This window comes from Streptomyces sp. NPDC048506 (genome assembly GCF_040651315.1).
GTDB lineage: Bacteria > Actinomycetota > Actinomycetes > Streptomycetales > Streptomycetaceae > Streptomyces.
In genome coordinates this window covers 1-47,089 of the sequence record NZ_JBEZIX010000044.1, presented here as the reverse complement: position 1 = coordinate 47,089, position 47,089 = coordinate 1, and the positions used below count along the sequence as shown (strand labels likewise).

40 protein-coding genes, 3 tRNA genes and 1 pseudogene are annotated in these 47,089 nt (G+C 71.8%); 22 read left to right on the top strand and 22 right to left on the bottom strand.

The features are described from left to right. The 5 genes from AB0C96_RS30590 to AB0C96_RS30570 all read right to left on the bottom strand — a co-directional run. On the bottom strand, positions 1-5,798 hold a 5,798-nt coding region (locus tag AB0C96_RS30590), incomplete at its 3' end, for a toxin glutamine deamidase domain-containing protein (protein WP_362921891.1). Positions 5,799-5,923: 125 nt separating this feature from the next. After that, on the bottom strand, positions 5,924-6,421 hold the full coding sequence (locus AB0C96_RS30585) for a hypothetical protein (protein ID WP_362921820.1): 498 nt from the start codon (positions 6,419-6,421) through the stop codon (positions 5,924-5,926). A 218-nt stretch (positions 6,422-6,639) separates the two neighbouring features. Beyond that, the gene (locus tag AB0C96_RS30580) at positions 6,640-7,110 is read right to left on the bottom strand and encodes a hypothetical protein (protein WP_362921818.1); all 471 of its coding nucleotides are present in this window, start codon (positions 7,108-7,110) and stop codon (positions 6,640-6,642) included. A gap of 157 nt (positions 7,111-7,267) precedes the next feature. Continuing rightward, positions 7,268-8,071 carry a maleylpyruvate isomerase family mycothiol-dependent enzyme gene (locus AB0C96_RS30575; RefSeq protein WP_362921817.1) on the bottom strand — a complete coding sequence of 268 codons (804 nt, stop codon included), beginning with the start codon at positions 8,069-8,071 and terminating at the stop codon, positions 7,268-7,270. A 236-nt stretch (positions 8,072-8,307) separates the two neighbouring features. Next, positions 8,308-10,272: an APC family permease gene (locus AB0C96_RS30570; protein ID WP_362921816.1), complete on the bottom strand. Its 1,965-nt coding sequence runs from the start codon at positions 10,270-10,272 to the stop codon at positions 8,308-8,310. A 365-nt stretch (positions 10,273-10,637) separates the two neighbouring features. Here AB0C96_RS30570 and AB0C96_RS30565 point away from each other — a divergent pair, with 365 nt between their 5' ends. Next, positions 10,638-11,132 carry a hypothetical protein gene (locus AB0C96_RS30565; RefSeq protein ID WP_362921815.1) on the top strand — a complete coding sequence of 165 codons (495 nt, stop codon included), beginning with the start codon at positions 10,638-10,640 and terminating at the stop codon, positions 11,130-11,132. Between the two features lie 160 nt (positions 11,133-11,292). Here the strand turns inward: AB0C96_RS30565 and AB0C96_RS30560 are convergent, their stop codons facing one another. The 6 genes from AB0C96_RS30560 to AB0C96_RS30535 form a co-directional block, all read right to left on the bottom strand. After that, positions 11,293-11,598, bottom strand: coding sequence for a metalloregulator ArsR/SmtB family transcription factor (locus tag AB0C96_RS30560; protein WP_033268640.1), 306 nt, complete (start codon positions 11,596-11,598; stop codon positions 11,293-11,295). A 101-nt stretch (positions 11,599-11,699) separates the two neighbouring features. Then, complete coding sequence (locus AB0C96_RS30555) at positions 11,700-12,239, bottom strand: SRPBCC family protein (protein ID WP_362921814.1); 540 nt, start codon at positions 12,237-12,239, stop codon at positions 11,700-11,702. 127 nt (positions 12,240-12,366) lie between these two features. Beyond that, entirely contained in the window at positions 12,367-12,816 is a 450-nt protein-coding gene (gene nirD, locus AB0C96_RS30550; protein WP_362921813.1) for a nitrite reductase small subunit NirD, read from the bottom strand. Continuing rightward, on the bottom strand, positions 12,816-15,428 hold the full coding sequence (gene nirB, locus AB0C96_RS30545) for a nitrite reductase large subunit NirB (protein WP_362921812.1): 2,613 nt from the start codon (positions 15,426-15,428) through the stop codon (positions 12,816-12,818). The genes nirD and nirB overlap by 1 nt, the downstream gene beginning before the upstream one ends. 148 nt (positions 15,429-15,576) lie before the next feature. Then, positions 15,577-17,601, bottom strand: a complete 2,025-nt coding sequence (locus AB0C96_RS30540; protein ID WP_362921811.1) for a glycoside hydrolase — start codon at positions 17,599-17,601, stop codon at positions 15,577-15,579. A 108-nt stretch (positions 17,602-17,709) separates the two neighbouring features. After that, positions 17,710-18,225, bottom strand: a complete 516-nt coding sequence (locus AB0C96_RS30535) for a PadR family transcriptional regulator (protein ID WP_362921809.1) — start codon at positions 18,223-18,225, stop codon at positions 17,710-17,712. A gap of 103 nt (positions 18,226-18,328) precedes the next feature. Here AB0C96_RS30535 and AB0C96_RS30530 point away from each other — a divergent pair, with 103 nt between their 5' ends. Next, the gene (locus AB0C96_RS30530; RefSeq protein ID WP_362921807.1) at positions 18,329-19,054 is read left to right on the top strand and encodes an antibiotic biosynthesis monooxygenase; all 726 of its coding nucleotides are present in this window, start codon (positions 18,329-18,331) and stop codon (positions 19,052-19,054) included. Between the two features lie 106 nt (positions 19,055-19,160). On the opposite strand, the gene AB0C96_RS30525 is transcribed toward AB0C96_RS30530, so the two are convergent. The 3 genes from AB0C96_RS30525 to AB0C96_RS30515 are packed head-to-tail and all read right to left on the bottom strand — an operon-like array spanning position 19,161 to position 21,479. Further along, a complete protein-coding gene (locus AB0C96_RS30525) occupies positions 19,161-20,351 on the bottom strand; it encodes a M20 family metallopeptidase (protein WP_362921805.1) in 1,191 nt (396 codons plus the stop codon). A 10-nt stretch (positions 20,352-20,361) separates the two neighbouring features. Continuing rightward, positions 20,362-20,652, bottom strand: a complete 291-nt coding sequence (locus tag AB0C96_RS30520) for a DUF397 domain-containing protein (protein ID WP_362921804.1) — start codon at positions 20,650-20,652, stop codon at positions 20,362-20,364. Beyond that, on the bottom strand, positions 20,649-21,479 hold the full coding sequence (locus AB0C96_RS30515; protein WP_362921802.1) for a helix-turn-helix transcriptional regulator: 831 nt from the start codon (positions 21,477-21,479) through the stop codon (positions 20,649-20,651). The genes AB0C96_RS30520 and AB0C96_RS30515 overlap by 4 nt, the downstream gene beginning before the upstream one ends. Before the next feature lie 174 nt (positions 21,480-21,653). Here AB0C96_RS30515 and AB0C96_RS30510 point away from each other — a divergent pair, with 174 nt between their 5' ends. The 3 genes from AB0C96_RS30510 to AB0C96_RS30500 all read left to right on the top strand — a co-directional run bounded on the left by AB0C96_RS30510 (position 21,654) and on the right by AB0C96_RS30500 (position 23,658). Continuing rightward, positions 21,654-21,953 carry a hypothetical protein gene (locus AB0C96_RS30510; protein ID WP_362921800.1) on the top strand — a complete coding sequence of 100 codons (300 nt, stop codon included), beginning with the start codon at positions 21,654-21,656 and terminating at the stop codon, positions 21,951-21,953. Positions 21,954-22,047: 94 nt separating this feature from the next. Continuing rightward, a complete protein-coding gene (locus AB0C96_RS30505; RefSeq protein ID WP_362921799.1) occupies positions 22,048-23,394 on the top strand; it encodes a ferric reductase-like transmembrane domain-containing protein in 1,347 nt (448 codons plus the stop codon). A gap of 63 nt (positions 23,395-23,457) precedes the next feature. Beyond that, complete coding sequence (locus AB0C96_RS30500; RefSeq protein ID WP_362921797.1) at positions 23,458-23,658, top strand: hypothetical protein; 201 nt, start codon at positions 23,458-23,460, stop codon at positions 23,656-23,658. A 158-nt stretch (positions 23,659-23,816) separates the two neighbouring features. On the opposite strand, the gene AB0C96_RS30495 is transcribed toward AB0C96_RS30500, so the two are convergent. Further along, on the bottom strand, positions 23,817-24,716 hold the full coding sequence (locus tag AB0C96_RS30495; protein WP_362921795.1) for an aldo/keto reductase: 900 nt from the start codon (positions 24,714-24,716) through the stop codon (positions 23,817-23,819). A 59-nt stretch (positions 24,717-24,775) separates the two neighbouring features. Next, a complete protein-coding gene (locus AB0C96_RS30490) occupies positions 24,776-26,005 on the bottom strand; it encodes a glycosyltransferase (protein ID WP_362921889.1) in 1,230 nt (409 codons plus the stop codon). Positions 26,006-26,315: 310 nt separating this feature from the next. Here AB0C96_RS30490 and AB0C96_RS30485 point away from each other — a divergent pair, with 310 nt between their 5' ends. Together AB0C96_RS30485 and AB0C96_RS30480 are read left to right on the top strand one after the other, a co-directional pair. Then, positions 26,316-26,927: a hypothetical protein gene (locus AB0C96_RS30485; protein WP_362921794.1), complete on the top strand. Its 612-nt coding sequence runs from the start codon at positions 26,316-26,318 to the stop codon at positions 26,925-26,927. A gap of 9 nt (positions 26,928-26,936) precedes the next feature. Continuing rightward, positions 26,937-27,725 (top strand): TSUP family transporter, encoded by a 789-nt coding sequence (locus tag AB0C96_RS30480; protein ID WP_362921792.1) that lies wholly within the window; start codon positions 26,937-26,939, stop codon positions 27,723-27,725. A 157-nt stretch (positions 27,726-27,882) separates the two neighbouring features. Here AB0C96_RS30480 and AB0C96_RS30475 read toward each other — a convergent pair whose 3' ends face one another. Both AB0C96_RS30475 and AB0C96_RS30470 read right to left on the bottom strand, forming a co-directional pair. After that, complete coding sequence (locus AB0C96_RS30475; protein ID WP_362921791.1) at positions 27,883-28,731, bottom strand: class I SAM-dependent methyltransferase; 849 nt, start codon at positions 28,729-28,731, stop codon at positions 27,883-27,885. Between the two features lie 80 nt (positions 28,732-28,811). Further along, positions 28,812-29,177 (bottom strand): cupin, encoded by a 366-nt coding sequence (locus AB0C96_RS30470; protein ID WP_362921887.1) that lies wholly within the window; start codon positions 29,175-29,177, stop codon positions 28,812-28,814. 234 nt (positions 29,178-29,411) lie between these two features. On the opposite strand from AB0C96_RS30470, the gene cutA reads away from it, so the two are divergent. Both cutA and AB0C96_RS30460 read left to right on the top strand, forming a co-directional pair. After that, positions 29,412-29,777 carry a divalent-cation tolerance protein CutA gene (cutA, locus tag AB0C96_RS30465; RefSeq protein WP_362921789.1) on the top strand — a complete coding sequence of 122 codons (366 nt, stop codon included), beginning with the start codon at positions 29,412-29,414 and terminating at the stop codon, positions 29,775-29,777. A 1-nt stretch (position 29,778) separates the two neighbouring features. After that, positions 29,779-31,017, top strand: a complete 1,239-nt coding sequence (locus tag AB0C96_RS30460; protein ID WP_362921787.1) for a hypothetical protein — start codon at positions 29,779-29,781, stop codon at positions 31,015-31,017. A 32-nt stretch (positions 31,018-31,049) separates the two neighbouring features. Here AB0C96_RS30460 and AB0C96_RS30455 read toward each other — a convergent pair whose 3' ends face one another. Beyond that, entirely contained in the window at positions 31,050-31,745 is a 696-nt protein-coding gene (locus AB0C96_RS30455; RefSeq protein ID WP_362921785.1) for an ElyC/SanA/YdcF family protein, read from the bottom strand. A 155-nt stretch (positions 31,746-31,900) separates the two neighbouring features. Here AB0C96_RS30455 and AB0C96_RS30450 point away from each other — a divergent pair, with 155 nt between their 5' ends. The 8 genes from AB0C96_RS30450 (at position 31,901) to AB0C96_RS30415 (ending at position 41,812) form a co-directional block, all read left to right on the top strand. Then, the gene (locus tag AB0C96_RS30450) at positions 31,901-32,416 is read left to right on the top strand and encodes a gamma-glutamylcyclotransferase family protein (protein WP_362921784.1); all 516 of its coding nucleotides are present in this window, start codon (positions 31,901-31,903) and stop codon (positions 32,414-32,416) included. After that, the gene (locus tag AB0C96_RS30445; RefSeq protein WP_362921782.1) at positions 32,413-33,459 is read left to right on the top strand and encodes an adenosine deaminase; all 1,047 of its coding nucleotides are present in this window, start codon (positions 32,413-32,415) and stop codon (positions 33,457-33,459) included. Before AB0C96_RS30450 ends, AB0C96_RS30445 begins: the two co-directional genes overlap by 4 nt. Before the next feature lie 78 nt (positions 33,460-33,537). Then, positions 33,538-34,416, top strand: coding sequence for a CbiX/SirB N-terminal domain-containing protein (locus tag AB0C96_RS30440; protein WP_362921781.1), 879 nt, complete (start codon positions 33,538-33,540; stop codon positions 34,414-34,416). Beyond that, positions 34,413-35,744 (top strand): deoxyguanosinetriphosphate triphosphohydrolase, encoded by a 1,332-nt coding sequence (locus tag AB0C96_RS30435; protein ID WP_362921779.1) that lies wholly within the window; start codon positions 34,413-34,415, stop codon positions 35,742-35,744. The genes AB0C96_RS30440 and AB0C96_RS30435 overlap by 4 nt, the downstream gene beginning before the upstream one ends. A 233-nt stretch (positions 35,745-35,977) precedes the next feature. Then, the gene (locus tag AB0C96_RS30430) at positions 35,978-37,291 is read left to right on the top strand and encodes an FAD-dependent oxidoreductase (protein WP_362921777.1); all 1,314 of its coding nucleotides are present in this window, start codon (positions 35,978-35,980) and stop codon (positions 37,289-37,291) included. Between the two features lie 9 nt (positions 37,292-37,300). Beyond that, entirely contained in the window at positions 37,301-38,302 is a 1,002-nt protein-coding gene (locus AB0C96_RS30425) for a pyridoxal-phosphate dependent enzyme (protein ID WP_362921775.1), read from the top strand. Positions 38,303-38,372: 70 nt separating this feature from the next. Next, positions 38,373-40,295, top strand: a complete 1,923-nt coding sequence (gene dnaG, locus AB0C96_RS30420; RefSeq protein WP_362921773.1) for a DNA primase — start codon at positions 38,373-38,375, stop codon at positions 40,293-40,295. A 161-nt stretch (positions 40,296-40,456) separates the two neighbouring features. After that, positions 40,457-41,812 carry an RNA polymerase sigma factor gene (locus AB0C96_RS30415; protein ID WP_362921772.1) on the top strand — a complete coding sequence of 452 codons (1,356 nt, stop codon included), beginning with the start codon at positions 40,457-40,459 and terminating at the stop codon, positions 41,810-41,812. A gap of 97 nt (positions 41,813-41,909) precedes the next feature. Here AB0C96_RS30415 and AB0C96_RS30410 read toward each other — a convergent pair whose 3' ends face one another. Together AB0C96_RS30410 and AB0C96_RS30405 are read right to left on the bottom strand one after the other, a co-directional pair. After that, entirely contained in the window at positions 41,910-43,391 is a 1,482-nt protein-coding gene (locus AB0C96_RS30410) for an FGGY family carbohydrate kinase (RefSeq protein WP_362921771.1), read from the bottom strand. A 138-nt stretch (positions 43,392-43,529) separates the two neighbouring features. Then, a complete protein-coding gene (locus AB0C96_RS30405; RefSeq protein ID WP_362921769.1) occupies positions 43,530-43,829 on the bottom strand; it encodes a YtxH domain-containing protein in 300 nt (99 codons plus the stop codon). A 235-nt stretch (positions 43,830-44,064) separates the two neighbouring features. Here AB0C96_RS30405 and AB0C96_RS30400 point away from each other — a divergent pair. The 5 genes from AB0C96_RS30400 (at position 44,065) to AB0C96_RS30380 (ending at position 46,416) form a co-directional block, all read left to right on the top strand. Beyond that, positions 44,065-44,137, top strand: a tRNA-Asn gene (locus tag AB0C96_RS30400). Positions 44,138-44,142: 5 nt separating this feature from the next. Continuing rightward, positions 44,143-44,215, top strand: a tRNA-Asn gene (locus AB0C96_RS30395). A 181-nt stretch (positions 44,216-44,396) separates the two neighbouring features. Further along, a tRNA-Ile gene (locus AB0C96_RS30390) sits at positions 44,397-44,473 on the top strand. A gap of 327 nt (positions 44,474-44,800) precedes the next feature. Then, positions 44,801-45,688, top strand: coding sequence for an alpha/beta hydrolase (locus AB0C96_RS30385; RefSeq protein WP_362921767.1), 888 nt, complete (start codon positions 44,801-44,803; stop codon positions 45,686-45,688). Between the two features lie 11 nt (positions 45,689-45,699). Continuing rightward, positions 45,700-46,416: a MerR family transcriptional regulator gene (locus AB0C96_RS30380; RefSeq protein WP_362921765.1), complete on the top strand. Its 717-nt coding sequence runs from the start codon at positions 45,700-45,702 to the stop codon at positions 46,414-46,416. Positions 46,417-46,635: 219 nt separating this feature from the next. Here AB0C96_RS30380 and AB0C96_RS30375 read toward each other — a convergent pair. Then, a pseudogene (locus AB0C96_RS30375) lies at positions 46,636-46,716 on the bottom strand (IS5/IS1182 family transposase); the annotation flags it as partial. Positions 46,717-47,089: the final 373 nt, after the last annotated feature.

The following is a 47,089-nucleotide window of genomic DNA, read 5'->3' as shown; positions in this document are numbered from 1 at the left end:
GGGTCCGAATGCCCCTTTGGCTGGTCCTCCGCACCGTCTTCCGGGGCCGTCGGCTGCGACTCCTGGGAGGAGTCTTGCGGCTGCTGCTCCTGTTGCTGCTGCTCCTGTTGCGGCTGCTCCTGTGGCTGCTGCTCCTGTTGCGGCTGCTGCTCGTGCTGCTGCTGTTCGTGCTGTTCGTGCTGTTCGTGCTGTTGCTGGGGGGTGGGCTGGGTCTCGTTGGGGTTTTGGTCGTGGGGGTTCTGCTGCTGGGTGTGGGGTGCCGACTGCTGTTGCTGGGGTTGCTGAGTAGGCCCGTTCTGCTGCTGCTGCTGAGCCTGTGCGTTCTGCTGCTGGTGTGGAGCGGTCTGCTCTTGCTTCGGTGCAGGCTGCTGCTGCTGTTGCTGCGGGGTCGGCTGCTGCTGAGGAGTCGACTGCTGTTGCTGGGGTGCAGGCTGCTGCTGCGGAGTCGACTGTTGCTGCTGAGGAGCCGGCTGCTGCTGGTGAGGGGTGGGCTGGGCCTGGTTGGGGTTTTGGTCGTGGGGGGCCTGTTGCTGGGTGTGGGGTGCCGACTGCTGTTGCTGGGGTTGCTGAGTGGGCGCGTTCTGCTGCTGCTGGTGCTGCTGCTGGGCCTGCGCGTTCTGCTGCTGGTGCGGTGCGGTCTGCTGTTGCTTCGGGGCAGGCTGCTGTTGCTGCTGGGGGGCAGGCTGCTGCTGAGGAGTCGGCTGCTGCTTCGGAGCAGGCTGTTGCTGCTGCGGGGTCGGCTGCTGCGGGGGAGCCGGCTGTTGCTGTTGCTGGGCGTACGGTCCCGGCTGTTGCTGCGGGGTCGGCTGTTGCGGGTGAGGTTGCTGGTAGGGCCCGGGCTGCTGGGGCTGCTGCTGCGCATACGGGTTCTGCTGCTGGGGCTGCGCCTGCTGCTGGTGCGGCTGGGCGTATGGCCCCGGCTGCTGCTGGGCGTACGGGTTGTGCTGTTGGGGCTGCGCCTGCTGCTGGGCGTAGGGGTTCTGGTGCTGGGCCTGCTGCTGGTGCGGCTGCGCGTACGGGTTGGCCTGCTGCGGCATCGGCTGCTGCTGCTGGGGCTGCTGATACGGGCCGGGCTGTTGTTGCGGGCTCGGCTGCTGGTGGGGCTGCTGGGCGTACGGCTGCTGCTGGTGCGGTTGCTGGGCGTAGGGGCCCGGCTGCTGCTGTTGGGCGTAGGGGTTCTGCTGCTGAGGTGACTGCTGCGCGTACGGGTTGGCCTGCTGCGGCGCCGGCTGCTGCTGGTGCGGCTGCGCGTACGGGCCCGGCTGCTGCTGGTTCTGCGGCTGCTGGGCGTACGGGGTCGGTTGCTGCTGGTGGGGTTGCTGGTACGGGCCGGGCTGCTGCTGCGGCTGTTGGGTGTACGGGCTTTGCTGCGGCTGCGGCTGCGCGTAGGGGTTCGGCTGGGCCTGCTGTTGGTGCGGCTGCGGCTGCGGGTGTGCCTGGGCTTGCTGCTGTGCCTGGGCCTGAGCCTGCTGCTGTGCCTGGGCCTGGGCCTGGGCCTGAGCTTGTGCCTGGGCTTGCTGCTGCGCCTGGGCCTGCTGTTGGGCCTGTGCCTGCGCCTGTGCCTGTGCCTGGGCTTGTTGCTGGGCGTGGGCCTGCGCTTGTGCCTGTTGCTGCGCCTGGGCCTGCTGTTGGGCGTGCGCCTGCGCCTGGGCCTGCTGCTGAGCCTGTGCCTGCGCTTGTTGCTGGGCCTGCGCCTGCGCCTGTGCCTGTTGCTGTGCCTGAGCGTGAGCCTGGGCCTGCTGCTGTGCCTGCGCCTGTGCCTGCTGCTGTGCCTGTGCCTGCTGCTGTGCCTGGGCTTGCTGTTGGGCGTGGGCCTGTTGCTGGGCCTGGTTTTGTTGGGGCTGGTTCTGCTGGGGGGTTTGGTTCTGGGCGGTGGCGGGATCGAAGGGCTGGCGGTTGGCGTCGGTGATGAGGTGCCAGACGTTCTCGGCACTGGTGTTGATGGGCTGCTGGCTGACCTTGCCGGTCTGGCTGTCTACCCATACGACCCGGCCGTTGTGGTTGACGGCGTTGAAGACATGGGCGCCGCCGCCGGAGCCGTCCGGGTTCTTCGGCCAGGTGACGAGGACGGCAGCCGCGGCGCCGGGGCCGGCCTGGCGGAGCTCGTTGGCTATGCGATCGTAGCCGTCCTTGGAGTTCGGGCCGGAGTTGCGGAACTTGGCGCCGGTGTACTGCTCGATGTTGGCGGTGCCGTTGTGTTCGCCGGATGCGCGGTCGATGCCGCCCTTGCCGTCCGGGTCGTAGGTGCGGACCCCGGACACCTGCGGGTTGCCGTACCAGGACTCCATGAAGGAGCGGGTGCAGTCGGCGCAGTTGTTGGAGCGGCCGAGGACGTTGGGGCCGCCGTCGTTCTGGAGCTGGGCCCAGGGCTGGAAGGGGTCGTTGAACGCGCGCGGGGTGCCGTCCGGGTTCCGCGGGAAGTTCGCTTCCAACGCCTGCTGGTCGTGCGGGAACGGTGAGTACAGGCCGTGGGGCTGGAAGTTGAGGCCGGCCCGGACGTTCAGGTGGCTGCGCAGGTTCGGCGGCTGGGGGACCGGCGCCTGGTGCTGCTGTTGCTGCTGCTGGTGGGGGAGGGGCTGGGGCTGGTTGGGGTTCTGGTGGTGGGGGGCCTGCTGCTGGGCGTACGGTGCGGGCTGTTGCTGGGCGTACGGGTTTGGCTGCTGGGCGTGCGGGGCCGGCTGTTGCTGGGCGTACGGGTTTGGCTGCTGGGTGTGCGGCGCGGGCTGTTGCTGGGCGTACGGGTTCGGCTGCTGGGCCTGCGGCGCCGGCTGCTGCTGGTGTGGCTGCTGGGCGTACGGGTTCTGCTGTTGAGGCTGCGCCTGCTGCTGGTGCGGCTGGGGCTGTGCCTGCTGCTGGGGCTGCTGCTGGTAGGGCTGGTTCTGCTGCTGAGGCTGTTGGTACTGAGGCTGCTGGTTCTGCGGCTGCTGGTAGGGGAAGTTCGGGGTGGGGGCGGCGGGAGCCTGGGCGCCAGGGGTCGTGGGGGCCTGCTCCGGGGTGTCGGTCCGGGGGCGGTCCGAGCCGGAGGGCGAAGGCTGCTGTGCCCCGTCCGGGCGCGACGGGCTGGACGGCGGTGCGCTGTCGGGATGGGTGGCGTCGGGACGCGTGCTGTCCGGGCGAGAGCCGTCGGGGCGAGGGGCGTTGTCGGGGCTGCCGGGGGTTTCCGGGCGGGAGTCGTCGTTGCGTGCCGGGCCGTCGAGGCGCGGGTTGTGCGGGGGACGCTCCGGGCTCGGCTGCTGGGTGTGGTCCTGGATCACCTGCGAGCCGTCGGGACGGCGGTTGTCGCCGGGCGGTGTGGTGGGCGCGTCCCGGCGCGGGCCGTCGAGGCGGGGGTTGTGCGGGGGCGCGGTCTGGTCCTGACGCGGGCCGTCCAGACGGGGGTTGTAGGCCGGGCGCTCCGGGGCGGGCCGCTGGGTGTGGTCCTGGACCGCCTGCGAGCCGTCGGGACGCCGGTTGGTGGGGCGGGCAGAAGCGTTTCCGCCGGTGGCGGAGGCGTTTCCGTTGCCGTTGGGCCGGCTGCCACCGGTGTTGGACGGGTTGCCGCCGGTGTTGGAGGGGGTGCCCCCGGTGTTGGAGGGCGTGCCGCCGCGGGGCGGGGCGGCGGCGGTGGGGCCGGCCTGGTGCGGCACGGCACCCATCATCATCGGGCCGTTGGCCTGGGGGCTGTTGGACTGCGCCTGCTGGGGGGTGGGGCCGGCGGTGGGCGCACTGGTGCCGGGGTCGGCGGTGTGCTGGGTGGGCGGGGGGAGGGTGGCGGTGCCGGCGGACTGCGTGGTGACGGTGGTGTCGTTGGGGTCGGCGGTGGGCATGGGGTCGCCCGGTGCCGGGTCACGCTGCTGGATCGGCTGGCTGGAGGGGGCGTGCTGGACGGGGGCGCCCTGCGCCGGTGCACCGACGTGCGGCATCGAAACGCGGCTGCCGCCGCTGCCGGTGGTGCTGTCCCCGTTGGCGGACCCGTTGCCGTTGCCGTTGCTGTCGTGGGAGCCGGCGGAACCGTCGCCGTAGGAGGGCGCGTTGCCTGCCACGGCGTCGGGCGACTGCGAGGGCGACGGCGACTGCTGCGGTGCGTCCGGCTGGGGGGTGTGGTCCGGTGCCGGCTGGGTGCTGATGGGCTCCGGGGCCGGGGCGGGGCGGGCCGCGTCCGGGGTGTTGTCGTGGGTGGGCTGGGTGCCGACCGAGTCGCTGTCCGCGTCGGGGCGGGCGAAGCCGGGGGTGGTGTCCCGGGTCGGCTGGGTGCTGACCGAGTCCGCGTCCGCGTCGGGGCGGGCTGCCTCCGGGGTGTGGTCCGGAGTGGGCTGGGTGCTGACGGAGTCCGCGTCCGTGTTGGGACGCGCGGAGTCCGGGCTGTGGTCGGGCGTCGGCTGGGTGCTCGGGGTGTCTGAGTCCGGGCGGGAGGAGTCGTGTGCCACGCCGGAGTCCGGGGTGGGGCCGGAATCCGGGGAGTGCGCGTTGCCGGAGGGGCCGTCGTTGCTGCCCTGGAAGCCTTCGTCGAACGGGGAGCGCTGGTCCGGCGGGGGGAGCGGCTGCGCGTCCGGGACGGTGTGCGGGGTGTCCGAGCCGTTGGTGGGGCCGTCGGAGGCGGACGACGGGCGCGAGCCGCTGCCACCGTCCGCACCGTCGGAGGCGCCGCCACGGTCGGAGGCACCGCCACCGTCGGAAGCACCGCCACGGTCGGAAGCGCCCCCGGCGTCGGATGCGCCCGCGTTGTCCGAAGCGCGCGGGGTGTGGCTGGTGGAGCCGCCGCCGTCCGAGCCGCCTCGGCCGCTCCCGCCCGCGCCGGAGTCACTGGAGCCAGAACCAGAGCCGGAGTTGGAGCCGGACGAGGTGCTGCCGGAGCCGCCACCGTCCGAACCGCTGCCGGAACTGCCGTTGCCGGAGCTGTTACCGGACCCGCTGCCACTCGAACCGCTGTTGCCGGAGCCCGCTCCGTCGCCCGAACCCGACTCGCCGGAACGGCCGTTGGAGCTGTTGCCTGAGCTGCTGTCCGAGCCGCTGTCCGAGCTGCTGGAGTCGCCGGAGTGGCCTCCGTCCCCGCCGTCTCCGCTGCCGTGCTCGCCGCCGCGGCCGGCGGCGTGGTCCAGTCCGCCGCGGGCGCGGTGGCCGGCGCGGTGACCGGCGCCGTCCCGCAGGCTCTCGCCGAGCGTCTCGCCGGTGTTCTCCACGGCGTCCTTGGCCGCGGAGTAGCCCTGCTTGAGGGTGCGGCCGACGTGGTAACCGTTCTGGGCGCCGAAGTTCTGGTTGACGGTCTGCGCGATGATGTCGGAGACCATGGCCTCCAGCGCGGAGATCACCGGCTCCTTGGCGGCCTCAAGGATCGCGTCCAGCAGCTGCTTGGCGACCTCCTTGAGGATCTTGCGGACCATCTCGCGGGTGAACAGCGTCGCCGCCGCACCACCGATTTCGGACAGGCCCAGCGTGAAGGGTGCCGCGGCTTGCGCGGCGATGATTTCGGCCGCCAATATCGCCAATTGGACAATGACGGCGATCTTCATCCCGATGACGAGGGCCGCGGCGGCCTCGAAGGTGAAGGCGATGACCTCGGCCGCTTCGCGGGCGTCGTTGAAGTAGCCCGAGCCGCCGCCGAACTTCTCCCAGGTCTTGTTGAAGCCCTCGATCGAGTCGCCGGCGTTCTGGCTGAGCACATTGGACGCCGCCGTCGCACCACGCGCCTGGTGCCCCTCGACCTCCGCCGCGAACGTGCGCCAGACGTTGGCGCACTCGATCAGCTTGTCCTCGTCGGCAGTCGGCCAGTTGAAGCCGAGCATCTCAAGGACCCACTCAAGAGAGTACGGCAGCATCATGGACAAGGTGGAGCTCCCCCGTGGAATGTGTTACGGCATGGTGCGAGACCGGCGGCGGCCCGGCAGGAGGCGCCTAGGTCACAGGTGTGGACCGATGGGTCACGGATGTGGACCGGCAGATGACGTCAGTGCTGGGCGCGCGTGAAGGTGACCTGGGTTTTGGGGTTCTTCGTGGGGTCCGACCACGCCTCGTCGTTCTTGACGTGCTGGTTCATCAGCGCCTCGTTGAAGTCCTCGTTCTCCGCATGGTTCTTGGACATCTCGGTCAGCGCCTTGCCGATCTCCTGGAGCTTTGCGGAGAGGTGCCCCATGGACTCGTTCATGCCGTCACGGACGCCCTCGTAGACGACGCCGAACTTCTCGCCGATGTCGTCGTCGCCCCACGGCGGACGCCCGTCCTTGCTGGCGAACGAGGTGAGCCCGCTCACGAACTGCTGGCCGAACGACTTCTTCTCCGGCTCCGGCTCCTTGACGTCGCTGGCCGGCGGGCCCGCGTCCAGCGCGTGAAGGCCGTTCATCAGCCGCTTCAGCGAATTGTGGAAGTCCTCACCGAGCTTGGTGAAGTTCGTGCCCTCGGACTTGAGGGACTCCACATCTGTCTGGAAACCGTCTGCACCGGCCACAACGCCCCCCGCGTTCGTAATGGTTACCCAATGACATATTCAAGCCAAAGCTTAACGGGAGCCAAGGACAGCCCACCAGTTGCTATCGCATGTGTGGATGGGTGGACGGGCAGACGGGTGGAGGGGTGGACGCCCCGTGTCCCGTCCGGTGAGCGATCCCCGCCCGGTAATGACCCCGCCTGGTAGTGACCCCGGTCCGGCAGTGACCCCCGCCCGGTTCAGGAACTGCCCGGTTCAGGTCCGGTCTGCTCAGGACCCGTCTGCTCAGGTCCTGTCTGCTGAGGTTCCGTCTGCTCGGGGCTGCTCGGCCGGTAGAAGCGGTGGTACAGCTCTACCGCCTCCGCCGGCGGGAAGTTGGGCAGGAACGTCACATCGCCGTTGACCTTCGAGATGGCGACATTGCTTCCGCCGGGTGAGGACGGCGGGGCGGTGGGGTCCTCGGGTGCCGGCCAGCCCGCGTACACCAGGTAGCCGGCGTCGAATTCGTGGACGAACAGGGCACTCGGGCCGCCGGGCGAACCGACCTCGGGGAAGTGCTGCCGACCGATCTCCAGCGCCTCTCCCTCGGTCGTCGGCACGGGGCGCGGTGCGCTGTCGTCCGTCGCCTCGATCTGGGGAGGGGTCGGAGGCAGTGGGGGAGGGGTCGGGGGGAGGGCGGGATTGTTCCCCGTCTGGTCGGAATCGGCCATGACGCGGTCTCCTTCGGCGTGATCTTGTCGGTGATGCTCAACCTAACTCACGCCGGGAGGGCCGGATCGGTTCACCTCCGATGGAGGACATCGTGCAATGCCGGCCGTCCTGCGCCCGGGAGCTCCTCACACGGTCCAACGGCAGCCCGTAGGCCGTTCATCCGAACTGGACCTGTGCCAGCCAGTACTCCAGAAGCTCCGTGCTGCCGCTGACCTCGACGGTCTCCTTGTCGGTGGTCTGCCGGCCGTAGATCAGGAGCAGCAGGTCGGTCAGTGGGGCGCGGACGGACACCGCGGCCGGTTCGTGGGCGCGGCGCCAGGCCAGGGCGTCGCCGGTGAGGTCGACGAGCCAGTCGGCGGCGGCCTCGGGCGGGGTGTCCGTGGCATGGAAATGCAGGGTGCGGCCGGGGCCGAGGAGTTCGCGCCGGTCCGGGTGGAAGTCGAACATCTCGGGGAGCGAGCCCAGCTCCATCCACTCGTCGAGGGCGTCGACGGCGACCCGCTGCTCGACGGTGAAGTCCGCACCGAGGGTCAGGACCATGTCGGCCCGGTGGACGACCGTTTCGTGGGCCATACGGCGGGCGAAGAAGCGGGCGGTGCCATAGCCCTGGAGCGGGGTCCAGATCTTGGCGTCGGGGCCGGCGGCGCGCAGGGTGCCGGCGAGGCGTTCGGCGCCTTCGGCGAGCCAGGCGGCGAGTCGGGCCGGCGGCTCGGTGGTGTCACGGGGCAGGACGCGGAGCGCGGTCTCCGGAGGGGGCTCGGTCGCCCGGGTCCGGACGATCTCCTCGACCCAGTGGTAGACCTCGCCCAGATGCCGTAGCAGCTGGGCGAGGTTCCAGTCCGGGCAGGACGGCACGGATGCGGTCAGGTCGACGTCGCCCTCCCGTAGGGCGGTCGCGAGCAGGCCGGCCTGTGTGACGATCGCGGCGCAGTGACTGTCGAAATCCATGGTGGAGTCCATGACGTCACGGTAGAGCGCACCACTGGCAACGGGCGGTTACCACATGCGGGACGGGGCGACGGCCTGGGGCGACCACCTGGGGTGACCGGCGCCGGCCGCCCAGCCGGCGCCGCACCCGTCCCATCCGCATCCCCGTCCCCATCCGTATCCCCGTCCCCATCCGTATCCCCGTTCCCGTCCCCGCACCCGTTCCTGTCCCCACCCCCGTCCCCATCCGCGTCCCCCTCCGCGTCCTGTTACGACGCGCGGTTCCCCGCCTCCAGCCGGAACCGCAGTCGGCAGATGACCGCGTCCGTGTCCCGCCGGACCGCGTGCGCGACGACCGCGCCGCGCTGGTTCTGGAGCAGCCGCTGCCACAGGTGGGCGGGTTCGGCCTCCGGTATCAGGACGGTGACGCGGGTGCCGGGGCGGCGGGCGGTCAGATCGGTGACGTAGTCGGCGATGGGACGGCCGATCGAACGGGTCGCGGAGGGGAGTTCGAGCAGCTCCACGCCCGGGTTCCAGAGCTCCCAGTCGCGGCGCAGCGCTTCGGTGGCCGGGCGGTCGTCGGGGTCCGCGTAGGTGACGGTGACCGCCACCACCTCGTCGCCCAGCGACACCGCCGCGTTCAGCGCTTCGCAGGTCAGCCGGGACAGATGGGAGACGGGGACGACGACCAGGGAGGTGGCGCGGCGCGGCGGTTCGGGCACCCGGCCCAGGCCGAGCCGCTCACCGATCCGCCCGTAGGCGCGGTGGACCGCCTCGAAGGCCAGCACCAGCACGGGCAGCGCCACGACGATCAGCCAGGCGCCCTCGGTGAACTTGGTGGCGGTCACCACGACCGCCGAGACGCCGGTGAGCAGCGCACCGAAGCCGTTCAGCGCGGCCTTGCCGCGCCAGCCGGGGGAGCGCTCCAGGCGCCAGTGCCGGACCATGCCGACCTGGCAGATGGTGAAGCCGACGAAGACGCCGATGGCGAAGAGCGGGACGAGGGTGTTCACGTCGCCGCCGGAGAAGACGAGGAGGGCCGCGGCGACCGCGGCGAGGGCCAGGACACCGTGGCGGTGGACCTGGCGGTCCGCCTTCAGGCCGAAGACGTGCGGCAGGTAGTTGTCCCGGGCGAGCAGCCCCATCAGCACGGGCAGGCCGCCGAAGGAGGTGTTCGCGGCCAGCGCGAGCAGGATCATGGTGGCGAACTGGACGACGTAGAAAGCCCAGTTGTGGCCGAGGGAGGCGTCCGCCAGCTGTGCGAGGACGGTGACGCCCTCGACCGGCTGGAGGTGGAAGCGGCCGATCAGGACGGACAGGCCGATCAGCATCACGCCGAGCAGGGCGCCGAGCGCGACCTCGGTGCGCTGGGCCCGCTTGGCGGCCGGGGCGCGGAAGGCCGGCACCGCGTTGGCGACCGCCTCCACACCGGTCAGCGCCGAGCAGCCGGCGGCGAACGCCTTGAGCAGCAGCAGCGCGCCGACGGTGGTGGCGTTCTGGGCGAGTACGGAGGCGTGCCCGTCGGCGGTGACGGTGGAGGCGGGGGCGTCGCGGAACAGACCGACGACGACCATCGCCAGGATGGCGCCGATGAAGACCGCGGTGGGGACGAGGAACGCCTTCGCCGAGTCGACGATGCCGCGCAGGTTGATGGCGGTGATCAGGACGAGAACGGCCAGGCAGATCCACACGCGGTCCTGATAGAGCGCGGGGAAGGCGGAGGTGAGCGCCGCCACGCCGGCCGTCACCGACACCGCGACGTTCAGGACGTAGTCGAGGATCAGCGACGCCGCGGCGACCAGGGCGGTGCGGCGCCCGAGGTGGGTCCTGGCGACCGCGTACGAACCGCCGCCGTTGGGGAACGCGGCGATCACCTGGCGGTACGAGGCGACCAGCACGGCGAGCAGGGCGGCGATGGCCAGCGTGACGGGGAGCGTGAAGCCGAGCCCGTAGCCGCCCGCCGCGGCCAGGACCAGCACGATCGACTCCGGTCCGTACGCGACGGAGGCCATGGCGTCGAGCGAGAGGGCGGCCAGGCCCTGGAGCGCGGTGAGTCGGTGGCGGGCGTCGGGCTCGGGGGCCTGGAGGCCCTCCGCGCCCGCTCCCGTGGTGCCGGTGCCGGTGCCGGTGCCGGTGCCGTTGCCGGCGCCACCGGACCGGGCGGTGGTGACCGCGCCGATGTCGGTATCCGGCGGTTCCTCGGGCCGGCCATCGGGCTGGGACACCATCGACATCGTTCGTCGTACCTCTCCGTACGGAGCTGGGGCGCTGGGGCGCTGCTGCGCTGAGGCGCTGCTGCACTGAGGCGCTGGGGCGCTGAGCTGGGACCAGCCCAGCGTGCGGGGCGGTACGGCGGACGTCGCCGGGCCTTGGCGGCCCCTTGGCGGCCGATGGGGTGTTCTTCACGGAATCTTGACGCGGCGCACGGGGGCGCGATGGCTCGACGCCGCGGCGGCCGGCCGGTTTTCACGCCTGCCGTGGCCACTTTCCGGCGTCGGTGTCAACGATGCGTCATCGGTGCGTCAAGGCTGCTGGGAACCGCGTCAGTGACGCGCAAACGTCCCCGGCGGTCTTCGGGCGCGGTCCTAGCTTCATGGCCATGGACCACGACCGGACCTGGCTGCCCGAGATGCGGGCCGCGCTCTGGTGCACGGCCGGGCTGTTCACCGTGATGCTGCTGGTCGACCTCGCCAACGGCACGCTCACCCCGTGGCGCACGCTGTGCTGGGTGACGGTCGCGCTGCTGCTGTTCTCGGTCCTCGCTCCGCCACGGGTCAGCGCCGGCGAGGGCTGGCTGGCGTCCCGGGGGCTGGTGCGCACGCACCGGGTCCATACGGACCTGTTGGTCGTCGTCCGCCGTGAGGACGGGACGGCCTCCCGGCTGGTGCTGCGGGACGCCCTGGGCGGCCGGGTGGTGCTGGACCCCAAGGTGCTCACCGCGAATCCGATGCTGTGGCACCGCCTGGACCGGGGCGTACGCCGCTCCCGTGAACGCGGGCTGCTCCGCTGCGGCGCGGCCCCGCTCCAGGCGTTGGCGGACCGGATAGACGGCGACGGTGCACTGGCGGTGTTCGAGGCGTCCGGACTGGAGTGAGCGTGGGCGTCGGGGGACCGGGTACCGGGCGGTCCGCGCGCTCCGGACCCCGCGCTGCGGACCCCGGCTGCGTGCCCCTCCCCGCGGCCTCGCACAGCCGCCGGCCCCCGGACCCCGCGCCGCGCGCCCCTCCCCTCGGCCTCGCGCGGCCGCCCGCCCCTCACTCGCCTTCGGCGAGGCGCTTGATGGCCGACAGCCGGCTGTCCCAGGCCGCGGCCACCCGGTCCATCCACCGGGCGGTGACCCCGAGCCGCTCGGGTATGACCCGGTAGCGCGCCTCCCGGCCCTCCCGGTGGCCGGCGACCAGGCCGGCCCGGTCCAGGACCCCCAGGTGTTTGACGATGGCCTGGCGGCTGACCGGGAGCTCGGCCGCCAGCACCGTGGCGGTCGCCTCGCCGTGTGCGGCGAGGGCGTCGAGTATCCGGCGGCGGGTGGGGTCCGCGAGCGCGGCGAACACCTCCGCCACGGCGTCCCCGCCCGCACCCGACCCCGGGCCCGACCCCGCACCCGACCCCGGGCCCCGGTCCGCGCCCCGGTCCGGGCCCGCGTCCGCTGCTTCGCCGGTCGTCATGCCGCGAGCCGCTCCGTGTACTGCTTGACGTTCTCCATCTGGCCGGACCAGCCGTCGGAGTGGCTCTCGTACCCGGCGGTGCGCCGACGCTCCTCGGGGATGACGATCTCCGCGAACCCGGTCTCCACGACGCGCAGGCGGGTGCCGTCGCCCTCCGGTGTGAGGGTGAACTCGACGAGCGTGGAGTTGCCCTCGATCGCCACCTCGCCCGGGTAGGCGCTGGCCCAGCGGTACGAGAAGTGGTGCGGCGGATCCACCTTCACGATCGTGGTCGGGAACTGGCCGTACTCGCCGTGGTCGAGGTGCATGATGCCGCCCGGCCGCAGGTCGACCGGCGTGGGCTGGCCCTGGCCGAACCACGAGCCGACGTGCTCGGGCTCGGTCAGTACCGCCCAGACCCGTTCCACGGGCGCGGCGATGCTGATCTCCCGTTCGATGCGGTTGCGGTCCTCGCCGGTGGTGCGGGTGTCGCCGGCGTCGTTGCCGGTGGTGTGCGTGGCGTGGCTGCCGGCGCCATGGGGGCTGTCGGTGCTCATGGGGTGCTCCTCCTGTCGAACCCTTCCCTTACGTGCTACCCAATGGTTGCACGTGGGTGCGGGAGGTGCAACCCATGGGTTGCGCGTTCCTGTGTTCTCCTCGTGGTGGCCGGCCCGTCGCGGGGGCTCAGTCCTCGTCGCCCTCCGCCCCGCCCCGGACCCGTACGCGATACGTCGGGACGGACACCTCCGGATCGTCCAGGCAGGTCCCCGTCGCCAGGTCGAAACGCTGCTTGAGCAGCGGTGACGCCACGAACGGACGGCCCGCGGTCGAACCGGTCAGGCCGCGGGAGAGGACCTGCGCGCCGGTGAACGGATCGCGGTTGCCGATCGCGTGGATCCGGCCGGTCCGGTCCAGGAACAGCGCGGCCTGGGTGCCGCACGGGAGGAGGGCGGCGACCCCGCGCCCGGGGATCAGGTCGTCCGGCCCGCAGACCGCGAGCCAGTCGCCCTCCGGGTGTCGGATCTCCACGGCCGTCCCCGCCGTCGGGCCGGCCGGCGCGGTAACAGGGGTGGAAACAGGGGTGGAAACAGAGATGGTGTCAGCGGTAGTTGCAGGAGCGGTCGCGGTCGTCATCAGGCGGAGGTCCCTTCCAGGGTGCGAACGGGCAGGGTCGGCCCGGCCAGCAGCGTCAGGTCCGGCTTGACCTGGTCGCGCTCCGGGATGAAGCGGACGGACGGGTCCGGGGCGTCGGGTGCGTTGACGAACGAGACGAAGCGGGCCAGCCGCTCGGGGTCGGCCAGCGTCTCGGCCCATTCGTCGCGGTAGTGGGTGACGTGGGCGGCCATCAGGGCCTCCAACTCGTCGCAGAGCCCGAGCGCATCGTGCACGACGACATCGCGCACGTGGTCCAGGCCGCCCTCGATCCGCTCCAGCCAGGTGGAGGTGCGCTCCAGGCGGTCGGCGGTGCGGATGTAGAACATCAGGAAGCGGTCGATCAGCCGGATCAGCTCGGCGTCGCCGAGGTCCTGGGCGAGCAGGTCCGCATGGCGTGGGGTGGCGCCGCCGTTTCCGCCGACGTAGAGGTTCCAGCCGTTCGCCGTGGCGATCACACCGAAGTCCTTGGACTGGGCCTCCGCGCACTCGCGGGCGCAGCCGGAGACCGCGGACTTCAGCTTGTGCGGCGCGCGCAGCCCCCGGTAGCGCAGCTCCAGTTCGATCGCCATACGGACCGAGTCCTGCACGCCGTAGCGGCACCAGGTCTGCCCGACACAGGACTTCACGGTGCGCAGCGCCTTGCCGTAGGCATGGCCCGACTCGAAGCCGGCGTCCACCAACCGCGCCCAGATGACCGGCAGTTGATCGACCCGTGCGCCGAAGAGGTCGATCCGCTGACCGCCGGTGATCTTGGTGTAGAGGCCGAAGTCCCGCGCCACCTCACCGATGACGATGAGCTTCTCCGGGGTGATCTCGCCGCCCGGGATGCGGGGCACGATCGAGTAGGACCCGTTCTTCTGGAGGTTGGCGAGGAAGTGGTCGTTGGTGTCCTGGAGCGCCGCCTGCTCGCCGTGGAGGACGTAGCCGTCGGCACCGACCGAGGGCGCGAGGGAGGCGATCACCGAGCCGACGGCCGGCTTGCAGATCTCGCAGCCCTCCCCGCCCCGCGCCTCCTGACGGCCGTGCGCGTCGAGCAGCTCGGCGTAGGAGGTGATCCGGCGGACGCGGACGATCTCGTAGAGCTCGGCGCGGGTGTGCGGGAAGCAGCCGCACAGGCTCTGGTCACCGCTGTCCGGCAGCAGTTTGCCGATCAGCTTGACGCAACTGCCGCACCCGGTACCCGCCTTGGTGCACTGCTTCACCTCCGGGAGCGTCTCGCAGGCCTGGATGGCGTCCTTGGTGACATTGTGACAGCTACAGATCACCGCGTCGCCGGGCAGCGCGTCCGGACCGAGCGCCGCCCGGCCGACGTCCGCCGCGACCCCGGCCGGCAGCACCAGCTGCTCGGGCGCCAGCGGGGGAACGGTGCCGGTGAGCGGGCGCAGCATGCCGTACGCCTCGGCATCGCCGACCAGCACCCCGCCCAGCAGCTCGCCGGCCGCGCCGATCACCAGCTTCTTGTAGACACCGCTGCGGGCGTCGGAGTAGACCACGTCCAGACAGCCGTCGGTGGCGCCGTGCGCATCGCCGAAGGAGGCCACGTCCACACCGAGCAGCTTGAGCTTGGTGGACAGGTCGGCGCCGGTGAACCCGTCCGACGGCGCAGCGGCGTCGGCGTCGAGCTGCCCGGCGACGGCGCCGGCCACCACGCGCGCCATGTCGTACCCCGGCGCGACCAGGCCGTAGACCCGCCCGTCGGCGGCCAGCGCGCACTCGCCGATCGCGTACACCGCGGGATCGTCGGTCCGGCACTGCTCGTCGACGATGATGCCGCCGCGCCGGCCGACCGGCAGGCCGCAGTCCCGGGCGAGCTGGTCGCGGGGGCGGACCCCGGCGGAGAAGACCACCAGATCGGTCTCGATCCGGGAGTCGTCGGACAGCCCCATGGCGGTCACCGCGCCCGCCCCGTCCGCGACGATCTCCTTGCCGCCGACGCCGGTGTGCACCTCCAGGCCCATCCCCTCGACCGTACGGCGCAGCGCCCGACCGCCGCCCTCGTCGACCTGGAGCGCCATCAGCCGCGGCGCGAACTCCACGATGTGGGTGCGCAGCCCGAGCCCCTTGAGCGCACCGGCCGCCTCCAGGCCGAGCAGCCCGCCGCCGACCACCACACCCGTGCGGGCGTTCTCGGCGTACTCCTCGATGGCCAGCAGATCCTCGATCGTGCGGTAGACGAAGCAGCCCGTGCTGTCCTTGCCGGGCACCGGCGGCACGAACGGGTACGAGCCGGTGGCCAGCACCAGGGTGTCGTAGCGGACGGTCAGGCCGGAGCGGGCGGTGACCGTGCGGGCGGCGCGGTCGATGGCCGTCGCCGGGTCGCCCAGGTGCAGTTCGATGCCGTGCCGGGCCATGAAGTCGGGATCGACCAGGCTCAGCTGGTCCGGCGTCCGCCCGGAGAAGTACGAGGTCAGCTGGACCCGGTCATAGGCCGGGCGGGGCTCCTCACACAGGACGACCACCCGTGCGCGCCCGGTGACCCCACGGTCGGCCAGCTCCTCCAGGAAGCGCTGGCCGACCATGCCGTGGCCTACGAGGACGAGGGTGGGGGTGGTGCCTGCTGTGGCGTCGGGGTGCGGGTGTGTGGTGGTCATGCTCGTCAGCCTGCGGTCCGGCTGTTACCCGCCCGCATCTGCACTGTTTCCCGGGCGGAACGCTGCCCTCAGTGCGGCGCCGGCGATCGTGTGAGGCGCGGTCGCCGGCCCCGGCCTCACACCATCGCCGACCCCGGGCCGGGCGGGCTCAGGAGCCCAGGTCGGCCGGGCACAGGCGGCGTGGGGACCGGTCCGTGCCCAGCTTGGCGTCCACGCAGCCGCCCGGCAGCCCCTGGTGGGCCCGGGTGCCGAAGTTGGCGGTGACGGTCAGGGCGCCGTCGCCGAAGACCGTCCGCTGGACGGTGCGGTCGTCCGTCAGCCACCGGAAGGACGTCATCCGCTCGGTGCCGGCGGCGCGGTGCAGCGGCGAGAAGTACTTCTGGAGCGCGGCGAGCTCCGGCCCGTGCTGTCGGAGCGAGGGGCCGTCGAGGACGTAGTTGAGCGGCGTGTTGTAGAGCATGGCGAGCAGCGCGCGGGTGGTCTTCTGCTGCGGCAGCTTGTCGTACGCCAGCTCCCACCGCTCGACGTTGACCAGCGAGCCGTGCAGGGCGGTTTCGTAGAGCGGGACGCGGTACGTCGGGTCGTACATCGCCTTGGCCAGGTCGGCCGGCAGCTGCACCGGCTTGAAGAAGGCCTTCGGGGCGTTCTGCGGGTAGTAGCCGCCCCAGTTCTGCTTGTCGCGCTCCAGCGGCCAGAGGCCGTCGGCGACCGGGGTGCCCGAGCCGTGGTCGAAGGCCAGCACCTGGTTCGCCCAGGGCTGGGCGGACTCGGAGCCGAGGACGAGGTGCTGGGACAGCCGGCGCATCCGGGCGAGCCGGTTCGCGCGGTCGCCGGCCTTGGTCATCTCATGGCCCTTGGTGTGGTCGCGGAACACCTCACCCGTCGCGTCGACGTCGAGGAAGTAGCTGTCCGCACCGTTGGCGGTCATGGTGCGGGTACGGTCGGCGAGGTAGTGCCGGCTCGGTTCGGCCTGCTCGAAGGCGCGCGAGCTGAGGTAGCAGCCGCGGCCCCCGAAACCGGACTCCGGCGTGCCGTCCGCCTTTCGTATACAGAAGTCGGGGTAGACCCGGCCGGGCCAGGCCGAGGTGGGGCTGTCGGCGGTCTTGGGGTCCTGTCCGTTGGCGAAGGTGTCGTACGGGCCGACGAGGTAGCCGGCCTGTTTGGCGGCCCGTACGGCCGCGGCGTTCATCGGGTCGGGCCCGGCGTCGTAACCGAGCCACATCCGGTCCACGCCGAGCCGCTTGAGCGCGCCGACGCCCTCGGCGGTCCGGGCCCCGCCCCACACATAGGCGTGGAAGGCGCCGAGCAGCCTGGCGTTGGCCGGGTTCTTCCGGATCTTCGTGCGCAGGCTGCCGAGTTGGCCGCGCTGGGCCAGGTACGAGCGGTAGTCGGCGGCCGGGGCGACCGGATTGCCGTCGGTGAGGGCGAAGGTGACCTCGTAGCTGCGGGTGTCCTCACCGGCGTCGAAGGCGTGGGCGGCGGTGGCGCGCAGTCGACCCCCGGTGGAGGCGAAGCTCAGCGAGGTGCCGATGTCGGTGGGGGTGAGGTAGCTGACGCCACTCCCGCCGCCGGAGCCGCCGTCCCCCTTCATCGTGTAGCCCCACAGCGGGAGGGCCAGGTCGCCGCCCACGTCGACCTTGCTGCCCGCCAGCCCGCCCTTCGCGGAGTTCCAGAACGCGTCCCGCACGGGGATGTCCAGGCCCTCGCCGCGCGGCAGTTGGACCGCGGACGCGGCGCGGTCGGTACCGGTCACCGGCCAGCTCACCGACCCGTCGCGGTCCGCCCGCAGCCTGATCCGCAGCCGCCCGTGCTCCGCAGCGGCCGTCACGCTCAGCCCCTTGGCGGGGTAGCTCCAGCGCGCCCCGTCAGCCGTGCGGGTCACCGGCCCCGGTCCGCCGAGCCCGCCGGCGGCCGCTTCGGACAGCACCAGCTCCCGCCCGTCGCCGGTGCGTGCGGTCACCGCGAGGGTGCTGGTGTCGACGACGGCGGTACCGCCGGCGACCGGCAGTTCGAGGCGGCTGCCCTTGAGGGTGCCGGCGGCGGCGCTGTCGCACCCGGTGACGCCGAGGGCGGTCGCCGCCAGCGCGAGGGAGGCCGCGAGGACCCGGCCGGCGGTGCCGCTACGGCCGTGTCCGGCACGGGAGTTGGGTGCCGTGGGGGTGGTGGATGTCATGGGAACTGGATAGTCCCGGGGCTTAAGAAGCTTCTAAGAACCCGGGGCCTGAGAAGCTTCCGAGAACCCGGGGCTTGAGAAGCTTCCGAGAGCCCGTCGCGGCCGGTCTCACGAGCCGCGCTGCTCCACCCACCGCCAGAAGTCCAGCATCATCTGCTCATAACGGATGCCGAACTCCAGCGCCTCACGCTGCCCCCGCGTCAACAACTCGCCCACGCTCTCGGCGATTTCCTCGTACTCCATGAGCGTGCGGTGGTGCTCGTCGAGCTGGACCGGGGCGTGCACCTCCGGCCGTGCCCCGAACCACAGCTTGAGGATGCCGCGCTCACGCGCCTCCACGGGCACGAACGTGGGGTCGGCGAGCCACTCCTCCAGCGCCTCCTTGCCGGCCACCGTCAGCGTCATCACCCTGCGGTTGCGCCCGCCCGACTGCCGGACCTCCGACAACAGGCCCGCCTCCACGAGCCGGTCGCACTGTGCGTACACCTGCGCATGCGGCATCGACCAGAACGGCGCCACCGTACGGGCGGCCTCGACCTTCACGTCATACGGACTGGCCTCACCGAGCGTGTCGACGATGCCGAGTACGAGGAACGAGGGCGTGGTCAACCGGGCTTGAGGCATGCCGCGACCGTATCGCGCTCACCGGAGGACGCGGGAAGTTGACCTCAACCGCGGTTGACGTTGAAGGGTGAGGCGCACCGATCCGACCGGAGGTGCGCGACACATGGCACGACGACGAACCCTGCCCGACCTCACCCGGCCCGATGCCGGCACGACGCTCGTCAGCGAGTGGCATGTGGGGACGGCAGCGCGGCAACGCGCCGCGGCAGAGGTGCTGCTCGGCGAGTGGGACGAGCTGTCCGCCCGGCTGCGCCCCACGGCGTTCGTGCAGCTCAGCTGCTTCGCGAGCGAGGACGGGCGGGTGCTGCTCAGCCTCGCGCAGTGGACCGGCGACGAGGCCCACCTCGCCTTCGTGCGTGAGCACCGAGCGGCACTGGTGAGCCGTGTCGACCAACAGGTTCCGGGGATCGAGCGACCCGGACTGGTGCGCTACCGGGTGCTGCACAACATCGTCCCGGAAACCGCGGCGCAGACCGCCGATCACATCGCCCTGCTGCGCGCCGAGACCCGGTCACCGGACCGGGCCCGACACTGGGCCGACGACACGGCCGCCCGACTGCACGACACGGCCGCCCGGGTGCACGGCAATACAGCCCGACTGCACGACACGGCCGGCGCCGGCTCGGGGGCCGTCCACGTCCTGCTGAGCACGGACGGCACGAACGTGCTTCTGTACGCACCGCTCGCCCCTGTCACCCACCCCAGCAGCGGGAACCCGATCTTCCCGACGGTCAACGGGTCCTTCCCGGCGCCCGACGGAGCGGAGGTCCACATCCACCCTCCGCAGCGGTACCACCTGCTGGGCAGTGTCCAGGGAGTGCGCTCGTAGCGCTCGTAGCGCACGTAGCGCACGTAGGCCCGTTTGCCGTGGCGCCCCGACCGGTGATCTGCGTGACCGGTGGTCTGCGCGCCCGGCGGACTACGCACCCGGCGGACTACGCCGCGTCGAGCCGCCGCGCCGCCAGCTCCGCGTACAGCGCCGCCCCGTCCGCCAGCACCGCATCGTCGAACTCGGCGAGCGGGGAATGGTTGTTGGGAGTGCGCTCATGGTCGGCGCCGGCCGGCGGGGCGCCGAGGAAGAGCATCGCACCGGGCACCTCGGCCAGCACGCGGGAGAAGTCCTCCGAACCCTGTAGCGGATTCGGCATCGGCGCCCAGCGCTCCTCGCCCAGCGCCGCACGCACCGTGTCCGCCACGAAGTCCGCCTCCGCGACGTCGTTGACGGTGATCGGGTACACCTCGACGAAGTCCGCATCCACCGCCACGCCGTACGCCGCCGCGATGCCCCGGCACACCTCCACCGTGCCGTCCTTGACCCGCGCCTGGGCCGCGTCCGAGAAACTGCGCACGGTCGCCTCGAAGACCGCGGTCTCCGGGATGACGTTCTGCTTCGTACCGGCGTGGAAGGTGCCCACCGAGAGGATCACCGGGTCGAAGACGTCGAAGGTACGGGTGATCCACGCCTGGAGGGCGGTCACCATCGCACACGCCGCCTGCACCGGGTCCTTGGCGCGGTACGGCATCGAACCGTGCCCGCCCTCGCCGCGCACCGTCACCCGCAGCGTGTTGGACGCGGCCATCGCCGGGCCACCACGGGTACGGAAGACCCCGCTCGGCAGACCGGCCGACAGCACATGGATCGCATACGCCGCCGTCGGCCGCTGCCCGGCCGCGTCCAGCAGTCCTTCTGCGAGCATGTGCCGCGCCCCGTCGTAGCCCTCCTCGCCCGGCTGGAACATGAACACCACGTCACCGGCGAGCCGCTCGCGATGCGCGCAGAGCAGCTTGGCGGCGCCGGTGAGCATGGTGGTGTGCAGGTCGTGACCGCAGGCGTGCATCCGCCCGTTGTCGGCGGCGAAGTCCAGCCCGGTGCGCTCGTCGACCGGCAGCGCGTCCATGTCCCCGCGCAGCAGCACCGCCGGGCCGGGCCGCCCGCCCCGCAGCACCGCGGTGACGGAACTCAGCCCCTCGCCGGTCGTGACGTCCAGCGGAAGCCCGTCCAACTCGGTCAGCACCGCCTCCTGCGTACGGGGCAGTTCCAGCCCGGTCTCCGGGATGCGGTGCAGGGAACGGCGCAGCCGCACGAGGTCGTCGGCCAGGGCGCGGGCGTCGTCACGGAGGTTCATCGGAGGCTCCTTATGTGGGGAGCTCTCCATTCTTGACCGCGGTGACGAACGAGGACCAGCCCGCCGCGGAGAAGATCAGCGCCGGCCCGTCCTTGTCCTTGCTGTCCCGGACGGGGACGAGGCCGTGGGGCCGGGCGGCGAGGGAGCGGGAGAATTCGAGGCAGGCCCCGCCGTTGCCCTCGCTGTAGGAGGACTTGACCCAGGCGAAGTCGCGGGTGAACTCGACGCAGTCGCCGCCGTTGGCGTCGCTGTAGGACGACTTGACCCACGTGGCCGCGCTGAGATCCAAGTTGGTGCTCATTCGCGGTACTCCTTGAACAGAGTCTTGATCAGGGCCGCCGATTGCTCAGGGCACAACGCGTGTGCCCTGAGCAGATCATAGTCATCCAGGGCCGCGTCGACCGTTTGTGCGGAGTCGTACATCCTGCCTCCTACCCGCGTCTCCGTGTACAGCACCGCCCGAGAGTCCGTGAAGCGCAGCACAGTGAAGGGCCTTGTGGACGCGGCTGGAGCACCTGCGGAGAAGGGCATGACCTGAAGCTTGACGTGCGGCGACGCAGTCACCGCCAGCAGATACTCAAGCTGCTCGGCCATGACCCGGGTACCCCCTACGACTGTTCGCAGACATGCCTCGTGCACGATGGTCCACAGGAATGGCGGGGGGTCCAGCTCGAACACTTCGCGCCGTCGCAGACGCGCGGCGACCTTGCCTTCGATTACTTCCGATTCTTCCCGGGAGAAGTACGCCTGGAAGATGGCTCGTGCGTAACCCTCTGTCTGGAGGAGCCCCTTCACGACGTTGGTCGAGTAGTCCAGTATCCGTGACGCCTTGCGCTCCAAGTTGGCATACGGAACGAACCAGCTCGGATGGTCCCCCTCCTCGATCCTCTTCAGCAGCCCCGCGAATAACTCGCCCGTTCCGAACGCGGTGTCGCATCCCTTGGCGAACTTCTCACTAGGGCGGGGCAACAGCGTCCCGGACTCGACCTTGCTGACGTAGCCGTCGGAGTAGCCGGTGGCCTTGGCCAGGTGCTTCTGTGTGAGGTTGCGGGCCAGACGTACCTGTCTGACGTCGCGGCCGAAGCGCTGGAGCGGATTCAAGTGCTCGGGTGGGGTGGTCTCGTCCAACGCTATGACCTCTCGTCATGTGGGCGTACGTCGGCATCACGGCACGTCGCGGCTTTGAATGCTGCCGGTTCAACCACCCCCATTCTATTGCTCGTTGCGTTGTCTCCGTGACCGAATGACTACAACCGGTATCCAGCGATCCATCGCGGAGCGACGGAGAGACGGAGTGACGGAATGAGCGACACCAGCGCGAGGCTGCTGCCGTGGTCGGACCCCGAGGGCAAGACCTGCCTTCTCGTAGGCGACGGGACCGGGTACGTGTCCCGCGTCGCCGACGACATCGAGGCGGAGCAGCTCAGCTACGCCGCCGAACTCATCGACGAGGCACGGTGCCTCCTCGACGGGCGGACCTGGACGTCCGGGGAACTGCAACTGCTGGCCGTCGAGCTGACCGAGGCGCTCGCCGAGGTACGCCGGGTCGCCGAGAGTCGAGGCGCGCGTCTTCGTGCATGGGCGGAGGCCCAGGGTTCTTAACCCCCGGTCAGCCGACCCTCAAGGCTGCCTTAAGGAATCGAATTCGGGGCCTGACCTGCCGTTTCGGCCGGCCCCGCGGCCTTAGGTTCGGCCCGTGACCAGCCACGCCGCCACCCCGCACACACCCCTGCCCCCGCTACGCGCCTCGCCGCGCGCCCTGCTGATCGGGCTGGCCGCCGGTGCGGGGCTGGTCGTCCTCCTCTGGCTGGTACAGGCCGAGCCCTCGGCCCGGCTCGATGCGCTGTTCGCCACCCTCGCGCACCTCAGCGGACTGCTCGCCGGCTACGGCATCCTGGCGATGCTGCTGCTGATGGCCCGGGTGCCGGCCGTCGAACACGGCGTCGGCGCCGACCGGTTGGCCCGCTGGCACGCCCTCGGCGGCCGCTACGTCCTCACCCTCTGTCTCGCGCACACCGCCTTCGCGCTGTGCGGGTACGCGGCCCACACGGGCAGCGACATGCTCACCGCCACTCTCCGTCTGCTGGGCTACCCGGGCCTCGCCGCGGCGGCCGCCGGCACCGCGCTGCTGGCCGGTGTCGGCGTCACGTCGGCGCGCGCGGTCCGCCGTCGGGTACGGCACGAGACCTGGCGCGCCGCACACCTGCTGACGTACGCGGGCGCCGCGCTCGCCTTCGCGCACCAGCTCTCCGGCCCCGATCTGGTCGGCGGCCCGTTCGCCGTCTGGCTGTGGACGCTGCTGCACACCACCGTCGGCACCCTGCTGGTCTGGTACCGCCTGGTCGTGCCGGTACGGCAGGCGCTGCGGCACGGTCTGCGGGTTGTCGAGGTACGGGTCGAGGGGCCCGGAGTGGTCTCGGTGGTCATGCGCGGGCACGGGCTGGACGCGCTACGGGCCGAGCCGGGGCAGTTCTTCCGCTGGCGGTTCCTGGACCGGCGGCTGTGGCGCACGTCGCTGCCCTTCTCGCTCTCCGCGCCCGTGCGGAACGACACCCTGCGGATCACGGTCAAGGCGTGCGGCGACCACACGCGACGGGTCCGGAGGCTCCGGCCGGGCGTGCGAGTGCTGGCCACCGGGCCGTTCGGGGCGCTCACCGCGCACCGGCGGACCCGGCGCAAGGTGCTGCTGCTCGCCGGCGGTGTCGGCATCACCCCGATGCGGGCCCTCTTCGAGACCCTGCCGGGCGGCCCCGGAGACCTCACCCTCCTCTATCGGGCGGGCAGCGCCGACCAGTTGGTGCTGCGCGAGGAGCTGGAGGCGATCGCGTACGCACGCGGTGCGGCGCTGCACTACCTCATCGGACCGTCCGACGAACCCTTCGACCCGCTGGCCCCGCGCGCCCTGCGCAATCTCGTCCCCGACCTCGCCGAACACGATGTCTACCTCTGCGGTCCGCCCGGTATGTCCCGGGCCGCGGTCAGCGCTCTCCGGAAGGCCGGAGTCCCCGAGTCCCGTATCCACACCGAGCAATTCACCTTCTGAACCGCGCACTTCAGCACCATCGGCCGTCCGCACCCACCCCACCACCAAGAGGAACCGCCGCCCATGGCACGTCACCGCAAGCCGCCCGTCGTTCCGGCCGGCACCCTGCGCGCCCGCCGTCAGCTCGCCGTCTGCCTGGCGGGTGCCAGCGCGCTCGCCGCCACCCTGCTCTCCCAGACGGTCGCCCCGGCCGCCCCGCCGGCGCCCGACCGCGCACCGGTCGGCCACACCCTCCCGGGCCCGCAGGCCGCGCCCGGGAGGTGACGCGGGGTCCTGGGCATCGCCGTGATCGGTTCCCTGCTCAACGGCCACGCCGAGACGTCCGTCGCCCAGGACACCGCCCCCCGAGCCAGATCAGCCGGCCGGATCAGCCGGCCAGATCACCCGGCCTCTGAGCACCCGGACTGTCAGACGCGGGCCCACTACCCGGCGTCCCGGTCGGCGAGGGCGTCGAGCCGGGTCAGGTCCGCCTCCGTCAGGGCGACGTCGGACGCGGCCAGGTTCTGGTCCAGGTGCGCGGGCGAACCCGTACCGGGGGTGGGCAGCAGGACGGGGGAGCGGTGCAGCAGCCAGGCCAGCGCGATCTGGCCGGTGGTGGCGCCGTGCCGGGCCGCGACGGCGGCGAGCGTGGCGCCCGCGTCGCCGGTCAGCGCGCCGTGCCCCAGCGGGAACCACGGCAGAAAGGCCGTCCCCTGCTCCTCGCACCGCTCCAGCACCCCCTCCGAGGCGCGGTCCAGCAGGTTGTAGCGGTTCTGTACGGAGGCGATGGGCACCAACTTCTGAGCCTGCGCCAGCTCCTGTTCGTCGACCGAGTCCAGGCCGATATGCCGGATCTTCCCCTGCTGCTGGAGCTCCTGTAGCGCGCCCAGTTGGTCGGCCATCGGTACCTCGGGGTCCAGCCGGTGCAACTGGTAGAGGTCGATGGTCTCGGTGCGCAAGCGGCGCAGGCTCGCCTCGCACATGGCCCGTAGCTGCTCCGGTCGCCCCGCGATGTGCCAGACGTCCGGGCCGGTGCGCACCACCCCGCCCTTGGTGGCGACCACCAGCCCCTGCGGATACGGATGCAGGGCGCGCGCCACCAACTCCTCGGCCACGTCCGGACCGTAGTTGTCGGCGGTGTCGATCAGCGTGACCCCGCGCTTCACGGCCCGTCGCAGCAACGCGACGGCGCGCTCCGGGTCGTCGTGCCGCGACCCCCAGTAGCCGGGGCCGACGAGCCCGCCCGTGCCGAACCCCAGCCGCCCGACCGGCAGATCACCGCCGATCGGGAAGGACCGGCGCACGCCGGAGGTGTCAGCAGTCTCACCAGTCTCAGCATCCATAGGTGCGGAGTCTAGGAACTCCTGACGGAGAGCTCTCGGGAAGGTCGGCGCCGGGTGGTTCACGCGGATGCCGTCGGCCCTCCTCGGCTGATCGTGTCGAGCAGCAGCTGCGCGGCCACCGTCGCTCCGTCCGTGCGGACCATGCCGGCCACGGCGGTCGCCCGTGCGCGGGTCTCGGCGGCCAGGGCCGTCCCGAGCGCGGCCGACAGGGACTCGAAGGTCGGAGTCGGACCGTCGTGCGCCACCCCGATGCCCAGGTCGGCGACCCGGCCGGCCCAGTACGGCTGGTCCGCCAGCTGGGGCACCACCACCTGGGACGCGCCGGCCCGGGTAGCCGTCGTCGTGGTGCCCGCGCCGCCGTGGTGCACAACGGCGGCCACCCGGCTGAACAGTGCGTGCTGGTTGACCTCGCCGACGACGAAGCAGTCGTCCCGGCCGTCGATCAGGCCCAGTTCGGCCCAGCCGCGGGCCACTACCACGCGGCGGCCCTGCGCCCGGACCGCCTCGATGGCCACCTGGGCGATGTCCGTCGATGCGTGCATGGGCATACTGCCGAAGCCCACGTACACCGGCGGTGTGCCGGCATCCAGGAACGCCACCAACTCGGCCGGGAGCGGCTGAACATCGGACAGGATCCACGCGCCGGTCTGGACGACGTTCAGTTCCGGCGTCCCCTGCCACGGGTCCAGGACCGGGTCCGTCGCCAGCCACGGCTGGTCGCCGATGACGTAGTCGCGGACGTCGTCCACCGGTGGCAGGCCGTTGGCCACCCGGTTCGTGTTGAGCGCCTCGCCGAACAGCGCGTTGACGCTCTGGGCGTCCAGGTCCCACAGCACCCGGTTGTCGGTCACCTCCGGCGGCAGCGGCCGGCCCGGATACGCCAGCGGCGGGCGGTGCGGGGACGGCAGGGTGAGCTGCTGGAAGGTCACGGAAACGGAGCGGATGCCCAGCCGCTCGGCCACCGATAGCGCGCCGGCCGCGGCCGGCATCATGCCGGTCGCCACCACCACATCGCATCCCTCGGCCGCCGCGGTGATCGCGTCGAACTGGCTGGCGATCACCTCGGCCGCACGCTGGGGCAGGGACGACGCGGGCGGTGCCGCCTTCGTCCATGCGCGCGCCGACCGGCCGACCGGCACCAGTGGCACGCCGACACCGGCCAGCCGCTGTGCGAAGTCCTCGTCCGGCGGCGCGCACACCCGCACCTCCGCGCCGAGTCCCCGCAACCGCTCCGCGAGTCCCGCCAGCGGTTCCACGTCCCCGCGCGACCCATACGTCGACAACACCACACGCACTTCGCGACTCCCCTGTCCACAACTTCTTGCCTGCGGCCGGTGATTCTGCGGCATTAACCGGGTCTTGCCGCAAGGCCCCCCATGCGCTATACGTTGAGAGTGGCAAGGAGCGAGTAACCTCCTTGCCCTTTCCTTTTGTTCTCTTCCTTTTGTCCTCCGCTGTGGGGGAGGGGAAGTAGCCACCTCCCGCTAGTCGCCATTCCCTGAGTGGCGCCGGAGTGGTACGGGATGAGCCCCGTGAGCGGGGCTGGGAAACTTCGGCGGAGGGCGCCCCGCGGTAGCCCCCGGCTGGCAGGATGAAGCCATGGCGGAGCATCAATCGATCAACTATGTAAGGGTGGCCGAAGTCCTCACGGAACTCGGCATGATCACTCAGGAGAAGGCGCAAAGCGTCGTAGAGGACTTCGGTGACCTCGCCCACAAGGTACTGAAACCGCACCGTCACATCGCCTATGCCCTGGAGGATTTCGGCGTGGCCGTCAGTATCCACGCTGACGACGTCGACTTCGCCGACGAGGAATACCCGTCGCTCCTGAGGGAGGCCGCAGCCCTCACGGGAGGGAAAGTCACCGTCGACAACTTCCGCTTCGACAGGGACGATCCGGACGACGAGGATTCCGGCCGCGGGGTGCTGTATTTCGACCGCAACGGCAAGGAGCTCTCGTTCGTCATAGAGCAGGAGTCGAATGACTACTTCGATGTGGGCGCGTCTCAGCAGGCCATCGAAGCGCTGAGCCCCGACGACGACCCCCGGTCCTTCCGGTGTGTCGACAACAGCCCCGGCCCCTCCGGCGACGATGTCATGGTTCTGGCCACCGCCGAGCAGCGTGCAGGGCTCCTCCAGCACCTCGGCATCAGGTTCTGCGAACCCTTGTGGGAGCACAATTACCCTGCTGAGGACGCCGGGGGTTCATAAGATCGTCCGGTGCCCCCCGACATATCGCTGATCACTCTGACCCTGCTCTGCCTGGCCGCGCTCGCGGCCGGCTGGATAGACGCCGTGGTGGGCGGCGGCGGACTCCTGCTGCTGCCCGCCCTGTTGGTCGGTCTGCCGCATACGCCGGCCGCCTACGTACTCGGCACCAACAAGTCCACCGCCATCGTCGGCACCACCGCCGCCGCGGTCACCTACGTCCGCAAGGCTCCGATCGACCTCCGCATCGCCTTGCGCATCGGTCTGGCCGCGGCCGCCGGTTCGCTGGCCGGAGCGTTCTTCGCCGCGGGTATCAACAGCGAGGTGCTACGCCCGCTGATCATGGCCGTCCTGCTGGCCGTGCTCGCGTTCATCATCGTCCGTCCCTCCTTCGGGACCGCCCCTGCGCCGTCGGGTCCGGTCACCCGGCAGCGCGTCCTGGCGGCCGTCCTCGTCGCGGGCCTTGGCATCGGCTTCTACGACGGCCTGATCGGCCCCGGCACCGGTGCGTTCCTCGTCATCGCGCTCGCCGCCGTACTGCACATGGACCTGGTCACCTCCTCGGCCACCGCCAAGGTCGTCAATGTCTGCACCAACATCGGCGCGCTGACGATGTTCGCGATCCAGGGCACTGTTTTGTGGCAACTCGGCGGGCTGCTCGCGCTGTTCAACCTCGTCGGTGGGTTCGTCGGTGCCAGGATGGCGCTCAAGCGCGGCGCGGGGTTCGTCCGCGGGGTGCTGGTGGTCGTGGTCGTCGCGCTGCTGTGCAAGCTGGCGTACGACCAGTGGTTGGCGGCCTGATCGACCTGATCGACCTGATCGGTTCGAGCAGTCTGAGCAGTCTGACCGGCCTGGCGCGTGCGGCCCTACGTGTGGAGACCTGCGTCCGGAAGTCCCCCGCCCGGAAGCCCTGCGCCCGGAAGTCCTCCGTTCAGGACGTGCACAGGAAGTGCTGCGTTCAGAACGCGCAGTGGTATATCCGCGCCATGTCCCGCACCGCGGGTATCTTCGCCGCTGCCCGTGCCGACAGCCGGTAGGCCGCCGGAAGCTGCTCGATCCCCGGTATCTCCAGGGCGCTGATGCTCTCGACGATCTTCAGTCGGGGGCTCAGCCGGGCGATGCCTTCGGCGTCCGTGCCCCAGTGCAGTCGCGCCCCGGCCTTCCTCACGACGTGGTTGAGGCGCGCCGCGCGGACGGCGAAGGCGCTGAAGGCGTCGAAGGCCAGCTCGCCCCTCGGGACATGGGCCATCAGCCGTCGCAGCAGGGCCGTACCGTCCTCCTCGGTGAGGTACATCAGCAGGCCCTCGGCCACGATCATCGTCGGCCGGTCCGACGGGATCCGGGCCACCCACGCCGGGTCGGTCACCGACGACGGGATCGTGGTGTACCCCGCACGCTCCGGGAAGAGCTGCCGCCGCACCTCGATGACCTCTGGGTAGTCGACGTCGAACCAGCGCACGCCCGGCCCCGGGTCGAGTCGGTATATCCGGGTGTCGAGGCCGCAGCCCATATGCACCACCGTCGCTTCCTCGTACCGGGCCAGGAAGCGTGCCGTGATGACGTCCAACTGCCGGCCGCGCAGCGCGATTCCGGCCGCGTCGCCGGCGCTCACCCGCATCTTCCGGAAGTCGTAGTGGAAGTCGCGGCGGAGCCGCCGCACGGTGTCGACGGCCATGGTGTCGCCGAGTATTGGCTGCTTCGAGCGGCTGTCGAGCGCGCGGCCGTAGAGCGTGGCGAGAAGGGTCTCCTTCTCCTCGGTCAGATGCAGGTGGTGCACCTCGGTGCCTGGACTGGTCATGCCTCTCATGCCTCAGAGTCTACGCAACATTCAGAAAAATGTGAAGACTCGGAAATTTGCTGTCTCGCGTACGGGCTGGACGCGTGCCGCTACCCCCGCGCCGCCCCGGCCGTCACCACGCCGCGGACCCGTGCCGGCACCTCCGTGACCGCCGTCAGCAGCACCGCCGCGTCCTCCAGGGCCTCCAGCCCGTGCCGCGCATGCGGAATCATGGCCACCTGACCGGCCTTCAGCACCTGGCCACCGCCGGCGCCGGTCAGCCGGATCCGGCCGTGAAGTACTTGCAGACTGGCGGCCGGTGGCGCGTTGTGCTCGTCCAGTGCGGCGCCCCCGATCAGTGCGATCACGGTCTGCCGCAGTGGGCCGTCGTGGAGGAAGAGATGGGCGCTGCGCCCGTGGGCGGAGGCCCTGGCGTCGTCGAGCTGTTGGCGGGTGAGCGCGTTGAGGTCGTCCATGATGCTGGCCTTTCGCATGCGGACGGTGAGCGCGCGACGCGGGCCGCGCCACCGCCTCCGGCGGCTGGGCTCCCTTCCATCGTTACCGTTGCGCGGGCGGATGCAACCGGGGAATTCGGACCGCGGCGTCCGGGTGGCGTGCCGCCACCGGAGCGGCCCGTCACTTACGGATGATCATCACGGTCCGTACGATGCGGGCGTCCATCCGTCCCCCCACACGAAGGATGCGCAACCGTGGCCGACCCCACCGCTCTGAGCGATCCGCCCGGACTCTCCGGACCGCCGGCCGAATTCCTGACCGTCATGACGACCACCGACAGCGAGGAGAAGGCCGAGCGGTTGGCGCGCGGCGCGATCGAGGGCAGGCTCGCCGCCTGCGCCCAGATCAGCTCGCCGGTGACCTCGGTGTACCGCTGGGACGGCGCGGTCGAGACGAGCCGGGAGTGGCAGGTGCTGTTCAAGACGGCGCAGTCGCGCTACGCGGAGCTGGAGCGCTACCTCCTCCAGGCGCACGACTACGACACCCCGGAGATCATCGCCACCCCGATCACCCGCGGCGGCAACGGCTATCTGTCGTGGATCGCAGAGGAGACGAGCTGACGTGGTGCACCACAACGACGACGCGATGCGGGAGACCAGGGGACAGGGCGGCCTCGCCGGGCGCACCAGGCGCCGTTGGGGCAGGGCCGCGACGGCCGCGCTCGGCATGGTGATGTGCCTGGCCACCGCGCCCGCCGGGCACGCCGCGGAGAGTGCCCACGGTCTCGCGTCGGACACCGGCAGCCCCGGCCCCAATTCCAGCTGGAGCAGCCGGGACGCCGCCGCGTACTGGACCGCCAAGCGGATGGCTGCCGCCGCACCGGCCGACGACGGCACCGAGAGCCAGGGCGACGGCGCACCGGCCGAGGACGGCACCCCGGCGCAGGGCGACAGCGCACCGGCCGAGGACGGCACCCCGGCCCAGGACGACACAGCGCCCTCCGACGGCGGCACACCGGACCAGTCCGCCACCACCCCGCCGGACACCGGCACCCCGGACCAGTCCGCCACCCCGCCCGCCGTCGACGCCCCGAGCCCGTCCGCCACCGCCGCGCCCGGGTCCGGCACCCCCACCAAGCACCCGGCCCCGGCGCAACACCCCTCGACGGCCCAACACCCCGCCACCGCGGAGCACTTCGACGGCGTGCCGTCCGTCGGCGTGCTGTTCTCCGTCGACGGGGACGCCCGGGCGCACCACTGCACCGCCAGCGTGGTGCACAGCCCGCACCGCAACCTGATCCTCACCGCCGGGCACTGCCGCATGGGTTCGCGCGCCGCCTTCGTCCCCCAGTACCGGTCCGGGGCGGACTCCCAGCCCTACGGGGTGTGGGCGATCACCAAGACCTTCGCCTACCCCGACCGCGGCACCACCGGCGGCAAGGCCGACCTGGACTTCACCTTCGCCACCGTCGCCCCCTCCGTGGACGGCAAGGCCCTGGAAGAGGTCACCGGCGGCAACATCCTGGCCCCGACGCCCGGTTACGCCAACGACGTCACCGTCATCGGCTACCCCACCGTCCGTCACGACCCGGCCGACCAGGCCGTCCGCTGCACCGCCCGCACCGCCCGGTTGGCCGGCACCAACCAACTGCGCATGGAGTGCGGCGGGTTCTACGGAGGCACCTCGGGCAGCCCCTGGCTGGCCGACTTCGACGAGGAGTCCGGGACCGGCCGGCTCATCGGGCTGATCGCTGGCGTCAACGGCGGCGGCCCCAAGGGCCCGGACAACGACCGGATCTCCTACAGCCCCTACTTCGGAGGGAAGATCCTCAGTCTCTACAGCCGCGCGGCGAAGGGCTGACCGCGCGACCGACACCGGGGTGGCGGGGAGCGCTAACGCAGCGCCTCCGCCACCCCCTTCTCGTGCGGCCCGAGGAAGTGCGGATCGGGCCGCAGCAGCGCGTCCGCCGCCGCCTTCCCGGCCGCGAAGATCTCCCGGACGCCGCCGTACGCCCAGGTCACGTCGTGCCGGGCGGCGACCCCGACGCCGTAGGCGTCGATGCCGGCCGCCGTGCACAGCGCCAGCGCGCGCCGGATGTGGAAGCCCTGGCTGACCAGCACCGCCCGGTCCACACCGAAGATCCGGCGGGCGCGGCTACAGGAGTCCCAGGTGTCGAAACCCGCGTAGTCATTGACGATCTTCCGGGCCGGAACGCCGTGCCGCACCAGATAGGAGCGCATGGCGTCCGGCTCGTCGTAGTCGCGCCGGCTGTTGTCACCGGTGACCAGCACCGCCCGGACCGTGCCCCGGTCGTAGAGCGCGGCCGCCGCGTCCAACCGGTGGGCGAGGTACGGGGACGGTTCGCCGTTCCACAGGCCGGCGCCGAAGACGATGGCCACCGGGGCGGCGGGCGCATCGGCGACCGTGCGCAGGCGTGGGCTCGCGGTGGCGTTCAGCCAGGTCGCGGGCGCCAGCGCGAGCACCGACGCGGCCACCACGACCTGGTAGGCGCGGCGCCGGCCGCGCCGGGTCCGCGGCAGCCGGACGCGGCGCACCCCGCCCCGTATCCGCTTCAGCAGCCCTGGCATCCCCTGCCCCCGTCCCGATCGCATCCGATCGCGCCCGGTCATGTCCGGCCGCGATCGATCTCGCAGGGTGCGACGCCCATCGGCCGATGATGGTTGCAGGGGCACCTGGCATCGTGGCGCACGAGACACCGCGCCCCGGAGAGGACCGCACCGCCATGACCACCGACCCCGAGCGCCCGCCGTTCTTCGTCTACGGCACGCTGCGCCCCGGCGAGGCCAACCACGCCCGGACCCTGCGCGGCCGGACCGCACGCGAGGAGCCGGCCCGGATCCACGGCGCCCTGCTCTACGACGGTCCCGGATACCCGTACGCCGTCGCCGGGCCTCCGGAGGCGGTGGTGCACGGCGCCCTCGTCCAGCCCCGGGACGCCGACTACGACGCGGTGCTGGTGGCGCTGGACCGGCTGGAGGGCTACGCCCCCGGCGACCCGGAGAACGTCTACGAGCGGGTGGTCACCGAGGCCGTGTGCCCGGACGGCCGGACCGTACGGGCCTGGGTCTACCTGGCGGCCGAGCCGCTCGCCGCCCGGCTGCGGGCCACCGGCAACCCCCTCGCGGGCGGCGACTGGCCGGGCGCCGCGCGCGGGGAGCGGGCCCGGCGCCCGGTCGGGCCGGGCGTCGCCGCTACTGTGGACGGCTCCGTCCGTAACGCAGAAGCAGAACAGGTGTGACCCGCGTGGCTCCGTCTCCCGCTCCGTCGTCCCCCGCGACCCCCGGCCCGCTGCCCAAGGCGGAGCTGCACCTGCACATCGAGGGCACCCTCGAACCCGAACTGGCCTTTGCGCTCGCCCAGCGCAACGGCGTCACCCTGCCCTACGCCACCGAGGACGAGCTGCGCCGCGCCTACTCCTTCACGGACCTCCAGTCCTTCCTCAACCTCTACTACGCGCTGATGGCCGTGCTGCGCACCGAGGACGACTTCGCCGACCTCGCGCACGCCTACCTCGCCCGCGCCCGGCAGCAGGGCGTACGGCACGCCGAGATCTTCTTCGACCCCCAGGCGCACACCGCCCGCGGCGTCTCCCTCGGCACCGTCGTCGACGGCCTGAGCCGCGCGCTCGACACCGCCGAGGAGCGCTACGGCATCAGCACCCGCCTGATCATGTGCTTCCTGCGCGACGAGAGCGCCGAGTCCGCCCTGACGACCTTCGAGGCGGCCCGCCCGTACCTGGACCGGATCACCGCCGTCGGCCTGGACTCGGCCGAGGTCGGACACCCGCCGACCAAGTTCCGGGAAGTCTTCGCGCTGGCCCGGGAAGCCGGCCTCAAGTGCGTGGCGCACGCGGGGGAGGAGGGCCCGCCCGCCTACGTGTGGGAGGCCCTGGACGACCTCCACGTGGACCGCATCGACCACGGGGTGCGCTGTATGGAGGACGAGCGGCTGGTGGCCCGCCTCGCCGCCGAGCAGGTGCCGCTCACCGTCTGCCCGCTGTCCAACGTCCGCCTGCGGGTCATCGACGACCTCTCCGCGCACCCGCTGCCCGCGATGCTCGACGCCGGGCTGCTGGTGACCGTCAACTCCGACGACCCCGCCTACTTCGGCGGCTATGCGGACGACAACTTCACCGCCGTACGCGACGCCCTCGGCCTCGACGAGGACACCCTGCGCACCCTCGCCCGCAACTCCTTCCGCGCCGCCTTCCTCGACGAGGCCACCCGCGCGAAGTACCTCGCGGAGATCGACGCGCACCAGGCGGCCGCACAGCACCGGTAGCCGGGCCGGCAGCCGGACGGAACACGGAGTTCCCCCCGGGGAAACGACCCCGCAACGCCCGGCTGCCACGCTCGGGCCATGACGGCGCCGATACCGAACCCACCGTCCGCGTCCCCCGCGCCGCTCGGCGCCGGGGACCTCGCCGCCGAGATCACCACCCAGCTCAGCACGCAGCTCCGCCGGGTCCGCCTGCGCGGCTTCCGGCCCCCGGGGCCGGCCGCCCCCACCCTCGTCGCCGTGGCCCACGGCAGCCGCGACCCCCGCGCCCTGCCCACCATCCGCGCCCTCCTCGACCGGGTCCGCGCGCTCCGCCCCGGACTGCCCGTACGGCTCGGGCACATCGAGCTCAACCGTCCGCTGCTCACCGACACCCTCGGGGAACTGCGCGGAGAGGTCGTGCTCGTACCGCTGCTCTTCGGCCACGGCCACCACGTCACCCACGACCTGCCCGCCGCGCTCGCCGCCGCGCCCCATCTGGCCGGCCGGACCGCCGCGCCCCTCGGGCCGCACCCGCTGCTCGCCGAGGCGCTGCACGGCAGGCTGCTGGAGGCCGGCGCCGCCTCCGGCCGTGGCACCACGGCCGTGATCCTGGCCGCCGCCGGCTCCCGCGCCGCCCGCTCCGCCCGGGACACCGAACAGACCGCGCACCTCCTGTCGGCCCGCCTCGGCGGCCTCCCCGTCGTGCCCGCCTACGCATCGGCCGCCGCTCCGACGGTCACCGAAGCCGCCCGCGCACTGGCCGCCCGCGGCCACCACCGGATCGCCGTCGCCGGCTGCTTCACCGCACCCGGCCGGTTCGCCACCCAGTGCGCCGAGGCCGCCCCCGGGATCGCCGCCGCGCCCCTGGGAGACCACCCCGCCCTGGCCCGTCTGGTACTCCACCGCTACGACCAGGCGCTCCTCACACGTACCGGGTCCGACTCCGAGACCATCAGGGCGGCTACCGTCGCTGTATGACGGGCACATCCCCCTGCACACCATCGGGCAGCGCACCGACCCTCCCCGGCTACACCGCGGCCGACACCGAGCGCTGGGTCCCCGAGCCCGACAAACGGCCCGGGCGCACCGCCTTCCAACGCGACCGCGCCCGGGTACTGCACTCCGCCGCGCTGCGCAGACTGGCCGGCAAGACCCAGGTCGTCACCCCCGGCGCCCACACCCACGCCTGGGACGCCAGCCCGCGCACCCGGCTGACCCACTCCCTGGAGTGCGCTCAGGTCGGCCGGGAACTCGGCGCCGCCCTCGGCTGCGACCCCGACCTGGTCGAGACCGCCTGCCTGGCGCACGACCTCGGCCACCCACCCTTCGGGCACAACGGCGAGCAGGCCCTCAACGACGTCGCGGTGCCCTGCGGCGGATTCGAGGGCAACGCCCAGTCGCTGCGGCTGCTCGCGCGACTGGAGCCCAAGCGGTTCGTGCCCGCCCCGGACGGCTCGACGGTCAGCGTCGGACTGAACCTCTCCCGCGCCGCCCTCGACGCCGCCACCAAGTACCCCTGGCCGCGCGGCGCACACCCCACCGACCCCACCTCCCGGAAGTTCGGGGTCTACGCGGACGACCTGCCGGTGTTCGAGTGGTTCCGGCACGGCACCCCCGACGGGGCGCAGAGCTTCGAGGCGCAGGTCATGGACTGGTCCGACGACGTCGCCTACTCGGTGCACGACGTCGAGGACGGGCTGCACGCCGGACACCTCGACCCCAACCTCCTGCTCGCCGACCCCGAGCGCGCCGAGATCTTCGCGGTCGCCGCGGAGCGCTACGCACCCGGCGCCGGGCCCGAGGAGCTGGCCGCGGCGCTGGACCGCCTCCTGGAGCAGGAGTGGTGGCCGCACGGCTACGACGGCTCCGCGGTCGCCCAGGCCCGCCTCAAGGACGCCACCAGCCAGCTGATCGGCCGGTTCTGCCTGGCGGCCGAGGGCGCGACCCGGGCCCGCTGGGGCGGCGGGCGGCTCACCCGCTACCGGGCGCAGCTCGTGGTTCCGGCCGAAACACGGCTGGAATGCGCCGTTTTGAAAGCCGTCGCCGACCGGTACGTCATGCAGCGCCCCGACCAGGAAGCGCTCCGCGCCGACCAGCGCATCGTCATCGCCGAGCTGGCCGAGGCGCTGCTCGCCCGCGCCCCCGACGGCCTTGACCCCCAGTTCCGTTCGCTCTTCGACGCCGCCCCCGACGACACCGCCCGCATGCGCGCCGTCATCGACCAGATCGCGGCCCTGACGGACACCTCGGCCCGCTCCCTGCACGCCCGTCTCACCCGACGCCCTGGTAGCGCCACGGTCAACTGAGGGTGACCCTAGGGGGGAAGCCCCTCTTCCCCCCTCACCCTCCGTGCGGGACGCTCGAAGCCGACCGTTTCCTAACGGGGAACCGCTACGACACCGAACGGGAACCCCGACGGCCACGCACACATCTACGGAGGAAGGACACCGGGGAAACATCGGGGGCACAGCGGGGGGTACACCAGGGGCGCGTACGGCCGCGGACGCGGACGTACGGCACCGCAACGAGGAGGAAGCAAGTGGTCGACGCACACCAGACGTTCGTCATCGTCGGGGGTGGCCTGGCCGGAGCGAAGGCCGCGGAGACGCTCCGCTCGGAGGGCTTCACCGGACGGGTGATCCTCATCTGCGACGAGCGCGACCACCCCTACGAGCGCCCCCCGCTGTCCAAGGGGTACCTGCTCGGCAAGGAGGAGCGCGACAGCGTCTTCATCCACGAACCCGCCTGGTACGCCAAGGCACAGATCGAACTCCACCTGGGCCAGCCCGCCGTCCACCTGGACCCCACGGCCAAGACCGTGCGCCTCGGGGACGGCACCCTCATCGTCTACGACAAGCTGCTGCTGGCCACCGGCGCCGAACCGCGCCGCCTGGACATCCCCGGCACCGGCCTGGCCGGCGTGCACCACCTGCGCCGCCTCGCCCACGCCGAACGGCTCCGCGGCGTCCTGGCCTCCCTCGGCCGGCAGAACTCGGCAGCCGCGGACACCGAAGAGGGCCGGCGCCAGGCGCAGCGGAACGGGCGACTCGTCATCGCCGGCGCCGGCTGGATCGGCCTCGAAGTCGCCGCCGCCGCACGCTCCTACGGCGCCGAGGTCACCATCATCCAACCCGCCCCGACCCCGCTGCACGGCGTCCTCGGCCCCGAACTCGGCGGCCTCTTCGCCGACCTCCACCGCGACCACGGCGTCCGCTTCCACTTCGGCGCCCGCCTCACCGAAATCGTCGGCCAGGACGGCATGGTGCTCGCGGTACGCACCGACGACGGCGAGGAACACCCCGCCCACGACGTGCTCGCCGCGATCGGCGCCGCCCCGCGCACCGCCCTCGCCGAACAGGCCGGGCTCGACCTCGTCGACCGCAGCGCCGGTGGCGGCATCGCGGTGGACGCCGCGCTCCGCACCTCCGACCCGTACATCTACGCCGCCGGCGACGTCGCCGCCGCCGACCACCCCCTGCTGGACACCCGCCTGCGCGTCGAACACTGGGCCAACGCCCTCAACAGCGGCCCGGCCGCCGCCCGCGCCATGCTCGGCCAGGACGTCAGCTACGACCGCATCCCGTACTTCTTCTCCGACCAGTACGACCTCGGCATGGAGTACTCCGGCTACGCCCCGCCCGGCTCGTACGCGCAGGTCGTCTACCGCGGCGACGTCGCCAGGCGGGAGTTCATCGCCTTCTGGCTCGCCGCCGACGGCCGGCTGCTCGCCGGGATGAACGTCAACGTCTGGGACGTCGCCGACACCGTCCAGCGCCTCATCCGCTCCGGCCACCCGCTCGACCCCCACGTTCTGGCCGATCCGGACGTTCCGCTCGCCTCGCTGCTCCCGTAGCGTGCGCCCATGACGCACCGCCCCACCGGCCCCGTCCACCCCGGCCGTGACGTCCCGGAACCCGTCACCCTCGACGACATCCGGGACGCCGCCCGGCGGCTGGCGGGCGTCGCCCACCGCACGCCCGTGCTGCGCTCCCGCACCCTCGACGCCCTGGTCGGCGCCGAGGTCCACCTCAAGTGCGAGAACTTCCAGCGGGTCGGCGCGTTCAAGTTCCGTGGCGCCTACAACGCCGTCTCCCGGCTCTCACCCGAGCAGCTGGCCCGTGGCGTCGCCGCGTACTCCTCCGGCAACCACGCCCAGGCCGTCGCCCTCGCCGCCCGCGAGCTGGGCAGCCACGCCGTCATCGTGATGCCCGAGGACTCCCCGAAGTCCAAGGCCGACGCCACCGCCGGATACGGCGCCGAGATCGTCCGCTACGACCGCTACACCGCCGACCGCGCCGCCCTCGCCCGCCGGCTCGCCGAGGAACGCGGCCTCACCCTCATCCCGCCCTACGACCATCCGCACATCATCGCCGGCCAGGGCACCGCCGCCCTGGAACTGATCGAGGAGACCGGACGGCTCGACGCGCTGCTCGCCCCCCTCGGCGGCGGCGGACTGATGGCCGGCTCGGCCACCGCCGCCACCGCCCTGGCCCCCGGCATCCGCATGATCGGCGTCGAACCGGAAGCCGGCGACGACACCCTGCGCTCCCTGGCCGCCGGCCACCCCGTCACCATCCCCGTGCCCCGCACCATCGCCGACGGCCAGGCCGTCGACACCCCCGGCGCCCTGACCTTCGCCATCAACCGGCACCTCCTCGACTCGGTGGCCCTGGTCAGCGACGACGAGATCCGCGCCGCCATGGCGTTCGCCTTCGAACGCCTCAAGATCGTCACCGAACCCAGTGGCGCCAGCGCCCTCGCCGCCCTCCTCGCCGGCCGCATCGCCCCCGTCCCACCCCGCATCGGCGTGATCGTCTCCGGCGGCAACATCGGCCTCGACCGCTTCCTGGACGTCATGCGGTGACCTGCGGCGACGGGGCGGCCACCGCGGGCGGTGGACCAGGAGTGTCCGACCCCCACCGTAGAATTCACCCGTGGCAGGCAGGATCAACGATGACGATGTGAAGGCGGTGCGGGACGCGGTCCCGATCGACGCCGTCGTGTCCGAGTACCTCCAGCTCCGCAACGCCGGCGGCGGCAACCTCAAGGGCCTGTGCCCCTTCCACGACGAGAAGTCCCCGTCCTTCCACGTCAGCCCCAGCAAAGGCCTCTACCACTGCTTCGGCTGCCAGGAGGGCGGCGACACCGTCGACTTCATCATGAAGCTCGACCACCTCTCCTTCGCCGAGACCATCGAGCGGCTCGCCGCCCAGGCCGGCATCACCCTGCGCTACGAAGAAGGCGGCTACACCCCCGGCCGCCAGCAGGGCGAGCGCACCCGCCTGGTGGAGGCCCACAAGGTCGCCGCCCAGTTCTACGCCGAGCAGCTCGACGGTGCCGAGGCCGAGATCGGCCGGAAGTTCCTCGCCGAGCGCGGCTTCGACCAGGCCGCCGCCCAGCACTTCGGCGTCGGCTACAGCCCCGCCGGCTGGGACCACCTCACCCGCTTCCTGCGCGGCCGGGGCTTCACCGACAAGGAACTGATCGTCTCCGGCCTCTCCCAGGACAGCCGCAGCGGCAAGCCCATCGACCGCTTCCGCGGCCGCCTGATGTGGCCCATCCGCGACATCGCCGGCGAGGTCGTCGGCTTCGGCGCCCGCAAGCTCCGCGACGACGACAACGGCCCCAAGTACCTCAACACCCCCGAGACCCCGATCTACCGCAAGTCCCAGGTCCTCTACGGCATCGACCTCGCCAAGAAGGACATCGCCAAGGGCAACCGCGCGGTGGTCGTCGAGGGCTACACCGACGTGATGGCCTGCCACCTCGCCGGCGTCACCACCGCCATCGCCACCTGCGGCACGTCCTTCGGCGAGGGCCACATCAAGATCCTCCGGCGCCTGCTGATGGACAACTCCGGCTCCGAGGTCGTCTTCACCTTCGACGGCGACGCCGCGGGCCAGAAGGCCGCCCTGCGCGCCTTCGAGGACGACCAGAAGTTCGCCGCCCAGACCTCCATCGCCATCACTCCCGGCGGAATGGACCCCTGCGACCTGCGGCTCGCCAAGGGCGAACAGGCCGTCGCCGACCTCGTCGACTCCCGCACACCGCTCTTCGAGTTCGCGCTGCGCCACGTCGTCTCCCGGCACAACCTGGACACCGCCGTGGGGCGGGCCGCCGCCCTGGACGAGGCCGCCCCCATCGTCGCCAACATCAAGAACAGCTCCATCCAGCACGAGTCCGCCGTCCAGCTCGCCGGCATGCTCGGCATCCTCGACACCCAGTTCGTCGTCAAGCGGGTCGCCCAGCTCGCCCGCTGGGCCCGCGAACGCGGCCGCGACACCACCGGCCCCGCCCAGGGTCGCCCGCAGCACCGTGCCCCGGCCCCCGCACCCGAGCAGGCCCGCTCCGCCCCCGGCCCGCGCGGCCCCGCCCTCAACCTCCGCAGCCCCGCCCACCGCGTCGAACGCGAGCTCCTCAAACTCGCCCTCCAGCGCCCCGACCTGGTCTCCCCGACCTTCGACGCCTACGGGGCCGACGAGTTCACCGCACCGCCCTACGCCGTGGTCCGTCAGTGCATCGAGGAGGCCGGCGGCACCACGGCCGGCGCCACCGACGGCGACTACGTCACCAGGGTCCGCGAGGTCGCCCCCGACGACACCGTCCGCGCCATGATCACCGAGCTCGCCGTGGAGCCCCTGCACACCCGCCGCGACCCCGACGAGGCCTACGCCGGCGTCCAGTTGGTCGCCGTCCGCCTCGCCGCCGTCAACCAACGCGTCACGGAGATCCGCGGCACCCTCCAGCGCCTCGGCCCCCGCGCCGACCCCGACCAACTCGCCGCCGTGCAGAACGAACTCTGGGTCCTCCAGCAGTACGGCCAGTCCCTCCGCGAACGGGGCTACGCGGCGTTGTAGCGGGCCGCTCGGGCCGGGGCGAGCCCCCATCCGACCCGACCGACGCCCCGCCCTGGCCACCCCGGAACACCCCGCGGTAGCCGTCCGGTAACGGACCGGACTCAAAAAGTGGTCGCACGCCCCTCGTGGCGGCAGTGTGTCGTACTCCACACTGAGAAGCGGTGCCTGAGTCCTCGGAGCGCGGCGGATCCGGTCGTACGTCACCGGAAACCCCCGCGGAACCGCTCTTGACGTACGGGACGGACGGCGGCTCGGCCGCAGCCGTACCCGGCCCTTCTGCCGCCTCAGCAGCGATCACCCTGGAGGTCGCCCCCGTGCAGACCCGGACCCTCGCCGACGCGCCGGCCGCCACCCCACCGGCCACGGAGCAGGTCGCACAGCCCGTCACACAGCCGCTCAGCAGGCCGCTCCTCGATCCGGCCGTCGAACCGGTCACCGTGCCGCAGCAGGCCGAACCGCCGGCCGCCGAGATGCTCCGGGACGACATCTCCCCGGGGGCGGAGCCGGGACCGGACACACCGTCCGAACCGGACACACAGCCGGAAGCGGGGCCCGATCCGGAACCCGGGCCCGGACCCGAGCCGCCACCCCGCGCCGAGCCCGGCGGCCCGTCCTCCGACCTCTTCCGCCAGTACCTCCGCGAGATCGGCCGGATCCCGCTGCTCACGGCCGCCGAGGAGGTCGAGCTCGCCCGCCGCGTCGAGGCCGGTCTCTTCGCCGAGGAGAAGCTCACCAACACCCCCGACCTCTCCTCCCAACTCGCCTACGACCTCGACAAGTTGGTGGTCCTCGGCCGGATGGCCAAGCGCCGGCTGATCGAGGCCAACCTGCGCCTGGTGGTCTCCGTTGCCAAGCGCTACGTCGGCCGCGGACTGACGATGCTCGACCTCGTCCAGGAGGGAAACCTCGGACTGATCCGCGCCGTCGAGAAGTTCGACTACGCCCGCGGCTACAAGTTCTCCACCTACGCCACCTGGTGGATCCGCCAGGCGATGTCCCGCGCCCTCGCCGACCAGGCCAGAACCATCCGCGTCCCGGTCCACGTCGTCGAGCTGATCAACCGCGTGGTGCGCGTCCAGCGCCGGATGCTCCAGGAGCGCGGCTACGAACCCACCCCCGAGGAAGTCGCCGCCCACCTCGACCTCACCGAGGAACGCGTCAGCGAGGTGCTGCGGCTCGCCCAGGAACCCGTCTCGCTGCACGCCCCCGTCGGCGAGGAGGAGGACGTCGCCCTCGGCGACCTCATCGAGGACGGCGACGCCGCCTCACCCGTCGAATCCGCCGCGTTCCTGCTGCTCCGCGAGCACCTCGACGCGGTCCTGTCCACCCTCGGCGAACGCGAACGCAAGGTCGTCCAGCTCCGCTACGGGCTCGCCGACGGCCGCCCCCGCACCCTGGAGGAGATCGGCCGGATCTTCGGCGTCACCCGCGAACGGATACGGCAGATCGAGTCCAAGACCCTGAACAAGCTGCGCGACCACGCCTTCGCCGACCAGCTCCGCGGCTACCTGGACTGACCCCGGTACCCGGATGTGCCCGGACCGAACCGGGCCGGAGCCCGCCACACCGCACGCCACGGCCCCGCACCGACGCGCCGTGCGGGCCTGGCGTACCTCACGCCTCCCGCAGGAAAGCCCCCGGATGGGCCTCGTCGCGCACCGCCACGTACTGCTGGCGCACGGCCTGGCCGACCGACAGCTCCTCACCCGGCTCGAAGACCTGGCTCGCGGCGGCCGGCCACTGCGGCGGGTCGACCCAGGCGGCCCCGCCACCGGGCCCGGCCTCCATCCCGGCTGCCGGCTTGAGCGTGCCGTGCGCCACCCCCCACGCCCAGGCCGCCTGCCGCGCCGCCCCCAGCGCCGCGTACTCCGCCGGCTGCGGCACCACGACCTGCACCCCGAACAGCCCCGGCGCGATCGCCTGCACCGCGCCCAGCTCCGCCGCCGCGCCGAGCAGGAAGACCCGGCGCACCGCCACGCCCCGCCCGCGCAGGACGTCCAGCGCATCCGCGAGCCCGCAGAGCATGCCCTCCACGGCCGCCCGCGCCATGTGCTCCGGCTTCATGCTCTCCCGCCGCATCCCGTGCAACGACCCCGCCGTGTGCGGCAGATGAGGCGTCCGCTCGCCCTCCAGATAGGGCAGCAGCACCATGCCGTACGCGCCGGGAGACGAGGCCAGCGCCAGCTCGGACAGCCCCTCCAGGTCCGTGCCCAGCATCTCCGCCGCCCCGCGCAGCACCCGCACCGCATTGTTGGTGTGCACCACCGGCAGATGCCGTCCGGTCGCGTCCGCGAACGAGGTGATCGTGCCGCTCGGGTCGACCAGCGCCTCGTGATGGATCCCGAACACCGACCCCGAGGCGCCCAGCGACACCACGGCGTCACCCTCCCCGACGCCCAGCCCGAACGCGGCCGCCATCGTCTCGCCGGTACCGGCGGAGATCAACAGCCCCTCCGGCGTGAATCCGGCGGTCCCCGACGGCCCCAGCACCTCCGGCAACCGCACCTGATGGCCCAGCGCCAGCTCCACCAGATCCGGCCGGTACGACGCGCTCGCCGCCGACCAGAAACCGGTGCCCGAGGCCGCGCCCCGGTCCGTGGTCCGCCGCGCCGGCCGCCCCAGCAGCTGCCACACCAGCCAGTCGTGCGGCTGCATGACCTCCGTGATCCGCGCCGCGTTCGCCGGCTCCGTACGTGCCAGCCAGCGCAGCTTGGTCACCGGGTGCGCCGCCTGCGGCACCGCCCCCACGGCCTGCGCCCATGCGCTCCGCCCACCCAGCGAGTCCAGCAGGTCCGCGGCCGCGCTCTGGGCCCGCTTGTCATTGCCCAGCAGCGCCGGACGTACGAGATTGCCCTCCGCGTCCAACGTCAGCAGCCCGTGCTGCTGCGCCGAGACACCGATGGCCTGCACGCCCTCCAGCAGCCCGTTGCCGGCCGCCTCGCCGAGCGACATCAGCCACGCCTGCGGATCGGCCTCGGGCCCCTTCTCGACGGGGTGCGGTGCGTACCCCTGCCTGATGACGGCACCCGTGTCCGCATCGCAGACGACGATCCGTGTGCTCTCGGACGAACTGTCCAATCCGGCGACTATCCCCATGGACCCAGATGATGCCCCATGGGGCGCATAAGGAAAGAGTCAGGGTTTGCCCGGACCGGACCGGACGCCCCGCCGCGCCGCCCCCTGGGGCCCCACCCGCACCACGCGCCCGTGGCGCCCGACGCTCCACCCTCCGGGTCACGTATTACTGGTGCCCCAGTCGTTCTCGTCGCCCTCGCGCTGCTCGCGCAGCGAGCGGATCCGTTCGCCGACGGAGGCCGGCAGACGGTCCCCGACCTTGGCCGACACCGTCCCGTACGCCTTCGACGCCATATCGCGCCCGGTCAGCGCCACGGACTCGGCACTGTTGCGGACCGCCGGATTCTGCGCGACCCGCCGGGCGGCCTTGCAGAGCTGCTCGTACCGCTCCCGGCCGGCCCGTGCGCCGAGCACGTACCCCGTGGCCAGTCCCGCGATGAACGTGAGCCGGTAGCGCATCGCTCCACCTCTCCCTCTGGTCCCGTCTGGTCCCTGTGGTCCCGTCTGGTGCCCCTGCGCACCGGAACGCCGGGCGGTGCCGCACGCCTACCCTCCGGGGCCGGAGATCACCCGAGGTGACCTGAGGCGATACCGATTGGCGGAGCACCCCCCTGCTTGCGCTAATGTATGTGTCGCAGCGAGCGCGCGCCGTCCGGAAGCCCGGACGACGGTGCATTCGAGGCACACGGAGCAATCCCCTGTAGCTCAATTGGCAGAGCAGCCGGCTGTTAACCGGCAGGTTACTGGTTCGAGTCCAGTCGGGGGAGCGCAATCCCCTGTAGCTCAATTGGCAGAGCATTCGGCTGTTAACCGGAGGGTTACTGGTTCGAGTCCAGTCGGGGGAGCAGAGAGGAAGAGGACCCCGCGAGGGGTCCTTTTTCGTGCGCGGAGGAACCGAAACCCGGGTGATCGAAGTCCTCTTGGGCAGGCAACGTCGTACGACGGCGACCCTCACGGGCAGCAGATCGTATGAGCGGCTATGCTGCGGCAGACGGCGCGCACAAATGTGCGCGACGCGCCGTGGAGGGGGCGGTAGCTCAGCCGGTTAGAGCAGCGGACTCATAATCCGTCGGCCGTGGGTTCGAGTCCCACCCGCCCCACCACCCGGCAGGCTGGAACAAGGGTTCTACCCTGCGGCAATGTGAGACCGAGGGTCGCCATGATCACCGTGGTGGCCCTCGTTTCGACTGTTTCGCCGTCCAAGGGGCCCACTCAGGGGCCCGTGCGTGGGCGAAGTGTGATGCATGGCCGAGAGCGGCTGGGGGCTCCGCACCTGCTGGACAAGCGGCCACTGGGCTCGTCAAAGCCGTCGTCGCCCACGGACGCGTTGCGTCCTCTGGCCGAGCCGTCGGCCGGCCGGCCTGGCGCGCGGCATCGGGGTGTACGGGCGGCTTGACCTTGCCCCTGCGTCAGGGTTGGACCCTCGCTCCATGAACACCACCACACGCCCTGCGCGTCAGGCCCCGCTGGGGCGCTTCTACGACATCAACGGACGGAGCCTTCTCTTTCACCGCTCGGGCATTGGCGGCCCGGCCGTGGTCTTCCTGCCCGGTGCCAGCGCGGTCGGCCTGGATCACCTCAACATCCACGACAGGGTCAGCCAATTCACCACCTCCGTGCTCTACGACCGGGGCGGCACGGGATGGAGCGACCCCGCCGATCTGCCGCGCACCCTGGCCGAGGTCGCCGTCGAACTGAGGGAACTGCTGCGGGCCGCAGATGTGCCGGCCCCCTATGTGCTGGTCGCGCACTCCCTCGGCTGTGCCTACGCTCGCCGCTTTGTGCAGCTGTTCCCCGAGGAGGTGGCGGGCGTGGTGTACCTCGACGGCATCGTCGAGGACTGGGAGACCTTCATGCCGCAGCTGCGCCCCCAAAAGGTCCCGGGCACGGCGGCACTGCGGCTGATCTGCCTGCTGTCGCGGGGCACGTACCGGCGGATGTTCGCGTCGTGGCCACGCGAGATACGCGAGCTTCTGGTCGCGCACCACCTCACCGTGGCGGCACAGCGGACAGGTGCGTGGGAGCGCAGCAACCAGCCGGAATGGCTCGACGAGCTCAAGGCCGGCGGCCCCGTGCCCGATACGCCGCTGATCGCGCTGACCGCAATGGGCGTCGATCCCGGCCTGCGTCTGATCATGTCCCCGAAGAAGCTGCGACAGCTGTACGCGGGCAAGCAGCGGCTCTACGACGCCCTCGCCGCCTCGGTGTCGCACGGCGAACACCGCATTCTGAGCGCAGCCCGCCACAGTACGATCACCACGGACTGCCCGGACGCCGTCGCCCAGGCCGTCCGCGATCTGTGGCAGCGGGTGTGTTGAAAGGAGCGCCGATGCTCACCATCGGCCAGCTGGCGGCCCGCGCCGGGGTCACGGTGCGGGCCGTGCGCCACTACCACCAACGCGGTCTGCTCGCCGAACCCGAACGCGACGCCTCCGGCTACCGGCGCTATGACGCCCAGGCCGTGGTGGAGTTGATCCGCATCAAGACCCTGGCTGACGCCGGTGTGCCCCTGGCCCGCATCGACGAACTCCTCGCCGCCCGGCCCGAGGAATTCGCCGAGGCCGTCACCGACATCGACCAGGCCCTGACGCGGAAGATCTGCGAGCTCACCCGCCATCGCCGCCGTATCGCCGAACTGGCCGCGGGAGACCGTCTCTTCCTGCCGTCCGAGGTCACCGAAATCCTCGACCGGATGCGCACCTTCGGCGTCAGTGAGCGGATGGTGCGCCTCGAACGCGACTGCTGGATCATGCTGGTGGCGCTGGCACCGGAATCAGTGCCGGAGTGGGTTGCGGGGAAGGAAAAGGCGCTCGCCGACCCGGAGTTCCGGCGTCTCTATCTGGCCTGCGACGAGGCGATGAACTGGGAACCCGACGACCCGAGGCTGCCCGACCTTGCCACCGCGATAGCGACTTGGACCGCGCAGCGGCCAGATCACCGACAGCCCGGCGCGGGGACGCTCTCCCTGATGAACGCCAACGTCACCGCCGCTTCACCTGCGTGGCGACGACTGATGGTGCTGCTCTCCCAGACCCGCCAGGATTGATCCGCCGGGGTGGTGTGCCGGCGCCGCGGAGCCTGGCTGCGGATACGTCAGGTGCCAGGCGACCGGCCGGCCAACGGCAGGCAGTCACAGCTACTCGTTGCTGGCTGCAACCAGCACGGTCGCTTGATGGCGGACCGCGAGCTTCTGTTCGAAGATCCGCTTCCGGACGCCGTCCCGCTGCCAGCGTCGGAACAGGTCCCCGGTCCTCCTGCGGTAGATCCATGGTCGGCCCTTGCGTACTGGGTCCGCACCGCTCCGCCGCAGCGTGGTCACCAGCTTGCTGAACTGACGCGGGCTCAGACCTGCGAACGGTGCATTCCAGGACGGCTACGAGATCGCGTTGACTACCTGGAGAACAACCGGTCGGCGTTTCTCGAGACGGCCCCTGCGGTCATGGGGTAGCCCAGCGCAGAGCTCCGAAGATCTTTCACGGGACAGCCCTCAGCTTGGCTAGAGCCTGTTTGCGAGCTCGGTGCGCATTCTCGGCGCAGAGGTGACCACAAACAGGCTCTAGCGGGAAGCTGGTGTCACGACCGGCGGCTACGCTATAAGCGCCGGATCTTGCGTTCTTCGGCGGTTACTGAGATTGAACTCGTGGTGTCGTAGGGACTGACAGGTCGTGGCTTCCTGCGATATCACCGGGGCATGCGGTATCCACAGGGCGGCGGGCTGA

What these genes read in the sequence shown, in the direction of transcription:
- AB0C96_RS30580 (WP_362921818.1), bottom strand. Translation starts at nt 7,110, where the DNA reads ATGGCCGATTCCGACCAGACGGGGAACAATCCCGCCCTCCCCCCGACC.
- AB0C96_RS30575 (WP_362921817.1), bottom strand. Translation starts at nt 8,071, where the DNA reads ATGGACTCCACCATGGATTTCGACAGTCACTGCGCCGCGATCGTCACA.
- AB0C96_RS30570 (WP_362921816.1), bottom strand. Translation starts at nt 10,272, where the DNA reads ATGTCGATGGTGTCCCAGCCCGATGGCCGGCCCGAGGAACCGCCGGAT.
- AB0C96_RS30565 (WP_362921815.1), top strand. Translation starts at nt 10,638, where the DNA reads ATGGACCACGACCGGACCTGGCTGCCCGAGATGCGGGCCGCGCTCTGG.
- AB0C96_RS30555 (WP_362921814.1), bottom strand. Translation starts at nt 12,239, where the DNA reads ATGAGCACCGACAGCCCCCATGGCGCCGGCAGCCACGCCACGCACACC.
- nirD (WP_362921813.1), bottom strand. Translation starts at nt 12,816, where the DNA reads ATGACGACCGCGACCGCTCCTGCAACTACCGCTGACACCATCTCTGTT.
- nirB (WP_362921812.1), bottom strand. Translation starts at nt 15,428, where the DNA reads ATGACCACCACACACCCGCACCCCGACGCCACAGCAGGCACCACCCCC.
- AB0C96_RS30540 (WP_362921811.1), bottom strand. Translation starts at nt 17,601, where the DNA reads ATGACATCCACCACCCCCACGGCACCCAACTCCCGTGCCGGACACGGC.
- AB0C96_RS30535 (WP_362921809.1), bottom strand. Translation starts at nt 18,225, where the DNA reads ATGCCTCAAGCCCGGTTGACCACGCCCTCGTTCCTCGTACTCGGCATC.
- AB0C96_RS30530 (WP_362921807.1), top strand. Translation starts at nt 18,329, where the DNA reads ATGGCACGACGACGAACCCTGCCCGACCTCACCCGGCCCGATGCCGGC.
- AB0C96_RS30525 (WP_362921805.1), bottom strand. Translation starts at nt 20,351, where the DNA reads ATGAACCTCCGTGACGACGCCCGCGCCCTGGCCGACGACCTCGTGCGG.
- AB0C96_RS30520 (WP_362921804.1), bottom strand. Translation starts at nt 20,652, where the DNA reads ATGAGCACCAACTTGGATCTCAGCGCGGCCACGTGGGTCAAGTCGTCC.
- AB0C96_RS30510 (WP_362921800.1), top strand. Translation starts at nt 21,654, where the DNA reads ATGAGCGACACCAGCGCGAGGCTGCTGCCGTGGTCGGACCCCGAGGGC.
- AB0C96_RS30500 (WP_362921797.1), top strand. Translation starts at nt 23,458, where the DNA reads ATGGCACGTCACCGCAAGCCGCCCGTCGTTCCGGCCGGCACCCTGCGC.
- AB0C96_RS30495 (WP_362921795.1), bottom strand. Translation starts at nt 24,716, where the DNA reads ATGGATGCTGAGACTGGTGAGACTGCTGACACCTCCGGCGTGCGCCGG.
- AB0C96_RS30485 (WP_362921794.1), top strand. Translation starts at nt 26,316, where the DNA reads ATGGCGGAGCATCAATCGATCAACTATGTAAGGGTGGCCGAAGTCCTC.
- AB0C96_RS30475 (WP_362921791.1), bottom strand. Translation starts at nt 28,731, where the DNA reads ATGAGAGGCATGACCAGTCCAGGCACCGAGGTGCACCACCTGCATCTG.
- AB0C96_RS30470 (WP_362921887.1), bottom strand. Translation starts at nt 29,177, where the DNA reads ATGGACGACCTCAACGCGCTCACCCGCCAACAGCTCGACGACGCCAGG.
- AB0C96_RS30455 (WP_362921785.1), bottom strand. Translation starts at nt 31,745, where the DNA reads ATGCCAGGGCTGCTGAAGCGGATACGGGGCGGGGTGCGCCGCGTCCGG.
- AB0C96_RS30450 (WP_362921784.1), top strand. Translation starts at nt 31,901, where the DNA reads ATGACCACCGACCCCGAGCGCCCGCCGTTCTTCGTCTACGGCACGCTG.
- AB0C96_RS30440 (WP_362921781.1), top strand. Translation starts at nt 33,538, where the DNA reads ATGACGGCGCCGATACCGAACCCACCGTCCGCGTCCCCCGCGCCGCTC.
- AB0C96_RS30435 (WP_362921779.1), top strand. Translation starts at nt 34,413, where the DNA reads ATGACGGGCACATCCCCCTGCACACCATCGGGCAGCGCACCGACCCTC.
- AB0C96_RS30425 (WP_362921775.1), top strand. Translation starts at nt 37,301, where the DNA reads ATGACGCACCGCCCCACCGGCCCCGTCCACCCCGGCCGTGACGTCCCG.
- AB0C96_RS30410 (WP_362921771.1), bottom strand. Translation starts at nt 43,391, where the DNA reads ATGGGGATAGTCGCCGGATTGGACAGTTCGTCCGAGAGCACACGGATC.
- AB0C96_RS30405 (WP_362921769.1), bottom strand. Translation starts at nt 43,829, where the DNA reads ATGCGCTACCGGCTCACGTTCATCGCGGGACTGGCCACGGGGTACGTG.
- AB0C96_RS30385 (WP_362921767.1), top strand. Translation starts at nt 44,801, where the DNA reads ATGAACACCACCACACGCCCTGCGCGTCAGGCCCCGCTGGGGCGCTTC.
- AB0C96_RS30380 (WP_362921765.1), top strand. Translation starts at nt 45,700, where the DNA reads ATGCTCACCATCGGCCAGCTGGCGGCCCGCGCCGGGGTCACGGTGCGG.